The organism is Rathayibacter sp. AY1C1 (genome assembly GCF_002932105.1).
GTDB lineage: Bacteria > Actinomycetota > Actinomycetes > Actinomycetales > Microbacteriaceae > Rathayibacter.
Map to the genome: position 1 here is coordinate 1 of NZ_PSWH01000031.1, position 42,418 is coordinate 42,418.

A 42,418-nucleotide genomic window follows, 5' to 3' on the forward strand; every position below is an offset into this window, starting at 1 on the left:
AACGGGCGGGGGCGTTCCGGCGGGGACGGACGGAGCGGGCTCGCACCGCGGACCGCCTCGGACGAGCTCCGCGATCCGCAGCACCCGGTCGGCCGACGTCCGGGCGGACGGGTCGTGTGCTGGGACCCGCGCGGACCTCCGCGGTCGGCGGGACGTCATGTCCTGTTCGCCTGCCGCCCCTTGCCCGCGCGCCGCTCCGAGCGCACGCTGGAGCCATGACCGCCTGGAGTCCTCTCGAGACCGTCGGCGCCGTGGTGCTCGCCCTCGCGCTGATCGGGCTCGCCGCCGCGGCCGTGGCGGTCGGAGCGGGCGACGAGATCGCGTTCATCGGCGTGCTGGTCGCCTTCGCAGTCGCGGTCACCGGGCTCGGCCTCCACATCGCCGGCCGCGAGGCGCGGTACCGCCGCGACAACCGGTGACTCCGTCGCGCTACCGCCGCGACGACGGCTGAGGAGGCGCGCTCCCGCCGCGACGACAGCCGGCCGGTCAGTGCCCGAGCTCCACCAGCAGCACGCCGGCGATGATCAGGCCGATCCCGCCGAGCATCGTCCAGGTCAGCGGGTCCTGGAACAGCCAGCGGCCGAGCACTGCCGTCAGCGCGACTCCGACCGCCGCCCAGATCCCGTAGGCCACCCCGATCGGCATGCCCTGCGCGAGCGCCCCGGCCAGCAGCGTGAACGCGACGACGTAGCCGACTCCGACCACGACGTACCAGCGCTTCCGGCCGTCCGTCGCGGGCTTGACGCTCATCGTCGCGGCGACCTCGGTGAGGATCGCGCCCGAGAGCAGCAGCCAGGCCATCAGCGCACCGCCCGGCGCGCGGCCTGCGCTCGCTGCGAGCCGATCTCGACCAGCAGCACGCCCGCGATGATCAGCACCAGCCCGATCGTCATCACGCCCGTCAGCGGCTGCCCGAAGAGCACGGCCGCGAGGACCGCCGTCAGCGCGACTCCGCATGCGCCCCACACGCCGTAGGCGACTCCGATCGGCATGCCGGCCTTGAGCACCCGGCTGAGGAGGACGAACGCCGCCAGGTAGCCCGCCACCACGAGGGCGTACCAGCCCGGCGACTCGATGGCGGCCTGGAGGGCGAGCGACGCCGTCACCTCGGTGAGGATCGCGCCGGTGAGGAGCACCCAGCTCATCGCGTGCCGTCGGATCGCGTCATCCGGCCAGCGTAGGGCGGGCGCGGAGGCGTGCGACCGCGGAACGAGGGCTCAGCGCGCGGGGAGGGTGGGAACGATCGTTCTCCGGGCAGTGACGCGCTCACCGCGCGAAGTGCTCGCGCACCTCCGCCTGCCAGCGCTCGCGGTCCTCCTCCGTGATGAACGCCGCGTCGAAGGAGTTGAGCGCCAGCTGCTCGAGCTGCGCGTCGTCCATCCCCAGCTCCTCGACCAGGGCGCGGTAGTTCTCATCCACGTAGCCGCCGAAGTAGGGCGGATCGTCGCTCGAGACCGTCACGACGAGTCCCTCGCGGAGCATCGCGGGCAGCGGGTGGTCGGCCATCGTGTCCACCGCGCGCAGGGCCACGTTCGACAGCGGGCACACCGTCACCGGGATGCGGCGCTCGCGGAGCATCGCGACCACCTCCGGGTCCTCCATCGCGCGGATCCCGTGGTCGATCCGCTCGACCTTCAGCAGCTCGACGGTGGCCGCGACCGTCTCGGGCCCGCCCTCCTCGCCGGCGTGCGCGACCAGGCGCAGTCCCTCCGCCGCGGCGCGCGCGTAGACGTCGACGAACAGCTCCGGGCCGAAGCCCACCTCGTTCGAGTCGAGCCCGACGCCGATGACGTGCTCGCGCCAGGGGAGGATCGCCGTCAGCATCTCATCGGCCGCGTCGGCGCCCAGGTCGCGGAGGAAGCACATGATCAGGTCCGTCGAGATCCCGTGGGTCTCCTCGCTCCGGCCGAGCGCACGGGTGATCCCGCTCATCACGGTGTCGAGCGCGACGCCGTTGCCGAGGTGCGTCTGCGGGTCGAAGAAGATCTCGGCGCGGCGGATGTTCGCCTTCTGCGCCCGGTCGAGGTAGCCGGTCGCGAGCTCGAAGAAGTCCCGCTCCGTCTTCAGCACGGTGAGGTTCGAGTAGTGCAGCTCCAGGAACGACGCGAGGTCGGTGAAGGAGTACCGGGCGCGGAGGGCGTCGAGGTCCTCGGTCGGCAGGGCGACCCCGTTGCGGCGCGCCATCTCGACGATGTGCTCGGGCTCGATCGTGCCCTCGAGGTGGATGTGCAGCTCGGCGCTGGGCGGGGCGGGGAAGGCCGGGCGGGGCATGCGGATCCTCCAGGTAGCGGCCGGGGCGGCGGGGTCGCTCCCGACCGTAGGCCTCCGCTGTTTCGCGCGCGTTTCCGGCGGGAGGCGCGCGATCCGGATCCGGAGCGGCCCCGCCCCCGGGTGCTAGAGCTCGCCCTGCCGCGAGGTGCCGGCCGGGATCGGGACGAGCCGCGTCACGACGGGCGGATGGGCGACGAGTCCGCGGATCGCCGCGTTGAGGCGGACGACCGGCTCGCCGGCGCCGTGCGCGTCGAGCAGGTCGCCGCTCGTCCACTTCTCCAGCATGACGATGGTGCCGTCGGGCGAGTCGTGGATCGCGTAGAGCTCGCAGCCCTCCTCCTCGTGCACCTCCGCGATGGCGGTGGAGAGGGCGGCGACGAGCGCGTCGCACTGCCCCTCGGCGGGAGTGAAGATCGCGGTGACGACGACGGGATCGGACATGGCGTGCCTTTCGGAGGGGGAGAGGATCAGCGCCGCGGGGGTGCGGCGCAGCTGGAGCGGATGACGAGGTCGGCCTGCACCTCGATGTGCTGCGGGGCCTCGGGGAGGCGGCCCTGCATGCGGGCGAGGACGAGCTCGACGCTGTGACGGGCGAGCATGTCGATCGGCTGGCGGACGACGCTGAGCGGCGGGGTGACCAGCTCGCTCCACGGGTTGTCGTCGAACACGACGACCGAGAGGGCCTCCGGGATCCGGATCCCGAGCTGGAAGAGCCGGTGCACGGCGCTGCGCACCTGCGCGCCGCTGCCCGCGGTCTGAGGAGGCCGCGGCTGCCGCGGCACCTCCGGCCGTCGGAGCAGCCGCAGGCCGGTCGCGAGCTGCCAGGCCGTGACGGCGTAGACGGAGGCGCGCTCCCAGAGGCCGTCGGGCAGCAGGTCGACGCCGGGCACGCGGGTGTCGACCTGCAGCATCAGCAGCGCGAGCAGGCCGGCCGCACCGAGCACGATCCCGACCGTCTCGAGCGCCCACGGGGCGCGGCCGCGCCGGGCCGCGGCACCGGCGACGATCGAGGCCGCGTTGCCGCCGACGATCGCCATCGCGGCGCCGACCACGTGCAGGCCGCCGATCCCGTTCTGCGCACTGGCGCTGCTCCCGTGCACGAGGCCCACCACGGCGATGCCCACGGCGTAGACCACGGCGAGGGAGAGGAACAGCCCCCGCGATCCGCCCCGCGCCGCCCGCACGGTCGTGACGGCGGCGGCGAGGTAGAGCGCCCCCTGCAGGAGGAATCCGGCGTTCATCACCGCGTGCAGCGGCGAGTCGATCGCGCGCCCCTGGAACACGCCCACCTCGGGCACGCCGAGATCGCTGATGTAGTTCCGTGCGTAGCTGTAGCCCGGGAACGCGGACGCGGCGACCGCCTCCGCTCCCACGTAGGCGAGCGCGCTCACCACCCACAGCACTCCGGCCCCACGAGTTCCCATGCGCCCATCATCCCCGGGCCCGGCCCCGCCGGTCGTCGTCGCGGACGGCTCCCCGGCTAGGCTCGCCGGATGCTGCAGGTGCGGGGTGAGTCCGGGCAGGCCGTGCTCCTCCTGCCGGGCGGGGGCGAGGCCGTCGACGGTTTCTTCCCCGGGCTGGTCGAGGGCCTGATCGTCGATCCGGGCTGCCGGGTGGTCCTCTACGACAGGCCGGGCACAGCGGGGTCGGAGGTCGCCGGCGGACTGACCGACGCCGCCGACGCCGTCCACGCCGTGCTGGCCGGCCTCGGGACAGGTCCGGTCGTCGTGATCGGCCAGAGTCTCGGCGGTGCCGTCGCGATGCTGCTCGCTCGCGATCATCCCGAGGACGTCGCGGGACTGGTGCTCCTCGACCCGACGCCCGTCAACGACACGGCACTGGCGCGTCAGGTGGAGCGGACGGCCCGGGCGACGGCGGCGCTCTCGAGACTGCCGGGGCTCGGCCCGGCACTGTCCGCGCTGCTGCGCACGAGCGCCGCCCGGTCGGCGAGGCGCCACGCGATGAGCCCGGACGCGCGCGCGGCCGCTCTCGCGATGGCGGACGTCGACCTGCCGGGGCTCGCCTCCGCCGCCGCCGGTCTGGAGCAGGTGGCGCGAGGCTTCGACGAGTCTCAGCTGCCCGCCGTCCCCGCGGCCGTGGTGACTGCGGACCGCCGGCCCGGGTCCTCCCTGCATCGCGCGCATCGGCGCGTCGCCGCCGCCCTGGACGCGCCGCTGCTGTCCTGGCCCGGAGCGGTGCACGAGGTGCACCTGAGCCACGAGCGCGAGGAGCTCGAGGTCGCCCGCACCATCGTGCGGGCCGTCGCCTCCGACTAGGTCCGGAGCCGCTGCGCCGCCGCTCCGGTCACAGGCTGAACCCGCCGTCGGTCGTGAGCACCTGCCCGACGACCCAGCTGCCCGCCGACGTGGCCAGCCATGCGATCAGCTCCGCGGGCAGGCGCGGGGCCACCCGGTACGAGGACGCCGCTCCGGCTCCGCTGCGCGAGGGAGGCCGGCGCGGACTACTCCTCGTCCGCCCGGTAGACCTTCCGGAACGCGTCCTTGCGGGCGATCCTCCCGCCGCGGAACTCGTAGATGTCGCAGCCCCGCGTGACCTGGGGTCGGCCGTCGGGGCCGGTCCCGGTGAAGGACCAGGTGGCCGCGCCGCGCGTCCCGGCGATGAGGGGAGCCCCCTCCTCGTGCCGCTCCTGTCCGATGTCGAAGGCGAGCATGAGCGCGAATCCCTCGCGGACCTGTTCCTTCCCCGTCCAGGTGCGGCCGGGCTCGGGGCCGACGGACGCGCCGTAGACGCAGTCGTCGGTCATGTGGCTCATCAGCGCTTCGAGGTCGTGGCGGGTCCAGGCGTCGCTGAACGCGGCCAGCACCTCGGGCGTCATCTCGCTCGTGCTGGTCTCGGTCGAAGAGGAGTCGTCCATGGCGGGCCTCGGTCCTTCTGATCGGTGGACCGTCGTCGGTCGCTCTGCGACCGTGGCAGGTGAGCGGCCGCAGTGGCAACGCCCTCTAGCGGTCATGTCCGGAAGCGGACGGCCGGCGGATCATTGGTCCGTCGATCCGCCGACCAGCGGGTGAGCGCGCCGGCGGGGGGCGGTGCACTGCGGGCGGCGGGAGCGGCCGCCGAGGCGACCCGCTCCACCGGGCACTGCCCCGTCTCGATGCTGAGCCCCTTCGTGAAGGCCGTGCCGAAGTCGGACGCGGGCCGGCCCTCCTCCGCCTCCTCGGTCGCGGCTCCGGGGTCGCCCGCGGCGGCCGGATGCTAGGCGCTCGCCGCCTCCTCCGCCACCTCCTCCCCGCCGACCGGCGCCGACGCGCAGGATGAGGAGCACCGGTCGCGGCGGGCACCGACTCCGCACCCGACCGGCACCGAGACCGCCACGAGCCCGCGCCGGCGGGAGGACAGCGAGAGCACCATGGGATTCTGGGGACCGACCGACGAGACCCGCGGCACGCGCCCGGTCGACGAGCCGCTCGGCGAGCTGGAGCTCGTGCACGCCTTCACCAGCGGGCCGATGCCCACCGGCGTCAGCGTCTCGCACACCGGGCGGATCTTCGTGAACTTCCCGAAGTGGGGAGACGAGGTCCCGGCCACGGTCGTGGAGCTGGTCGACGGAGCGGCGGTGCCCTACCCGGACGAGGCCTGGAACACGCCGTCGGGAATCGACGACGCCGGCGCCCTCGTCTCGGTGCAGAGTATCGTCGTCGATCCGGCCGACCGGCTCTGGATCCTCGACACCGGCAGCCCGATGTTCGAGCCGACGAAGAAGGGCGGCCCCAAGCTCGTCCGCGTCGACCTGGCGACCGACACCGTCGAGCAGGTGATCCTCCTCGAGCCGGACGTCGCCCTGCCGACCACCTACCTCAACGACGTGCGCTTCGATCTGCGGCGCGGCATCGCCTACATCACCGACTCGGCCGACTCCGGCCCGAACGGGATCATCGTCGTCGACCTCGAGGCGGGGACCGCCTGGCGCCGCCTGCACGACCACCCGAGCACGAAGGCGCTCACTCCTCCGGAGCTCGTGCCGATGGCCGAGGGCCGCGTGCTGATGAAGCGCCCGGCCGACGGCGACCCTCAGCCGGTGACGATGGGCGCCGACGGCATCGCGATCTCGGCCGACGGCGAGCGCCTCTGGTACTGCCCGCTCGCCTCCCGCCGCTGGTTCAGCGTGGCGACGGCGGCCCTGGTCGACCGGTCGGTGCCGGACGAGGACGTCGCGGCGACCGTCGTCGACGAGGGCGACAAGGGCGGGGGAGCGGACGGCCTCGAGACGGATGCGCTGGGCCGCTTCTACGCCACGAGCTACGAGAACAACGCGATCGTCCGCCGTCGCACCGACGGCACGATGGAGACGATCGTGCACGACGAGCGGCTGCTCTGGCCGGACACGATGTCGATCGCGACGGACGAGCACCTGTACGTCACCGCGAACCAGCTGCACCGCCAGGCCGACTACCAGGGCGGCACGGATCTGCGGACGTACCCGTACTCGCTGTTCCGGGTGCGGATCGGCGCGGGGCCGGTCCTCCTCCGCTGAAGGCCCCCGCCTGGTCGCCTGCGCCGAGATCCGCAGCGCGGATCAGCGCCAGTGGGCGAGCTCCGTGCGGAGGGTCCCGCGGGCGCGGGCGAGCAGTCCGCGGACGGTCGAGGTCGTGAGCCCCAGCTCGTGCGCGATCGCGTCGTAGCTGCACTGCTCCAGCTGGCGCAGCTCCCAGCAGCGGCGCTGGGCCGGGGGCATCGCGGCGAGCACCCGGTTGGCGTCGGCGGCGAGCGATCCGCAGTGCGCGGCGTGCTCCGGGTCGTCGGCGGCGGAGGCGGGGAACTCGTCGTCCAGCTCGGCTCGCAGCCGCGAGACGCTGGAGCGGAGCCGGTCGACGCTGCGGCGGCGGGCGGTCGTGACGAGCCAGCCGGCGATGGTCTCGCCGTCGATCACGCTGTCCACGTGGGTCCACGCCGCGAGGAACGTCTCCTGCACCACGTCGTCGACGTCGGCGCTGCTGCGGAGGGTGCGGGCGGCCGTCGCGCGGAGCAGCCCGGTGTAGCGGCGGACGATGGTGGCGAACGCGCGGTCGTCGCCCTCCGCGGCGCGGATGACGAGCATCCGGTCCGAGTCGGGTTCGAGCAGTGCGAGCGGCGGCGCGGCGAGGGTCGAGGGGTGGGCCCTCGGGAGGCGTGCGGGGGTGGTGGCGGTGAGCATGCGGACTCCGGTCGACTTGATGTGTACGCATGATTCGGAGGCGCGCTCCCGCCCGGTTTCCCGGGGCGGGACCCCAGTGGGAGGGGCAGATCTGTCCGGTTTCCGGGGACGTCAGCGCCGCCGCGACCACCAGCGGCGGGACCGCTCCGGCTCGGCGGCCGCCCGGGCCTCGGCCTCGGCGGCGCGATCGGCGCGCCGCTGCGACCAGGCGGCGACCTCCTCGTCGACGTCCCGGAGCCGGGTGACGACGGGCGGCCCACCCAGCAGCTGGCGGCGCGCCTCGATCACCCGCGTGTTGAAGTCGGCGAGCTCGGCGCGCACCTCCTCCTCGCGGTGCAAGCGGTCGAGGCGCTCGTCGAGCGCGCGGTCCTCGGCGCGGAGGAGGAAGGCGGCCGGGCCGATCCCGGTGAGGTTCTCGCGCTCGATCTTGCGGCGGATCCACCAGTCCGGGTCGTGGGCCGCGCCCAGGTCCGGAAGCGGCTTCCCCGATCCCGGCAGGTCGTCGAAGTCGCCGCGGCGGATCGCGAGCTGGATCGCCGTCTCGACGAACGCGGCCCGCTCGAGCGGATCCTCCGGCAGGGCGGGCTGCTCCGCCTCGTCCTCGCCCGCGGCGCCGGCCCGGTACCGGGCGGCGCGCTCCCTCGCATCCGACATCCCTCCACGCTAGATCGGGCTCCTCGCCCCGGGCAACCACCCCTCCCGCCGTCTCCGTGGTCGGCGGGCGCCGCGGGTCGACATCGCCGGACCGGCGTGCGTAGTATCGATACTCGATAACATCGACGATCGATAAGGAGCACGCCATGACGAGTGTCATCCCCAGCGGACCGGTCCGGGAGCGTCCGCGCGTGTTCCGGGTGGCCAGGGCGGTCCTGCTCATCGTCGCGGTCTTCTCCGTGCTCACCGCGCTCCTGCAGACCTGGACCGTCACCACCGGGCGCACCCTATTGGTCTTCGGGGGAGCGGACGGCCGCCTCCCGCTCCGGCGCCTCCCGCAGCTGCTGCAGGCCGAGCCGCGCGAGGGCACCGCGCCCACGCTCGCCGACGCCGCCCTCTCCCTCCGCCTGCTCGGTGCGCTGCCGAGCCTCCTCCAGGCGGTCACCATCGTCCTCGCCACGGTCTTCCTCCTGCGGGTCCTCCGCGGCATCGCGGCCGGACGCCCGTTCGACCCCTTCGTCCTCGCGAACTGGCGCCGTCTGAGCCTCGCCCTGCTGATCGGAGGAGTGGCGCAGGGCCTCGCCGACACCGCGGCGGGCCTGTACCTCAGCTCCGGCATAGGCCTGCTCTTCGCCGCTGGCCGGGTGACCGACGAGCAGCGCGACGCCTTCCTCGGCGGCGACTACCAGGCCATCGGGACGAACCTGCCGCAGTGGCCCGTCCCCGTCCTGCTCGCCGGAGTGGTGGCCCTCGCCCTGACGGCGGCGTTCCGCGCCGGCGCGAAGCTCGAACGGGACGTCGACGGCGTTGTCTGAGCCCGCCGACGACGAGAGGCACCGGATCGACTGCCACCTCGGAGCAGTGCTGGCCGAGCGCGGCGTGACCCTCACCGCCCTCTCGGCCCGCACCGGCATCACGATGGCGAACCTCTCCATCCTCAAGAACAACCGCGCCCGCGCGATCCGCTTCACGACGCTGACGCTCATCTGCGACGCGCTCGACTGCACCCCGCAGGAGCTGTTCTCGATCCGGGCCGTCGACGAGCGGGGGTAGCGGCGGGCGGATCGGCCAGGGGATCTCTGCGGGGCCGATGGTGTGGACGCCGTCCGATCCGACCGTCGATCGAGCAGGCCTCAGTCGCGCTCCACGTCCGCCCCTCCTGGGATCGGCCGGAGCTCCCCGGAGCTCGCTCTCGTCCCGACCCATGGATGAGCCTCACCAGCGCGGTCGGCGGCCTCGGCCATCGACCGTCCACAGGGGAGCGAGCTCGTCAGCGGGACCGTCGAATGCGCCTCCGGTGGATGCCGGCGGCTGCTCGCGGTCGTCCCTCCCGACGCGAATCACTCCCGAGCAGTTGTCGAGCGAGCTCGAAAGGACCCCGCAGACACGCATCGCGGGAACCCTCCGGGACCCTCGCTCCATCTCGGTGGCTTCCACCGTCGAGGGGCCCCTCCTGAAGATCCGGGCCGACTACTGGTCCCAGGAGTACATCCCCTAGGGACGTGTGCGAAGCGTCCTCGTGCGTGCTTCCGCGAACCGGTCCCGTCGCGCTGTGCGATCTCCCTGAGACGGCGGCGGTGTACCCGTCGACGAGGCCGCCGGTCATCGTCCCCGCGAGGAGCGCCCGCTTCAGACCCGCACCGACGACGAACACGTCGATCGACCCGGGGTTCCCGAACGGGAGACGGACCGTGATGCACGTCTGGTCGGGCTGAGCGGCGGTCAGCGGTCGAGGACTTGACGAATGACGAAGACCCGGTTCTCCGTCGACTCCCGCCCGACCGGGTCGAACCCGCTCGCCGTCGTCACTGAGACCCTGCTCGAGCTGGTCGGCGTGCTCGTGCGCGCCGCGCTGCGGCCGCGTCCCGCCCGCTCAGTCCAACGGGTAGCCCGGCAGCCCGTCGATGCTGACCGCGTTCCGCGTGGCGCGGTACTCGGCCATGCCGTCGGAGCCCTTCTTCTCGGCCTGGAGGAGGAGCAGGTCGCGCTCGCCGACCGGCTCCATCACCGGCACGCCCCAGCCGCACGCGTCGCTGATGCGGGTGAGCTCGACGGTGACGACCGCGCGGGTGCTCGGGTGCTCGGGGTGCTGCTCCGCGACCTCGGCGAACGCCTCCGAACCGGGCAGGTGCACGGAGCCGGTGCCGTGCAGGCGGACGATGCGCGGACGCGGTCCGAACGACGCGAACATCAGGCACACGCGCCCGTTCTCGCGCAGGTGCGCGATCGTCTCGACTCCGCTGCCCGTGTAGTCGACCCAGCCGACTCGCCGCGGGCCCAGGATCGAGAACGAGTCGTGGCCGCGCGGCGACATGTTGACGTGCCCGTCCGCGGCGAGGGGCGCGGTGGCGACGAACCACATCGGCTGCTCGTGGATCCAGGAGGCGAGGCTCTCGTCGATCTCGTCGTAGACGTGCGCCACGGGATCAGGCCCCGGCCGCGCGGCGGACCAGCTCGGTGACGGCGGCGCGCGTCTCGGCGTCGGCGGAGACGAGCGCGTAGGCGGTCGGCCAGATCGTGCCGTCGTCGAGCTGCGCGCCGTCCTGGAAGCCGAGGGTCGAGTAGCGCGTGCCGAACTTCGCGCCGGGCTGGAAGAAGACGATCGCCTTGCCGTCGGAGCGCGCGTAGGCGGGGAAGCCGTACCAGGTCTTCGGGAGGAGATCGGGGGCGGTCTCGCCGACGACGTCGTGCAGCATCTGGGCGATCGGCCGCTCCTCGTCGGTCATCGCGGCGATCGCGGCCTCCGCGTCCCTGCGGTCGGCGTCGGCCTTGTCGGCGCTCTTCTGCCGCTTCGCCTCCGCCCGCAGCTCGGCCGCACGCTGCTTCATCGCCGCGCGCTCGTCCTTCGAGAAACCGTCTTCGGAGGCCATGTCCGCCCGTCCCGTCCGTCTGCGGCTCCCGGTCCGGGAGCGTCCCCGCACATCGTGGCAGCGCCGCACTCGCCGCACAACGGCGGGAGCGAGCGCGAACGCGCGCCCCGGAAGCCCAGCCTCCGCGGTTAGCGTGGGCGGATGCGCCTCCTCCTGATCCGCCACGGCCAGACCCCCTCCAACGTCGCCGGGCTCCTCGACACCCGCATCCCCGGACCCGGGCTCACCGACCTCGGCCGCACCCAGGCCGCGGCGCTGCCCGGTCGGCTCGCCGGCGAGGGGATCGGCGCGCTGCTCGTCTCGACGATGGTCCGCACCCACGAGACGGCCGCCCCTCTCGCCGCGGCGCTCGGGCTCGAGCCGATCGAGCGCGACGGCATCCGCGAGGTCGCGGCCGCGGGGCTCGAGATGCGCGGCGACGACGCGGCGGTCGAGGAGTACATGGGCACGGTCTTCCGCTGGGCCGGCGGCGAGACGTCGATCCGGCTGGCGGGCGGCGAGACGGGCGACGAGTTCGCGGCGCGCTACGACGCGGTGGTGGCGGAGGCGGAGGCGCTCGGGCACGAGGTCGTCGCGCTGGTCAGTCACGGCGCGGCCATCCGCTGCTGGGCGGGTCTGCGCTCCCTCGACCTCGGTGCGCGCTTCATCGCCGACCACCTGCTCGACAACACCGGCGTCGTCGTCCTCGAGGGCTCGGGCGACGCGTGGACGCTCGTGTCCTGGCAGGGCGAGCCCGTCAGCGGAGTCGGCGCGGCGGCCCCCTCGGGCCCGGCGGGCGAGACCACCGTCTGAGCGACAGGGCCTCCTCGCCGGTCGAGCAGCCGCGCGGCGGCGGATGGAGACCGGCCGGAACGAGCGCCGCCGGCCGCGCCACCACGGTAACGATCGCGCAACACTCCGGAAACCAGCTCCGACCAGCACATTCACTTGCGCTGATCGGTTCACCGCCACCCCTGGACCCGCCTCCGCAATTGTCCGACGTTTGCCCCTCGGCGGCTCCGCGGCTACCGTGGTCGGCGGTCCTCACGGGCCCCGATGAACCGGTCCGCGCTCGCACGGCGTCCCCCAGGACGCGCCGCGATCGTACGGTCAACGGGAGTGGAGGCGGCCCCGAGGCCGCCTCGGACGCTCTCGCCTCCACCCCCTGCCGCGCTGAGCGGCGGGACGCACGCGGAGGCTCGACGCACGGCTGTCCCACGCTCCCGACCCGGCACCACGAGATGAGCGCAGGGCGTCGTCCCTGCGCGCCGACGGAGTGTACGTGCACCAGAACCAGCAGACCATCAGCGAGCCCCGGAGCGAGGCGGGCGCCGATCCCGCGACCCCCGCTCTCGAGGCCCGCCACCTCTTCAAGGTGTTCGGCCGGAAGCCCGACGAGGTCGTCCGCCGACTGGGCGAGGGCGCCGACCGCGGCGAGCTCGCCGGACTCGGCACGGCCGCGGTGATCGACGCGTCCTTCACCGTGCGCCGCGGCGAGATCTTCGTCGTGATGGGCCTCTCCGGCTCCGGGAAGTCCACCCTCATCCGCATGCTGAACGGGCTCCAGGAGCCCTCCGCGGGCGAGGTCCTGATCGAGGGCTCCACCATCACCGGCGTCTCCGAGGCGGAGCTGCGCCGCGTGCGCCGCTCGTCGGTGTCGATGGTGTTCCAGCACTTCGCGCTCCTCCCGCACCGCACCGTGCTCGACAACGTCGCGTACCCGCTCGAGATCCAGGGCGTCCCCGCGGCCGAGCGCCGCGAGCGGGCGATGCTCGCGGTCGAGCGCGCCGGTCTCGCCGGCTGGCACGAGAAGATGCCCGACGAGCTCTCCGGCGGCATGCGCCAGCGCGTCGGCCTCGCCCGGGCGCTCGCCGCCGACACCGACATCGTGCTGATGGACGAGGCGTTCTCGGCACTCGACCCGCTGATCCGCCGCGAGATGCAGGAGCAGCTGATCGAGCTGCAGCACGAGCTCGGCAAGACCATCGTCTTCATCACGCACGACCTCAACGAGGCCATGTTCCTCGGCGACCGCATCGCGGTGATGCGCGACGGCCGCATCGTCCAGATCGGCACCCCGGAGGAGATCCTCACCGACCCGGCGAACGACTACGTCGCCCAGTTCGTGCAGGACGTCGACCGCGCCCGCGTGCTCACCGCCTCCGCCGTGATGGAGCCCGCCCGCTCCGTGGTCACCCTCGCGGCCGGTCCCCGCGCCGCGCTGAGGAGCATGCGCGACCTGCAGACCTCGGCCGCGTTCGTGGTCGGCGGCGGACGACGGCTGCTGGGCACGGTCCGCGACCGCGACGTGATCGAGCAGGTGCGCCGGAGCACCGGCGACCTCTCGGCGGTCCTCACCTCCGACGTCGTCACCGTCGGTCCGGACACCGCCCTCAGCGAGGTCATCGAGCCCGCCGTCGAGTCGGCGCTGCCGGTCGCCGTGGTCGACGCCGACGGGCGTCTGCTCGGAGCGATCCCGCGGGTGACCCTGCTCGCGGCGCTCGGCAACGTGCCCGCCCGCACCGGCGAGCACCCGGTGATCGAGCCGCCCGCCACCGTCTCGACCGAGGTCGTCACCGCGACCCTGCACGCGACCGGAGGCCCCGTCGACGACGCCGTCCTCGCGGCGGACGGAGGTGCACGATGACCGATCTCGGATTCCGCCTCCCGCTCGGCGCCCTCGCCGAGGGTGCCGTCGACGTCCTCACGCAGACCTTCCAGCCGGTCTTCGACCTGCTGCGCACCGTCTTCGGCGCCCTCTACTCCGGCGTCGACCTCGTCCTCGCGACACCGCCCTTCTGGGTGATCGTCGCCTTCCTCGCCGTACTGGCCTACGCCGTCCGCGGCTGGGTCTTCGCGGCCGGCACCGCCGTGGGGCTCCTGCTGATCGTGGGGGTCGACCAGTGGGAGAACGCGATGGACTCCCTCGCGCTGGTGCTCGTCGCCTCCGTGATCGCCATCGCGCTGAGCGTGCCGCTGGGCGTGCTCGCCGCGCGCAACCGCACGGCCTCCGCGGTCATCCGGCCCGTCCTCGACCTGATGCAGACGATGCCGGCCTTCGTCTACCTGATCCCCGCGCTGATCCTGTTCCGGGTCGGAGTGGTGCCGGGCATCGTCGCGACCATCGTGTTCGCGATGGCGCCGGGCGTCCGGCTCACCGAGCTGGGCATCCGCGGCGTCGACCCGGAGCTCGTCGAGGCGGGGGAGTCGTTCGGCTCCTCGAAGTGGCGGATCCTCCGCCAGATCCAGCTGCCGCTGGCGCTGCCCTCGATCCTGGCGGGCCTCAACCAGGTCATCATGCTCTCGCTCTCGATGGTCGTCATCGCGGGCATGGTCGGCGCCGGAGGGCTGGGCGGCGACGTCGTCGCGAGCCTCAACCGGATCGACGTCGCGCTCGGCTTCGAGGCGGGCGTCTCCGTCGTGATCCTCGCGGTCGTCCTCGACCGGATGACCGGCGCGCTGGGCTCGCCCTCGCCGGCGAGGGTCGCCCGGGCGAAGAACCGCCGCGCCGTCATGGCGACCCGTTCGGCCGTCGGCGTCGTCTCGATCGGCCTGGTCGCGTCCCTCGGGGCCGCGACCCTCGCCGCTCCCGCCACCGCCGCCTCCGTCGACAACGGCGACCGCACCGACGTGACCGTCGCCGTGTTCCAGGGCTGGGACGAGGGGATCGCCGTCTCCGTTCTGTGGGAGGCGGTGCTCGAGGAGCAGGGCTACGACGTGACCCTGCAGAACGCCGACGTCGCCCCCGGCTTCCAGGGCCTCTCGACGGGCGACTACGACCTCGCCCTCGACACCTGGCTGCCGCTCACCCACGCCCGGTACGTCGAGCAGTACGGCGACTCGATCGTCGACCTGGGCGCGTGGAACGACGAGGCGAAGCTGACCATCGCGGTCAACGAGGACGCTCCGATCGACTCCCTCGAGGAGCTCGCCGCCGACCCGGGGGTCGTCGGGAACCGCCTGATCGGCATCGAGCCCGGCTCCGGCCTCAACAAGACGACGACCGAGGACGTCATCCCCGGCTACGGCCTGGAGGGGATGGACTACCTCACCTCGTCGACGCCGGCCATGCTCCAGGAGCTCTCGAGCGCGACCGCCGCGGGCGAGAACATCGCCGTCACGCTCTGGCGCCCGCACTGGGCCTACGACGCCTTCCCGGTCAAGGACCTCGAGGACCCGAAGGGCCTGCTCGGGCAGGCGGAGGGGATCCACTCCTTCGGCTCGGCCGCGTTCGACGCGGACTACCCGACGATGAGCCGCTGGATCCGCGACTTCCGGATGGACTCGAAGACGCTCTACTCGCTCGAGAACGCGCTGTTCAACGACGGGGCCGACGACCGCTCCGCCGCCCTCGCCGCGTGGATGGACGAGAACCGGGAGTACGTCGACACGCTGATCACCTGATCCGCCGCCACGACGGAGGCCGAGAGGCCGGGCGGCCCCGGACCAGGGCTGTCCCGGCCTCTCGGCCTTCGTCGCGCAAGGATCAGGCGGCGCTGACCCGGCGTCCCGCGGTGGCGCGGACGAGGAGGGTGACCACCAGCACCACGGCGGCGGCGACCAGCGCGGCGATCCCGGCGGGGACCGAGACGAGCTCGCCGGCGAAGCGGCCGACGGCGACCCAGGAGAGTCCCCAGACGAGCGAGAGCATCGGGGCGATGCGGCCGCGGCCGGTGACGGCGATCAGGAGTCCGACGAGCGCGGCGACGGCGAGGACGACGACCGCCCAGACCGCGGCGCCCGGACCGTCCGCGCTGCCGACTCCCGCGCCGACGAGCCCGGCGGTGACGTTCGCGGCCGTGGCCACGCACACCCAGCCGAGGTAGAGCCCGAAGGTGCCGTCCGTCACGATCGCGTCGACCACTCCGGCCGACCGGGTGGTCCGCAGGATCACGAAGATGCGCGCGAGCACGGCGAGGAGCAGGGCGATCACGACGACGCTGAGCGTCAGGAAGCCGGCCTGGACGACCAGGATCCACGCGGCGTTCAGGAGGAGGCTGGCGGCGGCCCAGTAGCCCAGCCGGCGGTGGCGGGTGCGGGCGGTCTGCGAGGGCAGGAACTGCCAGATCGCGTAGGCGATGAGGCCGGTGTAGATGACGCTCCAGATCGCGAAGGCGGGGCCGTCGGGAGCGATGGGGGTCGAGGACGCGGTCAGGGCGCCGCCGGCCGCGTTCTGGATCTGCGTGCCGCCCGCGGCGCCCGAGCCGATGAACGAGCCGATGAGGGCGAGCACCGCGCTCACGGCGACGACGACCTGGCGGATCCGGTCGGCGCGGTCGGGGGTTCGTGTGGCGGTCATGTCGCTCCTCCATTAGTCAGCTGGCTGAGTAATGAGAGTAGCGCGATTCCGCTCCCCGTCCACTGGGGCTTGCGGCGCGGCCCCGGCCCTGGATGAGGGCCGGGGCCGGATTCTCAGGCGCGGGCGGCCGCGTACTGCTCGCGGATCACAGGGTGGTGGTCCGGCGCGGGCTCGGCCACCGAGGTGACGGTCCACGTCGGACACGATCCGGTCAGCGCCCAGGCGGCCTGCACGGCGGCACCGTCGGCCACGTACTCGCCGGGCGTCGGCACCTGCACGGGCACGTCGAACACCTGCGATGCAGCGAGCTGCACGGCGCGGTTCTGCGCGGCTCCGCCGATGAGGAGGATGCGCCGCGCCTCCACTCCCTGCGCGCGAACGGCGTCGAGCCCGTCGGCCAGTCCGCAGAGCATGCCCTCGATCGCCGCGCGGGCGAGGTTCGGTCGCGTGGTCGAGGCGATGGTCATCCCGTGCAGGCTCGCGGTCGCGTCCGGCAGGTTCGGCGTGCGCTCGCCCTCGAAGTAGGGGACCAGCACGAGGCCGTCGGCACCCGGCTCCGCCTCCAGCGCCAGTGCGGCGAACTCGTCGAAGTCGCTGCCGAGCAGGGTCGCGGTCGAGGCCAGCACGCGCGCGGCGTTGAGCGTCGCGACCAGAGGCAGGAAGCGCCCGCTCGCATCGGCGAAGCCGGCGACGGTCCCGGAGGCGTCGCGCACCGGGTCGTCCGTGACGGCGAAGACGGTGCCGCTCGTGCCGATGCTGACGACCACGTCGCCGGGGCCGGCGCCGAGGCCGAGCGCGGCGCCCGCGTTGTCGCCCGCGCCGGGGCCGACGACGAGTCCGCTCTCGGTGCGGCCCGCCTCCTCCGAGGGGCCGAGCACGCGGGGGAGCAGCGGGCGGTGGCCGAGGGCGCGCTCGAGCAGGTCGAGGTCGTAGCCGTCCGCTCCCCAGTACGAGGTGCCGGACGCGTCCGACCGGTCGGTCGTGAGGGCGTCGAGCTGCGGACCGCGGGCGGAGTCGGGGCCGTAGCCGAGCAGGCGCCAGGTCAGCCAGTCGTGGGGGAGCGCGACGGCGGCGACACGGGCGGCGTTCTCGGGTTCGGCGTCGCGCAGCCAGCGGAGCTTGGTGGCGGTGAAGGAGGCGACCGGCACCGATCCGGTCCGCTCCGCCCAGGCCCCGGCTCCGAGCTCCTCGATGAGCGCGGCGGCGGCGGGCGCGCTGCGGGTGTCGTTCCAGAGCAGAGCGGGGCGGATGACGGCGCCGCTCTCGTCGAGGACGACCATGCCGTGCTGCTGGCCGCCGACCGAGATCGCGGCGACGTCGTCGAGCCCGCCGGCGTCGGCGAGGGCGAGCTGCAGCGCCTCCCACCACGCGGCCGGATCGACCTCGGTGCCGTCCGGGTGGCTCGCCCGGCCGGTGCGCACCACGGCGCCGGTGTCGAGGTCGCGGACGACCACCTTGCAGCTCTGGGTCGACGAGTCGATCCCTGCGACGAGCGTCATCGCTGTCCTCTTTCGTTGGGGGGTTCGGGTTCGGGCGTCCGGTGCGGAACCGGGCCGGATGCAGGAGAACGGACGAGATCCCGTGCCGGTGCAGGGGATCTCGTCCGTCTCAGGTCGTCCCGCGGCTGACCGCGGGCTCAGAGGGTGCGGGTCAGCCGCGGGCGCCGAGCAGGTGCTCGGTGGCCAGCTGCTGCAGGCGCACGAAGCCGAAGCCCTTGCCGCCGAGGTAGGCGTCGGCGTCGAACGACTCGTACGAGGCGGTGTCCGCGAGCAGGTCGTCGTACGACTCGCCCTCGTTCAGCGTCGGGGTGGAGAGCTCGGCGACCTTGGCGGCGGCCAGCGCCTCCTGCACCTCGGGGTCGGCGCGGAAGGCCGCGGCGCGCTCCTTGAGCAGCAGGTAGGTGCGCATGTTCGCGGCGGCCGAGTCCCAGACTCCGGTCTCGTCCTCGGTGCGCGAGGGCTTGTAGTCGAAGTGGCGCGGGCCGTCGTAGGCCGGGACGCCGCCGGGGCCGCCGTTCTCGAGGAGGTCGACGAGCGAGAACGCGTTGTGCAGGTCGCCGTGGCCGAAGACCAGGTCCTGGTCGTACTTGATGCCGCGCTGGCCGTTGAGGTCGATGTGGAAGAGCTTGCCGTGGTACAGCGCCTGGGCGATGCCGGCGGTGAAGTTCAGACCCGCCATCTGCTCGTGGCCGACCTCGGGGTTCACGCCGACGAGCTCGGGACGCTCGAGGGAGTCGATGAACGCGATCGCGTGGCCGAGCGTGGGCAGCAGGATGTCGCCGCGGGGCTCGTTCGGCTTGGGCTCGATGGCGAAGCGGATGTCGTAGCCCTTGTCGGTGACGTAGTCGCCGAGCAGGTTGACGGCCTCGCGGTAGCGCTCGAGCGCGGCGCGGATGTCCTTGGCGGAGTCGTACTCGGCGCCCTCGCGGCCGCCCCACATGACGAACGTCTTCGCGCCCAGCTCGGCGGCGAGGTCGATGTTGCGGAGGACCTTGCGCAGCGCGAAGCGGCGGACGTCGCGGTCGTTCGAGGTGAAGCCGCCGTCCTTGAAGACCGGGGCGCTGAAGAGGTTGGTGGTGACCATCGGCACGACGAGGCCGGTGGACTCCAGCGCGCCCTTGAGGCGGTCGATCTGGGTCTGGCGCTCGGCGTCGGTGGAGCCGAAGGCGAACAGGTCGTCGTCGTGGAAGGTGAGGCCGTACGCGCCGAGCTCGTCGAGCTTCTCGACCGCGTGGACGACGTCGAGCGGCTCGCGGGTCGGGCCGCCGAACGGGTCCGTCCCGTTGTAGCCGATGGTCCAGAGGCCGAACGAGAACTTGTCGGCGCGGGTGGGGGTCAGGGACATGGGATCCGAATCCTTTCCGGCGACGTCGCCGAATTGTTGTTGAGCCCAACATATCTCCTGAGGATCGAGAGGCGCAACGAGCGGAAGGCCCGGCGCGTCGCCCTCCGGCCCCATCGCGGGTGCCGCCCGCTCGTGCCGCGGAACCGCTCGCGGAGCGGGCCGGTGCCCGGGGAGGACGTCGCGAGGATCGCTTGCGCAAGCGCTTCGACTGTGCGTACAGTCGCTCCAGCACGACCGGTCGAAGCGCTTCGAAGCTCGACCGCGACCGACGACGACGTCCGGCAGGAGGAGCCATGGCGACCATCCACGACGTGGCCCGCGCTGCCGGAGTCTCGATCAGCACCGTCTCCTACGCCCTCTCCGGCAAGCGCTCGATCGCCGCCTCCACACGGCAGCGCGTCGACGACGCGGTGCGCCAGCTCGGCTACCGGCCCCACGCGGGAGCCCGGATGCTCGCCGGGGCGCGGACCCACATCCTCGCCCTCTCCGCCCCGATGCGCGGCGAGCTGCATCTGCCGACCCACATGCGCTTCGTCACCGAGGTGCTCGAGCGCGCCCGGGAGTCGGACTACGACGTCCTGCTGCTCGTCACCGACGAGGCCTCCAGCGGCATCGGGCGCGTGTCCTCCTCCTCGCTCGTCGACGGCATCGTCCTGATGGGCGTCGACGACGACGACGACCGCGCCGAGCTGATCCGCGCGGCCGGGGTCCCCGCCACCTTCATCGGCGTGCCCGCCGACTCCCACGATCTCGCCTGCGTCGACCTCGACTTCGCCGAGGCCGCCCGCCAGAGCGTCCGCCGGCTCGCCGAGCTGGGCCACCGCTCGCTCGGCCTGCTCGAGCACCCGCAGTCCTACACCGACCGCAACGCAGGCTTCGTCCGCCGCTTCGACGAGGCGTTCCGCGCCGAGGCCGCAGCGCTCGGAGTCGAGATCGCGGTCGAGCGCCCGCACATCGGCCGCCCGAGCGCATCGGCCGCGATCGACGCGATCCTCGGAGCACCCGTCCCGCCGACCGCGCTCGTGCTGCACTGCAACGAGCCCGTGGCGGAGGCGGCGATCGAGCGCGTCCTCGAGCGCGGCCTCTCCGTCCCCGGCGACCTGTCGATCCTGGCGGCCTGCGCCAGCTACGACGGCGGCGCCCTCCCTGTCCCCACCAGCAGTCTTCCCCTCCCGTTCGACGCGATGTGTCGAGCGGCCGTCGCGCGGACCCTCCAGCAGATCGACTCCGGCCGCACCGTCGGCGTCGAGCTGCTCCCGCCCTCCTACGTCGACCGCGGATCCCTCGCGGTCGCTCCGACCGGCGCTCCGGTGCCGGCGGTCCCGTCCGGCACTCCCGCGCCGGCCTCCCTCTAGTCCTCCACCCTCTTCCTGCCCGCTCCGGCTCTGCGCACTGTCGAAACGCTTCGACACCACGCCCCCGCGAGAGAGCGCTCCCTGCACCACCTCCGCAGCACCACCGCACCGTTCGAAGGAGAACCACCGCAATGTCGCTCCGATCCCGCTCCGCCTTCCACCGCCCGACCGCCGGTCTCAGCCGGCGCAACCTCCTCGCCGGCGGAGTCGGCCTCAGCGCGATGTTCGCGCTGGCCGCCTGCTCCGGTGGCGGCTCCGACGCCGGCTCCGACGCGCTCTCGACCACGGTCGACGGCGCCGGCCGCACCCTCACGCTCTGGGACTTCGAGACGCCCGACAGCGACCGCGGCATCGCCTGGCTCGCCGCCCGCGACATCTTCACCCAGGAGACGGGGGCCGAGATCGCGTACGAGTTCAAGGCCTTCGAGCAGCTGCGCACCGGCGCCAGCCAGATCTTCAACTCCAACTCGGCGCCCGACGTCGTCGAGTACAACAAGGGCAACGCGACCAGCGGGCTCCTCTCGAGCCAGGGCCTGCTCACCAACCTCGACGAGGCGGTCGCGTTCTACGGCTGGGACTCGCTGATCCCCGGCGCGCTGCAGACCACCGCGAAGTACGACGAGAACGGGATCATGGGCTCCGGCTCCTGGTACGGCATCCCCAACTACGGCGAGTTCACCTTCGTCTACTACAACAAGGACGCCTTCGCCGCGAACGGCCTCGAGGTACCCACCACCTACGAGGAGTTCACGGCCGTCCTCGACGCCTTCGTGGCCAAGGGGATCACCCCGCTGGCCGAGGCCGGCGCCGAGTACCCGCTGCAGCAGCTCTTCTACCAGCTCGCGCTGCTGAAGGCCGACCGCTCCTGGATCACCGACTACCAGACCTACACGGGCGAGGTCGACTTCGAGGACGCGGCCTGGAGCTACGCGGCCGACCAGCTGAAGACCTACGTCGACAAGGGCTACTTCTCGGCCGACGCCTCCGGGCTGAAGGCGGAGGACGCGGGCACGGCGTTCATCTCGGGCGAGTACCCGATCTTCTTCTCGGGCTCCTGGTGGTTCGGCCGCTTCAAGACCGAGATCACCGGATTCGAGTGGGACACGTTCCTCTTCCCGGGCGCCGAGTTCACGATGGGCTCCGCCGGCAACCACTGGGTGATCCCGGAGACGGCGAAGAACAAGGACCTCGCCTACAAGTGGATCGACATCACGATGCGACCCGAGATCCAGAACCTCATCGGCAACAACGGAGGCATCCCGCTGGTCGTCGACGAGAGCGCCATCACCGACGAGAAGAGCAAGGCGCTGCTCTCGCAGTGGAAGACGGTCGTCGACGGCGACCAGCTCTCCTTCTACCCCGACTGGCCCACCGCGACCTTCTACGACGACCTGGTCGCCGCCACGCAGGAGCTCATCAACGGCTCCTCCGACGAGTCCGCCATGCTCTCCGACCTCCAGGCCAAGTACGACGACGGAGTCGCCGACATCACGTGACGCGGAAGCGTCACGTGATGTCGGCCACGGCGGCCGGCCCCGCGCCTGCAGGCGCGGAACGGCCGTGGAAGACCTGAGGACGTGACGGCGACCCCTCGAGGGGGTCGCACGAACACCGCCGAGCCTCCACCCCCCCGCTGGATGCCGCTCCGGTACACGACACGCCGTCGCCTCCGTACCGGAGCGGCATCCCGCGGCAGCACACCCACGACCCCGTCCGACCTAGGAGTACCCATGACGACGACAGCACCTCGTCGCGCGGAGAGCGCGCCGCCTTCCACGACGCCGCCCCGCGAGAAGCGCTCCGGCGGCTACTGGCTCTACCTGATCCCCGGGTTCGTGCTCTTCACGTTCATCGTGCTGATCCCGCTGATCTGGAACGTCTACATCAGCTTCACGTCCTGGCGCGGCATCAAGCCGCCGATCTTCATCGGCCTCGACAACTGGATCGAGCTGATGGGCGACGACCAGTTCTGGACCTCGTTCCTCAACTCGGTCTACATGATCATCGCGATGGTGATCGTCCCCACGATCCTCGGACTCCTGCTCGCGGCGATCCTCTTCGATCTCGTCGGCAAGAAGTTCGGCGGGCGCCTGGCGAGCTTCCTCCGTGCCACCTACTACCTCCCGCAGATCCTGCCGACCGTCATCGCCGCGATCGTCATCGGCTGGATCCTCCGCCCCGACAACGGCGCGCTGAACTCGATCCTCGAGGCCGTCGGGCTCGGCTCCCTCTCGCACGACTGGCTCGGCAAGCCGGACACCGCGATGCTCTCGATCATGGTCGTGATGATCTGGGTGCAGCTGGGCTACCCGGTCGTCATCTTCATGGCGGCGCTGCAGCGCGTGGACCCCGAGCTCTACGAGGCGGCGGAGCTCGACGGGGCGAACTGGTTCCAGCGCTTCCGCTGGATCACGGTCTCGATCATCCGGCCCGAGATCTTCGTGGTCACCCTCACCTGCACCATCGCCGCGCTGAAGGTCTTCGGCCCGATCTACGCCCTGACCCGCGGCGGCCCCGGCGACTCCACGATCGTCCCCTCCTACTACTCGTACACCGAGTTCTTCCAGAAGCAGCAGGTGGGCTACGGCGCCACCATCGCGACCGCGCTCACGATCGTCATCGTGATCCTCGCCGTGCTGTTCATCCGCGCCCAGGAGCGCGTCGAGCGCAGCGAAGGAGCCCGCTGATGTCGGCCATCGAGACCCTGCCCCTCATCCAGGCCGGCACGGAGGACGCGGACCTCTCGTCCTCCCGTCCCGCCAAGCCCGCGAAGGGCACGACGAAGCGCACCCTCGGCGACTGGGTGATCCTCGCCGTCGCCGTGGTGATCGGGCTCGTGATCATCAGCCCGGTGCTGCTGATCCTGCTCAACTCCTTCAAGACCCCCGCGGAGTACTCGGCGAACGGCCCGCTCGCCTTCCCGACCGGCCTCTCCTTCGACGGCCTCTCGACCTTCTGGAGCCGCGTCGACTTCCCCGAGAAGCTCGGCAACTCGATCCTCATCTCGGGGTCGGTCGCGATCCTCGCCGTCGCCCTCTCGGTGCTGAACGCCTACGCGATCGGCATCGGCCGGGTCCGCGGCCGGAGCTGGATCATCGTCCTGTTCCTGCTGGCGAACATGCTCCCGCAGGAGGCCCTGCTCTACCCGCTGTACTACATGTTCAAAGCGGTCGGGATCTACGACACCCAGCTGTCGGTCATCGTCATCTTCACCGTCATCCAGTCGGCGTTCGGCACCTATCTGCTCTCGAGCGTCTACGGCACCTTCCCGAAGGAGATCCTCGAGGCCGCGGCTCTCGACGGCGCCTCGAAGTGGCAGGTCCTCACCCGGGTGATCGTCCCGATCTCGCGGCCCACCCTCTCGGTGCTGATGATCTTCTTCTTCATCTGGACCTGGAACGAGTTCCTCATCCCGCTGGTCTTCCTGGTGAGCGACGCGACGCAGACCGTCCCGATCGCGATCTCGAGCCTCCAGGGCGACAAGATCATGGACGTCACCACGACCAGCGCGAGCGCCCTCCTGGGCCTTCTCCCGACGCTGATCTTCTTCCTGATCTTCCAGCGCACCCTCACGCGCGGCATCACCGCCGGCGCGGTCAAGTAGCCCTCTCTCCCTCCGTCGGCGCCTCCCTCGCGGGATCCGCCGGCGCGCCATCGAAAGGCACCCCCATGAAGTTCACCGACGGGTTCTGGCAGACGCGGGCCGGATTCACGCCCCTGTTCGCGCAGGAGGCGTACGACATCCGCACCGACGGCACCTCGCTCGAGGTGATCGCCCCGACCCGGGTCATCCAGGGCCGCGGCGACGTCCTCAACCGGCCGGCGCTCACGGTCGCGGTGTCCTCGCCGGCCGAGGGGGTCGCGCGGGTGCGGATCGAGCACTGGCGCGGGACGGCGGTGCGGCCCGGCTTCGAGCTGGCCGGGGGCGACGTCGGAGCGGCGGAGGTGACGGAGTCCGGCGGCGTGCTGCGCACCGGCGACCTCGAGGTCCGGATCAGGCAGGGCGCTCCGTGGTCGCTGGAGTTCTGGGACACCTCGACCGGCACGCGCCTCACCGGCTCCGGGCACAAGGCGCAGGGCTACCTGACCGGACCGGACGGAGCCGCCTACCTGCACGAGCAGCTCGACCTCGGCGTCGGCGAGCTGGTCTACGGGCTCGGCGAGCGCTTCGGCCCCTTCGTGAAGAACGGCCAGACCGTGGATGTGTGGAACGCCGACGGCGGCACCTCCTCGGAGCAGGCCTACAAGAACGTCCCGTTCTACCTCTCCAGCCGCGGCTACGGCGTGCTCGTCAACGATCCCGGCCTCGTCTCGTTCGAGATCGGCTCCGAGGCGGTCGAGCGCGTGCAGTTCTCGGTCGGTGGCGAGGCGCTGGAGTACCTGGTGATCCAGGGCCCGACGAAGAAGGACGTGCTGCGGCGCTACACCGGCCTCGCGGGCCGCCCCTCCGTCGTGCCCGCCTGGAGCTACGGACTGTGGCTGACGACCAGCTTCACCACGAGCTACGACGAGGAGACGGTGAACTCCTTCATCGACGGCTTCGCGGAGCGGGAGCTGCCGCTGTCGGCGTTCCACTTCGACTGCTTCTGGATGCGCGAGTTCCAGTGGACCGACCTCGAGTGGGACCCGCGCACCTTCCCGGACCCCGAGGGGATCCTCGCCCGCCTGCACGAGCGCGGGCTGCACACCTGCGTCTGGATCAATCCGTACATCGCGCAGGCGTCGCCGCTGTTCGCTGAGGGGCGCGAGAAGGGGTACCTGCTCAGAACGGCCTCCGGCGACGTCTGGCAGTGGGACATGTGGGTCGCCGGCATGGCGCTGATCGACTTCACGAATCCGGAGGCGACCTCCTGGTTCCAGGAGAAGCTCCGCGTCCTCGTGCGCCAGGGCGTCGACTCCTTCAAGACCGACTTCGGCGAGCGGATCCCGTCGGAGGGCGTCGTCTGGGCCGACGGGACCGACCCCGAGGCCATGCACAACTGGTACACCCAGCTCTACAACCGCGCGGTGCACGAGGTGCTCGAGCAGGAGCTCGGCGAGGGCCGCGCGGTCCTCTTCGCCCGCAGCGCCACGGTCGGCGGGCAGTCGCTGCCGGTGCACTGGGGCGGGGACAACACCTCCTCCTACGTGTCGATGGCCGAGACCCTGCGCGGAGGCCTCTCGCTCGCGCTGGGCGGGTTCGGCTTCTGGGCGCACGACATCGGCGGCTTCGAGGGAACGCCCGATCCCGGAGTGTTCAAGCGCTGGCTCGCGTTCGGCCTGCTCTCCTCGCACTCGCGGCTGCACGGATCCTCCTCGGTGCGCGTGCCGTGGGCGTTCGACGAGGAGGCCGTGGAGGTCACCCGGCTCTTCACCCGGCTGAAGCTCTCGCTGATGCCCTACCTCTTCGCGGCGGGGGCGGAGGCGGCGAGCACCGGCGTCCCGATCATGCGGCCGATGGCGCTCGAGTTCGAGGACGACCGCAGCGCCGCCCACCTCGACACGCAGTATTTGCTCGGGCAGGACCTGCTCGTCGCTCCGGTGTTCACCGAGGACGGCACGGTCGAGTTCTACCTCCCGCGCGGGACGTGGACGAGCTGGTGGACGGGCGAGCGGACCGTCTCGACGGGGGAGTGGCGCCGTGAGGTCCACGGCTTCGACTCGCTGCCGCTGTACGTGCGCGAGGGCGCGGTGATCCCGGTAGGGGCCCGCCAGGACTCGGCCGAGTACGACTACCTCGACGGGCTCGAGCTGAGGGTGTTCCCGGGACCGGACGGAGCGACGCCGGTCCGGGTCGTCGCGCACGACACGGGGGAGGCGACGGTCTTCACCGTGACGCGCTCCCGCGGCGACGTCTCGGTCGACGGCCCGGCCGGCACCTGGACCTGGGTCGAGGCCTGAGCGGCGCCCTCCTGCTGATCGAGCAGTGGGCGCAGCCCTCCCCTCGAGACCCCGGCCCCGCCCCCGGCTAGGCTGACCCCCGCAAGCAGAGGAGACCGCGGATGCCCGACCACGCGACGCGCGGCAACAACCTCGACCGCGTCAGGCGGCACAACCTCTCGGCGATCCTCCGCCTCGTGCACCGCGGCGGCCCCCGCTCCCGCTCGCAGCTGACCCGCCTGACCGGCCTCAACCGCTCCACGATCGCGGCACTGGTCGGCGAGCTGGTGGAGCTCGGCATCGTGCGCGAGCGCGAGCCCGCCACGCCGAACCAGGTCGGCCGGCCGAGCCCCGTCGTCGAGGCCGATCCCGGAGTCGTCGCGCTCGCCGTGAACCCCGAGATCGACGCCGTCACGGTCGCCGTGGTCGGGGTCGACGCCGTCGTCCGCCGCCGCATCCGCCGCTCCGCCTCCGTCCCCACCGCCGAGGCCGCCGCCCGCCTGGCGGCCGAGGCGGTCGCCGAGCTGCTCGCCGAGCTGCCCGAGGAGACGCGGACCGTCGGCATCGGCGTCGCCGTGCCCGGCCTCGTCCGCGACGCCGACGGCCTCGTCCGGGTCGGCCCGCACCTCGGCTGGGACGACGAGCCCTTCTCCCGCATGCTCGCGGACGCGACCGGACTGCCCGTCCTCTCGGCGAACGACGCCAACCTCGGTGCGCTCGCCGAGAGCGTCCTCGGCGCCGGCCGCGACGTCTCGCACCTCGTCTACCTCAACGGCGGCGCGAGCGGAGTGGGCGCCGGCGTCATCGTCGGCGGCGCGCCTCTGCACGGCATCGACGGCTACGCGGGGGAGATCGGCCACACCCTCGTCAACAGCGCCGGCATCGACTGCCACTGCGGCGCCGTCGGCTGCCTCGAGACCGAGGTCGGCCGCGCCGAGCTGCTCACCGTGCTCGGCCTCGACGAGAGCGAGCGGCTGGAGGAGGCGCTCGCCGCCTCCGAGGACCCGGCCGTCCGTGCCGAGGTCGAGCGCCAGCTCGGGCACCTCGCGGTCGCCCTGCGCAACGTGATCAACGTGTTCAACCCGCAGCTCGTGGTGCTGGGCGGCTTCCTCGGGGCGCTGATCGGAGTCGCGCCGGGGTTCCTGGAGGAGCGCCTGGGCCGCGGCGGCCCCTTCCGGGTCGCGCTCGACTCCGTGCGCATCGTGCGGACCGAGCTCGGCGCCGATCTGCTCATGCTGGGCGCAGCCGAGCTCGCCTTCGAGCGCCTGCTCGCCGACCCGCTCGGCACTCCGCTCCACCCGGTCTGACCCGACGGCGGGCCGAGGGGTGGCGCCACTGTCCGACACGTGATCGAATTGATTCGACCGAGCGGCGTGGAGCCGACGAGGTCCGCTCCCGAGCCGAGGACGACACCGGCCGCACCCCTCCCTCCCACCCCGCTGCGCCCTGCGCAGGAAGGCACTCCGTGTCCACTCCCGCCTCGACTCCGACCGCCTCCCTCCCGGTGCACCGCCACCCGGGCGACGCCCTGACGGCCCGCCAGCGCCTCGTCTACGTGATCGTCCTCGGCTCGCTGACCGCCCTCGGGCCGTTCACGATCGACCTCTACCTGCCGGCGTTCCCCGCGCTGCAGAGCGAGCTGAACGTGTCGGAGGCGGCGGTCCAGCTGACCCTCACCGGCACGACCCTCGGCTTCGCGCTCGGCCAGCTGGTCGTGGGCCCCTGGAGCGACGCGGTCGGCCGGCGCCTGCCGATCCTCCTGGCCACCTCGCTGCACGTCCTGGCCAGCGTCGGCGCGGCGCTCGCCCCCGAGATCGTCACGCTCGGCGTCTTCCGCTTCCTGATGGGAGCCGGTGCGGCGGCGGGCGGCGTGGTCGCGATGGCGATGGTCCGCGACCTCTTCGGCGGACGCCCGCTGGTGCGGATGCTGTCCCGGCTCGCCCTGGTGTCGGGCCTCGCGCCCGTGCTCGCGCCGGTCATCGGCTCGCAGCTGCTGCTGATCATGGACTGGCGCGGGATCTTCGTCTTCCTCGCCGCCTACGGCGTGCTGGTCGTCGCGGCCGTCGGCCTGCTCGTCGTCGAGACCCGGCCCCGCGCCGCCCGACACGAGCGCGAGCACCGCTCGCTCGTGCAGCGCTACCGGGCCGTCCTCAGCGACCGCGTGTTCCTCGGAGTGGCGGTGATCGGGGGCATGACCTTCGCCGGCCTGTTCACCTACCTCTCCAGCTCCTCGTTCCTGTTCCAGGGCCTCTACGGATTCGACGCGCAGCAGTACGGGCTGCTCTTCGCCGTGAACTCGCTCGGCGTCGTCCTCGGCGTGCAGGCGTCCTCCTACCTCAGCCGGAGGATCGGGCCGCAGTGGATCCTCGCGATCACGACGCTGACGCTGTTCACCTCCGCCGGCCTGATCGCCCTCTTCGACGTGCTCGGGCTGGGGCTCTGGGGCACGCTCGTCCCGCTGTGGTTCTTCATCGCGTCCTGCGGCTTCAGCTTCCCGTGCGTGCAGGTCCTCGGCCTGGTCAACCACGGCCGGGAGGCGGGGACGGCCGCGTCGCTGCTCGGAGCGGTCAACTTCGGCACCGCCGGACTGCTGTCGCCGATCTCGGGGGTCTTCGGCGCCGGCTCGGCCGTGCCGATGGCCGTGGTGATGATGGCGACGGCGACCGTGTCGATCCTGGCGCTCTGGCTGATCGTCCGGCCGAGGAGCGTCCCGGCGCTGCAGGACTGAGCGCTCGACTCCGGGTCCCGGCGGTCCGGCACGCCCCGCTCCTGCAGCTCCTCCCGGGTGTTCCGGCCCTCGCTGGATCCGCTCCCGAGCGCCGCTGCTACAGTCCCCTCCCATGTCCTCCCGCGACTCCTCCGCCCTGCTCGCCGAGCTCTCCGACCCCGACCGCGACGTCCGCCTCCGTGCGGCGATGACCCTGGGCGAGCTCGCCGAGCCCGCCACCGCCGAGCCCCTCGCGGCGCACCTGTGGGAGGAGCCGGACTTCTTCGTCCGCGACGTGCTCACCTGGTCGGTCGGCCGCCTCGGCTCCGCCGCCGTCCCCGTCGCCCGCGAGGCGCTCGGCCGCGAGCCCCGGGTGCGCACGCAGGCGCTGCACGTGCTCAGCAAGATCCTCGACCCGGCGACGCTCGACGACATCGCCCCGCTGGCCGCCGACTCCGAGCCCGCCGTCGCCGCGAAGGCCCGCTTCGCGCTGGGCCGCCTCGGCGACGAGCGCGCGCTGCCGGTCCTGCTGGGCCTGCTCGGCGACGACGACGCGGAGGCGCAGAACGTGCTCACCGACGTCCTCGCCTCCTTCGGCGCCGCGGCCGTCCCCGGTCTGGAGCAGGCCCTCCGCGAGGGGTCCGCGCCGGTCCGGCGTCACGCCGCTGCCGCACTCGGCTACCTGGGCGACGACGCGCGTCCTGCCGTCGACGCGCTGGACGGGGCCGCCGGCAGCGACGACTCCGCGCTCGCGGTCTCGGCCGTGATGGCGCTCGGCTCGATCACCGGTCCCGACGCGGCCGCCGCCCTCGAACGGGCCTCCGCCTCGGACGACTCCCGCGTGAGCGCCGTCGCCGCGCGGCTCCTCGCGCGCTCCTCCGAGCCGACCCGGCTCGACGCCCTCCGCGCCGCCCGCCTGGCCCGCGCGGCCGGCTGAGCCGCGCCGCGAACCCCCGCGGGGGAAGGCCGGGCATCCGCACGGCCGGTCGGACGGTGCCACGAACCCCGGCGCACGGACGCCGGGCTTCCGAACGGTCGGCCGAGCCGCCCCGCAACCCCCAGCGGGGGAACGCCGTGTGACGGCATCATGTCCGGATGGATCACCGCGACGACCGCCTGTCGACCGAGCCCGGAATCGCGCGCCCCGACGCCGTCCAGCGTGCGCGGATGCGCGAGCAGGTGCCGTCCGACGACGTCGCCGCCCGGCTGCTGACGAAGGAGGCGGCCCACCGGGTCTCCCGCCGCTGGCCGCTGATCTCCGCGTCGCTCGCGATCCTGCTCACGGTGCTCCTCGCCGTGCTGATCGCCTTCCGCCCCACCTCGGCCTTCCGCTTCGACATGGAGTGGATGGACGAGATCGTCGAGCACCGCTCGCCGGTCTGGGACATCCCGGCCCTCGTCATGAACACGGTCGGAGCGGGGCTCGTCGGGACGACGCTCATCCCGCTCGGCATCGTCGCCGTGCTGCTGGTGTTCCGCAGGCGGTGGGCGGCGCTCTACTACGCGATCGCCGCGCTGGTCAGCGTGGGCGCCACTCAGTTCGTCAAGGAGCTGGTGGGACGCGCCCGCCCGGCCGACATGCTCGTCACCAGCGACTACGGCTCCTTCCCGTCCGGCCACACCGCCAACGCGGCGACGACGGCGATGGTGCTGGCCCTGGTGTTCCCGCTGCTGTGGGTCTGGATCGTGGGCTTCCTGTATACCGTGGCGATGATGGCGAGCCGCACCTACCTCGGCGCCCACTGGCTGAGCGACACCGTCGGCGGCCTGCTGCTCGGGATCGGCGTGGCGCTCGTGGTCTGGGCCCCGCTCGCCGGCCGCCTGCGCACCGAGGCCGAGCTCCCGCACCCGCCGATCTGGATCCGCCGCACCACCTGACCGGCGCAGCGCTCCCCGCGAGGGCTTCGAGCCCCTGAGGGTCGACGCCCGAGGAGCGCGGAGGCTCGCCGATCAGCCGAAGGCGGCGAGGGAGTCGAGCTCGTTGAAGGTGTAGACGTGCAGGCCCGCGAGGCGGTCGCCCGCCGCCGCTTCCAGGCGCGCGACGAACGCGGAAGGGTCGAAGCGGCGTCCGCGGAGGAGCCCGCCGGCCACCGAGGTGCTCCGCTTCAGGAAGCCGAGCGAGGAGCCCACTCCGATCCGCGCGCCCAGCGTCAGCAGCCGCGAGCGCTCGACCGGCCCCGGCACGCCCGCCCACAGATCGGACGTGATCCCCGTCTCGCGGAGCCGATCGGCGTAGCGGACCACCGCGTCCACGTCGAAGCACATCTGCGTGACGATCGAGCGGATGAACGGAGCGCGCTCGCGCAGGTGCCGCTCGATGCTCTCGTCGGAGAGGTGCGGGTGGCCCTCGGGATAGCCTGCGATGTCCAGGGCCAGCCCGGGTGAGATCTCGCGGGCGTCGCGGATGAGCTCGAGGCTCGTGGAGTAGGTGCCGGCCGCCGAGGACGCGTCGCCCGAGATCACGAACGCCTCGTCGATCCCCGCCTCGCCCATCCGCTCGAGGACCCGCTCGAGTGCGGCGCGGCCCTCGACGTTCCGCGCCGCCAGGTGGGGCACCACGCGGAACCCGCGCCCGGCCAGCGCGACCGCGCAGTCCACGGTCCGCCCGGTCCCGTGCTTCGGCAGGCTGGTCACGGTCAGCGTCACCGCGGAGGGGTCCGGGAACGCCCGTGCGGCGCGCTCGCCGATGTCGTCGGCCGGGATGATCTCGAAGCGAGCGCGGGTCATCGGCCCAGCCTGCCACGCGGAGGCGGAGCGGCGCGGGTGGTGGCCGCAGCCGCACGAGTGTCGGAGGGGCGCCCTAGCCTGGAGCCGATCGCCGCCCGGTGATCGCGGAAGGAGTCGCGTGTACCTGGAGTCCGGCCGCGTGGTCACGAGCCCCACCGACCTGTCGAACTGGGCGGCCTGCGAGTGGGCGGTCCTCCGCCGGTTCGACGCCCTGCTGGGCCGCGCGCCGCGCCTCGAGGCCGAGAGGGACGGGATGCTCGAGCGCACCGCGGTACTCGGCGACGAGCACGAGCACCGCTTCCTCGCCGAGCTGAAGCGCACGCACGAGGTGCTCGAGTTCGAGCGCCCCGAGCCCGCCGGCTACCCCGCGGCGGCCGAGGCGGCCGTCGAGGCGATGCGCGCCGGGGTCGACGTGCTCTACCAGGCCACCTTCTTCGACGGCGAGTTCCTGGGCTTCTCGGACTTCCTCCTCCGCACCGCCGACGGCGCCTACGAGGTCTACGACACCAAGCTCGCCCGGCACGCCAAGATCCCGGCGCTGCTGCAGCTCGCCGCCTACGCCGAGCAGATGCAGGCCCGCGGCGTCCGCGCGGGGGAGCAGGTGCACCTCGTGCTCGGCGACGGCTCCGTCACCAGCCACGAGCTGGCCGTCGTCGCCCCGGTCCAGCGGGTGCAGCGCGCACGGCTCCGCGCCGTGCTCGCCGAGCGCCTCGCCGCCGACGAGCCGCTGGCGTGGGGCGATCCGCGCTACCCCTCCTGCGGACGCTGCTCGGTCTGCGCGCCCGAGGTCCAGGCGCACCGCGATCCGATCCTCGTCGCCGGGATGGGGCTCGACCAGCGGGCGAAGCTCACGGCGGCCGGCGTCCTCACCCTCGACGCCCTCGCCGAGCACGACGGCCCCGTCCCCGGGCTGGGCGCGGGCACGCTCGAGGGCCTGCGCGCCCAGGCGCGGCTGCAGCTGCGGTCGGAGTCCTCGCCGGTGCCGGCCGTCGAGGTGATCGACGCCTCCGTGCTCGCCGGGCTGCCCGCCCCCGACCCGGGGGACCTCTTCTTCGACTTCGAGGGCGATCCGCTCTACACCGAGGACAACCGCGAGTGGGGCCTCGACTACCTCTTCGGCATGGTCGATGACCAGGAGCGCTTCACCGCGCTCTGGGCGCACGACCTCGCGGCCGAGCGCCGGGCGCTCCTCGACTTCCTCGCGCTCCTGCGGGCGCGCCGGGCCGAGCACCCCCGGATGCACGTCTACCACTACGCCTCCTACGAGCGCAGCCACCTGCTCTCGCTCGCGCTCCGCCACGGGGTCGGCGAGGAGGAGGTCGACGCGCTCCTGCGCGACGGCGTCCTGGTCGACCTGTACCCGGTGGTGCGGCGGGCGCTCCGCGTGGGCTCGCGCAGCTACTCGCTCAAGAAGCTGGAGCCGCTCTACATGGGCGAGGAGGAGCGCGACGCGTCCGGCGTCACGAACGCCGCCGACAGCATTGAGATGTACGTGGAGGCGCGCGCCGCACAGAGGGCCGATCCTGTCGAGGGGCAGCGCGGGCTCGACCTCGTCGCCGAGTACAACGCCTACGACTGCCGCTCCACGCTCCGCCTGCGCGACTGGCTCCTGGAGCTCGCTCCGCCGCGCGAGGAGCTGCCGCCGCTGCTCGAGGTCGAGATCCCCGTGCCCCGCGAGCCGCACCCGGTCGCGGTCGCACTGCTGGCGCAGGTCGAGGGGATCGAGCCGCGCGAGCGCACGGCCGACCAGACCGCGCTCGCCCTCGCCGGCGCGGCGATCGACTACCACCGCCGCGAGGCCAAGACCTTCTGGCAGGAGCACTTCGACCGCCTCCGGCAGCCGCTGGACGAGTGGGCGGACACCCGCGACGTCGTGATGATCGACCGGGTCGAGGTCGTCCGCGACTGGGCGAAGCTCCCGCGCGCCCGCACGCAGTCGCGCGAGCTGCGGATCCTCGGCCGGCTCGCTCCCGGCAGCCGGCTCGGCACCGGCTCGTCGCCGTACCTGGTCTACGAGGCCCCGGCGCCCCCTGGCGCACCCTCGCCCGGTCCCGGTCTGCGCGGCGCCTCCGAGCGCTCCGAGATCCTCGCGGTCGACGACGACGGCGAGCGGATCGTCCTGCTCCTCAAGGAGGGCCTGAAGGCGGGGGAGGATCCGCACGACGACGCTCCGGTCGCCCTCGCCCCCGCGCCGCCGCCGCGCGCCGCGCCCCAGCCCGAGGCGATCGCGGAGTGGGGCGGCGAGGTCCTCGACGCGCTGCCCGCGATGCTGGCCGACCCGGCGCTCGACGTCCTCCGCCGCGTGCCGCCGGGAGCCGTCGCTCCTGTGCAGGGCGACGACGTGATCGGCGCGGTCGTCACCACTCTGCTCGGACTCGACCGGGCGACCCTCGCCGTGCAGGGTCCGCCCGGCACCGGCAAGACCTACGTCGGCTCCCACGTGATCGCACGGCTGGTGAACGAGCACGGCTGGCGCATCGGCGTGGTCGGCCAGTCGCACTCGGTGGTCGAGAACGTGCTGAGCGCCGTCGTCGGCCGCGGCGTCGATCCCTCCCGCGTGGCGAAGGTGCCCAAGAACGGCACATCGCCCGAGGCGCTCGAGGCGGCGCCCTGGGCGCCGGTGAAGAACGCGGCGGCACTCACCGCCGTCCTCGAGGAGGGCGGCGGCTGCGTCATCGGCGGCACCGCCTGGACCTTCGCGAACCCGGTCACCGTGCCGCGCCGCTCGCTCGACCTCCTGGTGGTCGACGAGGCCGGGCAGTTCTCGCTCGCCCCGACGATCGCGTCGGCCGTCTCCGCCCAGCGCCTGCTCCTGCTCGGCGACCCGCAGCAGCTGCCCCAGGTGAGCCAGGGCGCGCACCCGGAGCCGGTCGACGAGTCGGCGCTCGGCTGGCTCGCCGACGGGCACGACGTCCTCCCGCCGGAGTACGGCTACTTCCTCGCGCAGACCCACCGGATGCACCCGGCGCTCTCCGACGCCGTCTCCGAGCTGTCCTACGAGGGCGCGCTGCGGTCGCGGGCGCCGCAGGTGCGCCACCTCGAGGGGGTCGAGCCGGGCGTGCACTCCGTCCCGGTCGAGCACGCGGGCGACACCACCTCCTCGCCGGACGAGGCGAGGCGCGTCGTCGAGATCGCCCTCTCCCTCGTCGGCCGCGCCTGGACCGACGAGCACGGCGAGCGGACGCTGACCGCGGCCGACGTCATCGTCGTCGCGCCCTACAACGCCCAGGGCGGGCTCCTCCGCACCGCCCTCGACGCCGCGGGCCTCGAGGAGACGCCGGTCGGCACGGTCGACCTCTTCCAGGGCAGGGAGGCGGTGGTCGCCATCGTGTCGCTCGCCGCGTCCTCCGGGGCGGACGTCCCGCGCGGAATGGAGTTCCTCCTCCTGCCCAACCGCCTGAACGTCGCGGTCTCGCGCGCGAAGTGGGCGGCGTACCTGGTGCACTCGCCGGCGCTCGCCGCCTCGCTCCCGACCTCGCTGACCGGCCTCGGGCACCTCTCCGGCTTCCTCCGCCTGCTCGAGCGGGGGGAGCGGGCCGCCCTGTGACGGATCCGGTGGCCGGAAGGCGCGCTCCGCTCCGATTCCGTCGGTGCTCGGCATGGTGGACGACGCGATCCGTCGCTACGGTGTCCCCATGAGAATCCTCCTGGTCGGCGCCGGCGGCGTCGGCGACGCCTTCGCGAAGATCGCCGCGCGCCGCTCCTTCTTCGAGCAGATCATCGTCTGCGACTACGACCTCGCCCGGGCCGAGCGCACGGTCACGTGGATCGCGGAGCGGCACGGTGCCGACGACCGCTTCGTCGCCGCGCGGATCGACGCCTCCGACGCCGAGAACGTCGAGACCGTCGCCCGCGCGCACGGGGCGACCCACGTGATGAACGCCGTCGAGCCGCGCTTCGTCCCGACGATCTTCGCCGGAGCGCTCGCCGCCGAGGCCGACTACCTCGACATGGCGATGAGCCTCTCGCTCCCGCACCCCGAGCGGCCCCACGAGCTGACGGGGCTCAAGCTCGGCGACGAGCAGTTCGCCGCGGCGGAGGAGTGGTCCTCCCGCGGCCGCCTCGCGCTGGTGGGCATGGGCGTGGAGCCGGGACTCTCCGACGTCTTCGCCCGCTACGCCTCCGACCACCTCTTCGACGAGATCGACGAGCTCGGAGTGCGGGACGGCGCGAACCTCGTCGTGCACGACGCGGACGGCCGCGAGATCTTCGCTCCGTCCTTCTCCATCTGGACCACGATCGAGGAGTGCTTGAACCCGCCGGTGGTGTTCGAGCGCGACCGCGGCTGGTACACCACCGCCCCCTTCTCGGAGCCGGAGGTGTTCGAGTTCCCCGAGGGCATCGGCCCGGTCGAGTGCGTGAACGTCGAGCACGAGGAGGTGCTGCTGATGCCGCGCTGGCTCGACGCGAAGAAGGTCACCTTCAAGTACGGCCTCGGCGAGCAGTTCATCGGCGTCCTGCGCACCCTCCACCTCCTCGGCCTGGACAGCACCGAGCCCCTGCGGGTCCGCTCGGCCGGCGGTCCCGTCGAGGTCTCGCCGCGCGACGTCGTCGCCGCCGCCCTGCCCGATCCCGCCGGCATCGGCCCGCGGATGACCGGCAGGACCTGCGCCGGCCTCTTCGTCTCGGGCACGAAGGACGGCGCCCACCGCGAGGTGTACCTCTACCACGTGAGCGACAACGAGTGGACGATGGCCGAGTACGGCACCCAGTGCGTGGTCTGGCAGACGGCGCTCAACCCGGTGGTCGCGCTCGAGCTCCTCGCGACCGGCGTATGGACCGGCGCCGGAGTGCTCGGGCCGGAGGCGTTCAGCGCCGACCCGTTCCTCGAGCTGATGGCCCGCCCCGAGGCCGACGGCGGGTACGGACAGTCCTGGCACGTCCGCGAGGACTGACCGGCGCCGCCGACCTAGGCTGAGCCCATGAGTGACGACGACGGGCTCGCCTCGGCGAGGGACGAGGCGCGCGCGGCCCTGGAGGCCGCCCGCCGACTGCAGGCGGAGGCCGCCGAGGCCCTGATGCGAGCGGAGGCGGCGGCCGCGGCGCTGAACGCGGCGGCCGGCCCGGAGGAGGCGGAGGCCGTCGCGGACGACGTGCGGCTGGTGGCGGCGTCGGGGAGCGGAGCGGAGCAGTCCGCTGCTCCGGTTGCTCCGGACGCCGTCGCTCCGGACGCCGTCGCTTCCGGTCCGATCGCTCCGGATGCAGATGCTCCGCCCACCCCCTCGGCGCCCGCCCCGGCCCCCGGTCCGCTCCCCGAGAGCGCCGTCGACGCCGTGCGCGCCGGGTACGCGTTCACCGGCCCGGCCCTCGAGCTCGGCGCCCTCGTCAACGGCGACGCGCGGATCGACGTGCCCGTCCGCATCCCGCTCGGCATGCTCAACCGGCACGGCCTCGTCGTCGGCGCGACCGGCACCGGCAAGACCAAGACGCTGCAGGTCCTCGCCGAGCAGCTCTCGGCCCACGGCGTCCCCGTCTTCGCCGCGGACATCAAGGGCGACCTCTCCGGCCTCGCCACTCCGGGCACCGCGACCGACGCGCTGCTCGCCCGCACCCGCGGCATCGGCCAGGACTGGCGGGCGGAGGCGGCCCCCGCCGAGTACTTCGCGCTCGGCGGCATCGGCACCGGCGTCCCCGTCCGCGCCACCGTGACCGGCTTCGGCGCGCTGCTGCTCGCGAAGGTGCTCGGCCTCAACCACACGCAGGAGTCGAGCCTCGGCCTCGTCTTCCACTACGCCGAGAGCGCCGGTCTCCCGCTCGTCGACCTGTCCGACCTCCGCGCCGTGCTCACCTACCTCGTCGGCGACGAGGGCAAGGCGGAGCTCGCCGAGCTCGGCGGGCTGTCCAAGGCGACCGCCGGCGTGATCCTCCGCGAGCTGATCGCGTTCGCCGACCAGGGCGCCGACGTGTTCTTCGGCGAGCCCGAGATCGACACGGCCGAGTTCCTCCGCCTCGCCGCCGACGGGCGCGGCGTCGTCAGCCTCCTCGAGGTCCCCGGAGTCGCCGACCGACCGGCTCTGTTCTCCACCTTCCTGATGTGGCTGCTCGCCGACCTCTTCAACGACCTGCCGGAGGTCGGCGACCTCGACAAGCCGAAGCTGGTGTTCTTCTTCGACGAGGCGCACCTGCTCTTCCGCGACGCGTCGAAGGACTTCCTCGCCGCGATCACCCAGACCGTGCGCCTCATCCGCTCCAAGGGCGTCGGCATCGTCTTCGTCACGCAGACCCCGAAGGACGTGCCCGGCGACGTCCTCGCCCAGCTCGGCTCCCGCGTGCAGCACCAGCTCCGCGCGCACACGCCGGACGATGCCAAGGCCCTCCGCGCCACCGTCTCGACCTACCCCGAGAGCGACTACGACCTCGGCGAGGTCCTCCAGGCGCTCCCCATCGGCGAGGCGATCGTGACGGTCATGAACGAGCGCGGCGCCCCGACCCCGGTCGCCTGGACGCGTCTCCGCGCCCCGCTCGGCTCGATGAAGCCCACCCCCGAGGCCGACCGCGAGGCGAGCGTCCAGAGGTCCCCGCTCCTCGCGCGCTACGGCACGCCCCTCGACCGCGACTCCGCCCGCGAGATCCTCACCCGCCGGCTCGACGCCGCCGCCGACGCCGAGGAGGCCCGCGCCGCCGCCGAGCAGCAGGCCGCCGACGACGCCCGCCGCGCGAAGGAGGAGACCGCGGACGCCGCCCGCCGCGCGAAGGAGCGGGCCGCCGCCGAGCGCGCCGCCGACCAGGCCGCCGAGCGCTCCCGACGGCGCACGGCACCGACCTCCCGCGGGACCCGCACCGCCCGCCGCGACAAGACGGTCGTCGAGGAGGTGCTGGGCTCGAGCGCCGGCAGGACCCTGCTGCGCGAGGTGGTCCGCGGGATCTTCGGGACCGCCCGACGGCGTTGACGCGACCCGGGCCGCTCGGGGAGACGAGGCGCTAACGGGAGCGTGTTAGCGTCGGTAGCATGAGTGAGAGCGGGACGACGCGGGAGCGGATCCTCCGAGCGACGGTCGAGCTGCTGGCGGACGGCGGGCGGGACGCAGTGTCGACGCGGGCGATCAGCGCGGCGGCGGGGGTGCAGGCACCCACGATCTACCGGACGTTCGGCGACCTGCGCGGGCTGCTCGACTCGGCCGCGGCAGCCGGATTCGCCACGGCTCTCACCGACTTCGAGCGGAGCGAGGCGCCGGCCGACCCGGTCGACGCGCTCCGTGCCGCCTGGGATCACCACGTCGCCTTCGGACTCGCCGAACCGCACCTCTACGCGCTGATGTTCACCGCGCGGCCGGGGGAGGAGTCGGAGGCGGCGCGCCTGTCCCGCGGCGTCCTCCTCGACGCGGTCCGGGCCGTCGCCGAAGCCGGCCGCCTCACCGTCGACGTCGAGCGTGCCTCCCGCCTGCTCCAGTCGGCCGCGCTCGGCTGCACCCTCACGCTGACCGCCCTCGCCGACCCCGACGACGAGCTCTCGTCCCGCTCGCGCGAGTCCGTCCTCGCGGCGATCACCACGGCGGAGGCGGGCCCCACCGATCCCGCCGCCCGTGCGGTCGTCGCGCACGCCGTCGCCCTGCGGACGGCGCTGCCGCAGATCGAGCCCCTCAGCGCGGGGGAGCGGCTCCTGCTCGACGAATGGCTCGAGCGCATCGCCGACTGACGGTCGGCGTCGCCGGAGGGTCCGTATCGCCGCCCTGTCGTCCGCGGTGTCGTATTACGGATGGCGACGGGCACGACCCGGGACCGGCACCTACGGTCGGACCATGTCGCGATCCATAGCCGAACTCTTCTTCCGCCCCGTCTGCGCCGCCTGCTCGGCCCCGCTCGTCGCCCGCCGTGGCGCGTTCTGCTCCGACTCCTGCGCGCGGACGAACCACCTCTACGGCTGATCTCCCGCAATCGGCGCGAGGTCGTCGGCTACGGCTGCGTGTGCGCCGGCGGCGCGAACCCGGCGTTGCGTGAGCGCGCCGCTCCGATGGACGCCTGCACCGGTCGACCGGGCCTCGACGATCGCCCGCACCGGTTAAACAAAACGGTGCCCGTGCTGGCGAGAGCAACGGACACCGTTCGCGGAGGATGGGGGATTCGAACCCCCGAGGGCTTTCACCCAACACGCTTTCCAAGCGTGCGCCATAGGCCACTAGGCGAATCCTCCTGGCACGACCTGAGCCGCGACTCATCGATACTAGCCGGTGTCGGAGGCTCCCGCTGACCACGACCCCGACACGCCCCGCTCTCCTCGGCCGCCGTCGTCGGTTAGACTGTCACCCGGCTCCCCGCGTGGCGCCATCCAGGCCAACTCCCCCAGGGCGGAAACGCAGCAAGGGTAACCGGGCTCTGGCGGGTGCGCGGGGGGTCTTCTTCCGTTTACCGGCAGTTTCTTTCAAGGGCCGCTCGTCCGCAGGGCCGCCGGTCTGACGGGGCCGCCTGCTCCGCCGCCCGGCGTCCGCGCCACCGCACTGCCGGCTTGCACCGCTCGAGGAAGCTCCTCCACAGCAGCGCCGCATGCACGCCCTCCCATCCCTGGCCTCTACTCAGCCAGGCGGAGGGACCCCCTCGGTAGGCTGGATCCGATGGTTCAGAGCATCTACATCTCGTCCGCCGAAGGTCATTCGGGCAAGTCCACGGTCGCCCTCGGCGTCCTCGATGCGCTCAGCAGCCAGGTGCAGCGGGTCGGCGTCTTCCGCCCGATCGCCCGCTCCACCTCCGAGCCGGACTACGTGCTCGAGATGCTGCTCGGCCACTCCGACTCGGGCCTCGCCTACGAGGACTGCATCGGCGTCACCTACGAGGACGTCCACGCCGACGGCGAGGCGGCGCTCTCGCGGATCGTCGAGCGGTACAAGGGCGTCGAGGCCCGGTGCGACGCCGTCGTCATCCTCGGCTCCGACTACACGGACGTCGGCAGCCCCACCGAGCTCGGCTACAACGCCCGCATCGCCGCCAACCTCGGTGCCCCGGTCCTGCTCGTCCTCACCGGCCGTGACTCGTCCCGCAGCGAGCAGCTGGGCCAGGCTCCCGCGCGCACGCCGGAGGAGATGCGCCAGATCACGGAGCTCGCCTCGGTCGAGCTGCGCACGGCCCACGCGAGCCTCATCGGAGTGATCGCGAACCGCGCCGATCCCGACACCGCCGCCGACGCCGTCGCCGCGATCCGCGAGAGCATCCCCGCCACCGTCCCGGTCTGGGCGATCCGCGAGGATCCGTTCCTCGTCGCTCCGAGCCTGTCCCGCCTGGTCGAGGCGGTCGACGGCGTCGTCGTCGCGGGCGATCCGGAGCTGCTCGGCCGGGAGGCGCTCGGCGTGGTGATCGCCGGCATGTCCATGGTGAACGTCCTGCCGCGGCTCACCGAGGGCGGCGTCGTGATCGTCCCCGGAGACCGGCCCGAGGTCGTCCTCGCCGTGATCATGGCGTACGCCTCCGGCACGTTCCCCACCGTCACCGGCATCATCCTCAACGGCGGCTTCGAGCTGCCGGAGCCGATCGTCCGGCTGATCGAGGGCGTCGACAGCCGCGTGCCGATCGTGATGACCGAGCTCGGCACCTACGACACCGCCGTCCGCGTCACCGCGGCCCGCGGCCGCCTGGCGGCCGATTCCCCGCGCAAGCGCGACACCTCCCTCGCCCTGTTCCAGGAGGCGGTCGACGCCGTCGAGCTGCTCACCCTCCTCGACGTCGGCCGGTCCGAGGTCGTCACGCCGCTGATGTTCGAGTACGGGCTGATCGAGCGCGCGCGCATCGCCGACCGCCACATCGTCCTGCCCGAGGGCGGCGACGACCGGATCCTCCGCGCCGCCGCGACCGTGCTCAAGCGCGGCATCGCCCGGCTCACGATCCTCGGCGAGGAGGCCGAGATCCGCGCCCGTGCGGCGGGCCTCGGCCTCGACCTCGACGGCGCGCGCGTGCTGAGCACCCTCGACCCCGAGCACCGTGCGCGCTTCGCCGAGGAGTACGCCCGCATCCGCGCGCACAAGGGCATCACCTACGACCACGCCTACGACACCGTCACGGACGTCTCCTACTTCGGCACGATGATGGTGCAGCTCGGCCTGGCCGACGGGATGGTCTCGGGAGCCGCGCACACGACCGCGCACACCATCCGCCCCGGCTTCGAGATCATCAAGACGAGCCCGGGCGTCTCCGTCGTCTCGAGCGTGTTCCTGATGGCGCTCGCCGACCGCGTGCTGGTCTACGGCGACTGCGCGGTGAACCCCGACCCCACCGAGGCGCAGCTCGCCGACATCGCGATCTCGTCCGCCGAGACCGCCCGGCAGTTCGGGATCGACCCCCGCATCGCGATGCTCTCCTACTCCACCGGCGAGAGCGGAGCCGGCGCCGACGTCGAGAAGGTCCGCGCGGCGACGGCGCTGGTGCGCGAGCGCCGGCCCGACCTGCTCGTCGAGGGCCCGATCCAGTACGACGCGGCGGCCGACGCGGCGGTCGCGGCCTCGAAGATGCCCGGCTCCCAGGTCGCCGGGCGCGCGACGGTGTTCATCTTCCCCGACCTCAACACGGGCAACAACACCTACAAGGCCGTGCAGCGCTCGGCCGGCGCCGTCGCCATCGGACCGGTCCTCCAGGGTCTGCGCAAGCCGGTCAACGACCTCTCGCGCGGCGCGCTCGTGCAGGACATCGTCAACACCGTCGCGATCACGGCCATCCAGGCCGCCACCCAGGCCATCGTCCCGCCCACCGCCGCCATCCCCGTGGTGCGCTAGCGGCGAC

At 72.9% G+C, this 42,418-nt stretch carries 37 protein-coding genes, 1 tRNA gene and 1 other RNA gene; 24 read left to right on the plus strand and 15 right to left on the minus strand.

The window, feature by feature from the left end:
• Nucleotides 1–215: 215 nt before the first annotated feature.
• Nucleotides 216–419 (plus strand): hypothetical protein, encoded by a 204-nt coding sequence (locus C5C71_RS13635; RefSeq protein WP_104248362.1) that lies wholly within the window; start codon nt 216–218, stop codon nt 417–419.
• 67 nt (nt 420–486) lie between these two features.
• Here the strand turns inward: C5C71_RS13635 and C5C71_RS13640 are convergent, their stop codons facing one another.
• The 5 genes from C5C71_RS13640 to C5C71_RS13660 all read right to left on the minus strand — a co-directional run bounded on the left by C5C71_RS13640 (nt 487) and on the right by C5C71_RS13660 (nt 3,695).
• Nucleotides 487–801 (minus strand): multidrug efflux SMR transporter, encoded by a 315-nt coding sequence (locus C5C71_RS13640; RefSeq protein ID WP_104337868.1) that lies wholly within the window; start codon nt 799–801, stop codon nt 487–489.
• Complete coding sequence (locus C5C71_RS13645) at nt 801–1,145, minus strand: multidrug efflux SMR transporter (protein ID WP_104273489.1); 345 nt, start codon at nt 1,143–1,145, stop codon at nt 801–803. The genes C5C71_RS13640 and C5C71_RS13645 overlap by 1 nt, the downstream gene beginning before the upstream one ends.
• A gap of 121 nt (nt 1,146–1,266) precedes the next feature.
• Nucleotides 1,267–2,271 carry an adenosine deaminase gene (locus C5C71_RS13650; protein ID WP_104337869.1) on the minus strand — a complete coding sequence of 335 codons (1,005 nt, stop codon included), beginning with the start codon at nt 2,269–2,271 and terminating at the stop codon, nt 1,267–1,269.
• A gap of 123 nt (nt 2,272–2,394) precedes the next feature.
• A complete protein-coding gene (locus tag C5C71_RS13655; protein ID WP_104337870.1) occupies nt 2,395–2,712 on the minus strand; it encodes a putative quinol monooxygenase in 318 nt (105 codons plus the stop codon).
• A gap of 26 nt (nt 2,713–2,738) precedes the next feature.
• Nucleotides 2,739–3,695 carry a DUF998 domain-containing protein gene (locus C5C71_RS13660; RefSeq protein ID WP_258068733.1) on the minus strand — a complete coding sequence of 319 codons (957 nt, stop codon included), beginning with the start codon at nt 3,693–3,695 and terminating at the stop codon, nt 2,739–2,741.
• 69 nt (nt 3,696–3,764) lie between these two features.
• Between C5C71_RS13660 and C5C71_RS13665 the strand changes: the two genes are divergently transcribed.
• Nucleotides 3,765–4,547 carry an alpha/beta fold hydrolase gene (locus tag C5C71_RS13665; RefSeq protein ID WP_104337871.1) on the plus strand — a complete coding sequence of 261 codons (783 nt, stop codon included), beginning with the start codon at nt 3,765–3,767 and terminating at the stop codon, nt 4,545–4,547.
• Nucleotides 4,548–4,732: 185 nt separating this feature from the next.
• On the opposite strand, the gene C5C71_RS13675 is transcribed toward C5C71_RS13665, so the two are convergent.
• Nucleotides 4,733–5,146, minus strand: coding sequence for a nuclear transport factor 2 family protein (locus tag C5C71_RS13675; protein WP_219814199.1), 414 nt, complete (start codon nt 5,144–5,146; stop codon nt 4,733–4,735).
• Nucleotides 5,147–5,638: 492 nt separating this feature from the next.
• Between C5C71_RS13675 and C5C71_RS13680 the strand changes: the two genes are divergently transcribed.
• On the plus strand, nt 5,639–6,763 hold the full coding sequence (locus C5C71_RS13680; RefSeq protein ID WP_104248122.1) for an L-dopachrome tautomerase-related protein: 1,125 nt from the start codon (nt 5,639–5,641) through the stop codon (nt 6,761–6,763).
• 42 nt (nt 6,764–6,805) lie between these two features.
• Here C5C71_RS13680 and C5C71_RS13685 read toward each other — a convergent pair whose 3' ends face one another.
• Together C5C71_RS13685 and C5C71_RS13690 are read right to left on the minus strand one after the other, a co-directional pair.
• Nucleotides 6,806–7,423 carry an RNA polymerase sigma factor gene (locus C5C71_RS13685; protein ID WP_104324710.1) on the minus strand — a complete coding sequence of 206 codons (618 nt, stop codon included), beginning with the start codon at nt 7,421–7,423 and terminating at the stop codon, nt 6,806–6,808.
• A gap of 111 nt (nt 7,424–7,534) precedes the next feature.
• Nucleotides 7,535–8,077: a DUF1992 domain-containing protein gene (locus C5C71_RS13690; RefSeq protein WP_104337872.1), complete on the minus strand. Its 543-nt coding sequence runs from the start codon at nt 8,075–8,077 to the stop codon at nt 7,535–7,537.
• Nucleotides 8,078–8,223: 146 nt separating this feature from the next.
• Between C5C71_RS13690 and C5C71_RS13695 the strand changes: the two genes are divergently transcribed.
• Together C5C71_RS13695 and C5C71_RS13700 are read left to right on the plus strand one after the other, a co-directional pair.
• Nucleotides 8,224–8,892 carry a hypothetical protein gene (locus C5C71_RS13695; RefSeq protein ID WP_104337873.1) on the plus strand — a complete coding sequence of 223 codons (669 nt, stop codon included), beginning with the start codon at nt 8,224–8,226 and terminating at the stop codon, nt 8,890–8,892.
• Complete coding sequence (locus C5C71_RS13700) at nt 8,885–9,130, plus strand: helix-turn-helix transcriptional regulator (RefSeq protein WP_104224883.1); 246 nt, start codon at nt 8,885–8,887, stop codon at nt 9,128–9,130. Before C5C71_RS13695 ends, C5C71_RS13700 begins: the two co-directional genes overlap by 8 nt.
• 820 nt (nt 9,131–9,950) lie before the next feature.
• Here the strand turns inward: C5C71_RS13700 and C5C71_RS13710 are convergent.
• Complete coding sequence (locus C5C71_RS13710) at nt 9,951–10,499, minus strand: pyridoxamine 5'-phosphate oxidase family protein (RefSeq protein ID WP_104337875.1); 549 nt, start codon at nt 10,497–10,499, stop codon at nt 9,951–9,953.
• Between the two features lie 4 nt (nt 10,500–10,503).
• Nucleotides 10,504–10,947, minus strand: coding sequence for a hypothetical protein (locus C5C71_RS13715; RefSeq protein WP_104227361.1), 444 nt, complete (start codon nt 10,945–10,947; stop codon nt 10,504–10,506).
• A gap of 141 nt (nt 10,948–11,088) precedes the next feature.
• On the opposite strand from C5C71_RS13715, the gene C5C71_RS13720 reads away from it, so the two are divergent.
• From C5C71_RS13720 to C5C71_RS18080, 3 genes are all read left to right on the plus strand, one after another.
• Nucleotides 11,089–11,739 carry a histidine phosphatase family protein gene (locus tag C5C71_RS13720; protein WP_104337876.1) on the plus strand — a complete coding sequence of 217 codons (651 nt, stop codon included), beginning with the start codon at nt 11,089–11,091 and terminating at the stop codon, nt 11,737–11,739.
• Nucleotides 11,740–12,208: 469 nt separating this feature from the next.
• Nucleotides 12,209–13,573: a glycine betaine/L-proline ABC transporter ATP-binding protein gene (locus tag C5C71_RS13725; RefSeq protein ID WP_258062383.1), complete on the plus strand. Its 1,365-nt coding sequence runs from the start codon at nt 12,209–12,211 to the stop codon at nt 13,571–13,573.
• Nucleotides 13,570–15,330, plus strand: a complete 1,761-nt coding sequence (locus tag C5C71_RS18080) for an ABC transporter permease/substrate binding protein (RefSeq protein ID WP_104337877.1) — start codon at nt 13,570–13,572, stop codon at nt 15,328–15,330. The genes C5C71_RS13725 and C5C71_RS18080 overlap by 4 nt, the downstream gene beginning before the upstream one ends.
• Before the next feature lie 82 nt (nt 15,331–15,412).
• Here the strand turns inward: C5C71_RS18080 and C5C71_RS13735 are convergent, their stop codons facing one another.
• The 3 genes from C5C71_RS13735 to xylA form a co-directional block, all read right to left on the minus strand.
• Nucleotides 15,413–16,225, minus strand: coding sequence for a tryptophan-rich sensory protein (locus C5C71_RS13735; protein ID WP_104224878.1), 813 nt, complete (start codon nt 16,223–16,225; stop codon nt 15,413–15,415).
• 113 nt (nt 16,226–16,338) lie between these two features.
• A complete protein-coding gene (gene xylB, locus C5C71_RS13740; protein WP_104337878.1) occupies nt 16,339–17,724 on the minus strand; it encodes a xylulokinase in 1,386 nt (461 codons plus the stop codon).
• A gap of 151 nt (nt 17,725–17,875) precedes the next feature.
• Nucleotides 17,876–19,069 carry a xylose isomerase gene (xylA, locus tag C5C71_RS13745; RefSeq protein WP_104227357.1) on the minus strand — a complete coding sequence of 398 codons (1,194 nt, stop codon included), beginning with the start codon at nt 19,067–19,069 and terminating at the stop codon, nt 17,876–17,878.
• Nucleotides 19,070–19,362: 293 nt separating this feature from the next.
• Between xylA and C5C71_RS13750 the strand changes: the two genes are divergently transcribed.
• From C5C71_RS13750 to C5C71_RS13790, 9 genes are all read left to right on the plus strand, one after another.
• Nucleotides 19,363–20,424 carry a LacI family DNA-binding transcriptional regulator gene (locus C5C71_RS13750; RefSeq protein ID WP_104337879.1) on the plus strand — a complete coding sequence of 354 codons (1,062 nt, stop codon included), beginning with the start codon at nt 19,363–19,365 and terminating at the stop codon, nt 20,422–20,424.
• Nucleotides 20,425–20,555: 131 nt separating this feature from the next.
• On the plus strand, nt 20,556–21,920 hold the full coding sequence (locus tag C5C71_RS13755; RefSeq protein ID WP_258060612.1) for an ABC transporter substrate-binding protein: 1,365 nt from the start codon (nt 20,556–20,558) through the stop codon (nt 21,918–21,920).
• 234 nt (nt 21,921–22,154) lie between these two features.
• Nucleotides 22,155–23,111 (plus strand): carbohydrate ABC transporter permease, encoded by a 957-nt coding sequence (locus tag C5C71_RS13760; protein ID WP_104337880.1) that lies wholly within the window; start codon nt 22,155–22,157, stop codon nt 23,109–23,111.
• Nucleotides 23,111–24,028 carry a carbohydrate ABC transporter permease gene (locus tag C5C71_RS13765; RefSeq protein ID WP_104337881.1) on the plus strand — a complete coding sequence of 306 codons (918 nt, stop codon included), beginning with the start codon at nt 23,111–23,113 and terminating at the stop codon, nt 24,026–24,028. Before C5C71_RS13760 ends, C5C71_RS13765 begins: the two co-directional genes overlap by 1 nt.
• Nucleotides 24,029–24,093: 65 nt before the next feature.
• Nucleotides 24,094–26,304: an alpha-xylosidase gene (gene yicI / locus C5C71_RS13770; protein WP_104337882.1), complete on the plus strand. Its 2,211-nt coding sequence runs from the start codon at nt 24,094–24,096 to the stop codon at nt 26,302–26,304.
• Nucleotides 26,305–26,405: 101 nt separating this feature from the next.
• The gene (locus C5C71_RS13775) at nt 26,406–27,590 is read left to right on the plus strand and encodes an ROK family transcriptional regulator (protein ID WP_104227455.1); all 1,185 of its coding nucleotides are present in this window, start codon (nt 26,406–26,408) and stop codon (nt 27,588–27,590) included.
• A gap of 158 nt (nt 27,591–27,748) precedes the next feature.
• Complete coding sequence (locus C5C71_RS13780) at nt 27,749–29,011, plus strand: multidrug effflux MFS transporter (protein WP_104337883.1); 1,263 nt, start codon at nt 27,749–27,751, stop codon at nt 29,009–29,011.
• A gap of 112 nt (nt 29,012–29,123) precedes the next feature.
• Entirely contained in the window at nt 29,124–29,927 is an 804-nt protein-coding gene (locus C5C71_RS13785) for a HEAT repeat domain-containing protein (protein ID WP_104337884.1), read from the plus strand.
• Nucleotides 29,928–30,085: 158 nt separating this feature from the next.
• Entirely contained in the window at nt 30,086–30,868 is a 783-nt protein-coding gene (locus tag C5C71_RS13790; RefSeq protein ID WP_258068734.1) for a phosphatase PAP2 family protein, read from the plus strand.
• 72 nt (nt 30,869–30,940) lie between these two features.
• Here the strand turns inward: C5C71_RS13790 and C5C71_RS13795 are convergent, their stop codons facing one another.
• Nucleotides 30,941–31,717, minus strand: a complete 777-nt coding sequence (locus C5C71_RS13795; protein WP_104337885.1) for a methylenetetrahydrofolate reductase — start codon at nt 31,715–31,717, stop codon at nt 30,941–30,943.
• Nucleotides 31,718–31,835: 118 nt separating this feature from the next.
• Here C5C71_RS13795 and C5C71_RS13800 point away from each other — a divergent pair, with 118 nt between their 5' ends.
• The 5 genes from C5C71_RS13800 to C5C71_RS17990 all read left to right on the plus strand — a co-directional run bounded on the left by C5C71_RS13800 (nt 31,836) and on the right by C5C71_RS17990 (nt 39,582).
• Nucleotides 31,836–35,264, plus strand: a complete 3,429-nt coding sequence (locus tag C5C71_RS13800; protein ID WP_104337886.1) for a bifunctional RecB family nuclease/DEAD/DEAH box helicase — start codon at nt 31,836–31,838, stop codon at nt 35,262–35,264.
• A gap of 88 nt (nt 35,265–35,352) precedes the next feature.
• Entirely contained in the window at nt 35,353–36,612 is a 1,260-nt protein-coding gene (locus tag C5C71_RS13805) for a saccharopine dehydrogenase family protein (RefSeq protein WP_104337890.1), read from the plus strand.
• Between the two features lie 27 nt (nt 36,613–36,639).
• On the plus strand, nt 36,640–38,607 hold the full coding sequence (locus tag C5C71_RS13810) for a helicase HerA-like domain-containing protein (protein ID WP_104337887.1): 1,968 nt from the start codon (nt 36,640–36,642) through the stop codon (nt 38,605–38,607).
• Nucleotides 38,608–38,666: 59 nt separating this feature from the next.
• Nucleotides 38,667–39,353 (plus strand): TetR/AcrR family transcriptional regulator, encoded by a 687-nt coding sequence (locus tag C5C71_RS13815; protein WP_104336177.1) that lies wholly within the window; start codon nt 38,667–38,669, stop codon nt 39,351–39,353.
• Nucleotides 39,354–39,456: 103 nt separating this feature from the next.
• Entirely contained in the window at nt 39,457–39,582 is a 126-nt protein-coding gene (locus C5C71_RS17990; protein WP_258060618.1) for a hypothetical protein, read from the plus strand.
• A 181-nt stretch (nt 39,583–39,763) separates the two neighbouring features.
• Here the strand turns inward: C5C71_RS17990 and C5C71_RS13820 are convergent.
• Nucleotides 39,764–39,848, minus strand: a tRNA-Ser gene (locus C5C71_RS13820).
• Nucleotides 39,849–39,960: 112 nt separating this feature from the next.
• Here C5C71_RS13820 and ffs point away from each other — a divergent pair.
• Nucleotides 39,961–40,057: signal recognition particle sRNA small type (ffs, locus tag C5C71_RS13825), an RNA gene on the plus strand.
• 209 nt (nt 40,058–40,266) lie between these two features.
• Complete coding sequence (gene pta, locus C5C71_RS13830; protein WP_104263537.1) at nt 40,267–42,411, plus strand: phosphate acetyltransferase; 2,145 nt, start codon at nt 40,267–40,269, stop codon at nt 42,409–42,411.
• Nucleotides 42,412–42,418 lie beyond the last annotated feature (7 nt).

Bases quoted from the DNA above. Each gene is read 5' to 3' on its own strand.
- C5C71_RS13795 (WP_104337885.1), bottom strand. From the start codon at position 31,717: ATGACCCGCGCTCGCTTCGAGATCATCCCGGCCGACGACATCGGCGAG.
- C5C71_RS18080 (WP_104337877.1), top strand. From the start codon at position 13,570: ATGACCGATCTCGGATTCCGCCTCCCGCTCGGCGCCCTCGCCGAGGGT.
- C5C71_RS17990 (WP_258060618.1), top strand. From the start codon at position 39,457: ATGTCGCGATCCATAGCCGAACTCTTCTTCCGCCCCGTCTGCGCCGCC.
- xylB (WP_104337878.1), bottom strand. From the start codon at position 17,724: ATGACGCTCGTCGCAGGGATCGACTCGTCGACCCAGAGCTGCAAGGTG.
- C5C71_RS13810 (WP_104337887.1), top strand. From the start codon at position 36,640: ATGAGTGACGACGACGGGCTCGCCTCGGCGAGGGACGAGGCGCGCGCG.
- C5C71_RS13815 (WP_104336177.1), top strand. From the start codon at position 38,667: ATGAGTGAGAGCGGGACGACGCGGGAGCGGATCCTCCGAGCGACGGTC.
- xylA (WP_104227357.1), bottom strand. From the start codon at position 19,069: ATGTCCCTGACCCCCACCCGCGCCGACAAGTTCTCGTTCGGCCTCTGG.
- yicI (WP_104337882.1), top strand. From the start codon at position 24,094: ATGAAGTTCACCGACGGGTTCTGGCAGACGCGGGCCGGATTCACGCCC.
- C5C71_RS13660 (WP_258068733.1), bottom strand. From the start codon at position 3,695: ATGGGAACTCGTGGGGCCGGAGTGCTGTGGGTGGTGAGCGCGCTCGCC.
- C5C71_RS13665 (WP_104337871.1), top strand. From the start codon at position 3,765: ATGCTGCAGGTGCGGGGTGAGTCCGGGCAGGCCGTGCTCCTCCTGCCG.
- C5C71_RS13735 (WP_104224878.1), bottom strand. From the start codon at position 16,225: ATGACCGCCACACGAACCCCCGACCGCGCCGACCGGATCCGCCAGGTC.
- C5C71_RS13640 (WP_104337868.1), bottom strand. From the start codon at position 801: ATGGCCTGGCTGCTGCTCTCGGGCGCGATCCTCACCGAGGTCGCCGCG.
- C5C71_RS13675 (WP_219814199.1), bottom strand. From the start codon at position 5,146: ATGGACGACTCCTCTTCGACCGAGACCAGCACGAGCGAGATGACGCCC.
- C5C71_RS13690 (WP_104337872.1), bottom strand. From the start codon at position 8,077: ATGTCGGATGCGAGGGAGCGCGCCGCCCGGTACCGGGCCGGCGCCGCG.
- C5C71_RS13680 (WP_104248122.1), top strand. From the start codon at position 5,639: ATGGGATTCTGGGGACCGACCGACGAGACCCGCGGCACGCGCCCGGTC.
- C5C71_RS13790 (WP_258068734.1), top strand. From the start codon at position 30,086: ATGGATCACCGCGACGACCGCCTGTCGACCGAGCCCGGAATCGCGCGC.
- C5C71_RS13695 (WP_104337873.1), top strand. From the start codon at position 8,224: ATGACGAGTGTCATCCCCAGCGGACCGGTCCGGGAGCGTCCGCGCGTG.
- C5C71_RS13650 (WP_104337869.1), bottom strand. From the start codon at position 2,271: ATGCCCCGCCCGGCCTTCCCCGCCCCGCCCAGCGCCGAGCTGCACATC.
- C5C71_RS13755 (WP_258060612.1), top strand. From the start codon at position 20,556: ATGTCGCTCCGATCCCGCTCCGCCTTCCACCGCCCGACCGCCGGTCTC.
- C5C71_RS13645 (WP_104273489.1), bottom strand. From the start codon at position 1,145: ATGAGCTGGGTGCTCCTCACCGGCGCGATCCTCACCGAGGTGACGGCG.
- C5C71_RS13805 (WP_104337890.1), top strand. From the start codon at position 35,353: ATGAGAATCCTCCTGGTCGGCGCCGGCGGCGTCGGCGACGCCTTCGCG.
- C5C71_RS13685 (WP_104324710.1), bottom strand. From the start codon at position 7,423: ATGCTCACCGCCACCACCCCCGCACGCCTCCCGAGGGCCCACCCCTCG.
- C5C71_RS13750 (WP_104337879.1), top strand. From the start codon at position 19,363: ATGGCGACCATCCACGACGTGGCCCGCGCTGCCGGAGTCTCGATCAGC.
- C5C71_RS13775 (WP_104227455.1), top strand. From the start codon at position 26,406: ATGCCCGACCACGCGACGCGCGGCAACAACCTCGACCGCGTCAGGCGG.
- pta (WP_104263537.1), top strand. From the start codon at position 40,267: ATGGTTCAGAGCATCTACATCTCGTCCGCCGAAGGTCATTCGGGCAAG.
- C5C71_RS13765 (WP_104337881.1), top strand. From the start codon at position 23,111: ATGTCGGCCATCGAGACCCTGCCCCTCATCCAGGCCGGCACGGAGGAC.
- C5C71_RS13715 (WP_104227361.1), bottom strand. From the start codon at position 10,947: ATGGCCTCCGAAGACGGTTTCTCGAAGGACGAGCGCGCGGCGATGAAG.
- C5C71_RS13760 (WP_104337880.1), top strand. From the start codon at position 22,155: ATGACGACGACAGCACCTCGTCGCGCGGAGAGCGCGCCGCCTTCCACG.
- C5C71_RS13635 (WP_104248362.1), top strand. From the start codon at position 216: ATGACCGCCTGGAGTCCTCTCGAGACCGTCGGCGCCGTGGTGCTCGCC.
- C5C71_RS13785 (WP_104337884.1), top strand. From the start codon at position 29,124: ATGTCCTCCCGCGACTCCTCCGCCCTGCTCGCCGAGCTCTCCGACCCC.
- C5C71_RS13720 (WP_104337876.1), top strand. From the start codon at position 11,089: ATGCGCCTCCTCCTGATCCGCCACGGCCAGACCCCCTCCAACGTCGCC.
- C5C71_RS13655 (WP_104337870.1), bottom strand. From the start codon at position 2,712: ATGTCCGATCCCGTCGTCGTCACCGCGATCTTCACTCCCGCCGAGGGG.